Annotated in this window: 46 protein-coding genes; 7 read left to right on the top strand and 39 right to left on the bottom strand. The window is 42.8% G+C overall.

The window, feature by feature from the left end; all coding sequences use genetic code 11:
* Positions 1-432: 432 nt before the first annotated feature.
* The 12 genes from EZ437_RS04240 to EZ437_RS04185 all read right to left on the bottom strand — a co-directional run bounded on the left by EZ437_RS04240 (position 433) and on the right by EZ437_RS04185 (position 17,587).
* Positions 433-756, bottom strand: a complete 324-nt coding sequence (locus EZ437_RS04240; RefSeq protein ID WP_131593559.1) for a hypothetical protein — start codon at positions 754-756, stop codon at positions 433-435.
* A gap of 65 nt (positions 757-821) precedes the next feature.
* Complete coding sequence (locus tag EZ437_RS04235; RefSeq protein ID WP_131593557.1) at positions 822-2,408, bottom strand: S8 family peptidase; 1,587 nt, start codon at positions 2,406-2,408, stop codon at positions 822-824.
* A 37-nt stretch (positions 2,409-2,445) separates the two neighbouring features.
* Positions 2,446-4,560 (bottom strand): S9 family peptidase, encoded by a 2,115-nt coding sequence (locus EZ437_RS04230; RefSeq protein ID WP_131593555.1) that lies wholly within the window; start codon positions 4,558-4,560, stop codon positions 2,446-2,448.
* A gap of 4 nt (positions 4,561-4,564) precedes the next feature.
* Positions 4,565-5,653, bottom strand: coding sequence for a thioredoxin family protein (locus tag EZ437_RS04225; RefSeq protein ID WP_165500341.1), 1,089 nt, complete (start codon positions 5,651-5,653; stop codon positions 4,565-4,567).
* Between the two features lie 16 nt (positions 5,654-5,669).
* A complete protein-coding gene (locus EZ437_RS04220; RefSeq protein ID WP_131593550.1) occupies positions 5,670-6,812 on the bottom strand; it encodes a thioredoxin family protein in 1,143 nt (380 codons plus the stop codon).
* A 19-nt stretch (positions 6,813-6,831) separates the two neighbouring features.
* Complete coding sequence (locus EZ437_RS04215) at positions 6,832-7,992, bottom strand: thioredoxin family protein (protein ID WP_131593548.1); 1,161 nt, start codon at positions 7,990-7,992, stop codon at positions 6,832-6,834.
* Between the two features lie 63 nt (positions 7,993-8,055).
* Positions 8,056-8,994, bottom strand: a complete 939-nt coding sequence (locus EZ437_RS04210; protein WP_131593546.1) for a hypothetical protein — start codon at positions 8,992-8,994, stop codon at positions 8,056-8,058.
* A gap of 24 nt (positions 8,995-9,018) precedes the next feature.
* Entirely contained in the window at positions 9,019-10,584 is a 1,566-nt protein-coding gene (locus EZ437_RS04205; protein ID WP_165500340.1) for a RagB/SusD family nutrient uptake outer membrane protein, read from the bottom strand.
* 13 nt (positions 10,585-10,597) lie between these two features.
* Entirely contained in the window at positions 10,598-14,170 is a 3,573-nt protein-coding gene (locus EZ437_RS04200; RefSeq protein WP_205942637.1) for a SusC/RagA family TonB-linked outer membrane protein, read from the bottom strand.
* Positions 14,171-14,486: 316 nt separating this feature from the next.
* Complete coding sequence (locus tag EZ437_RS04195; protein ID WP_131593541.1) at positions 14,487-15,635, bottom strand: FecR family protein; 1,149 nt, start codon at positions 15,633-15,635, stop codon at positions 14,487-14,489.
* Positions 15,636-15,730: 95 nt separating this feature from the next.
* Positions 15,731-16,306 (bottom strand): RNA polymerase sigma factor, encoded by a 576-nt coding sequence (locus EZ437_RS04190; RefSeq protein WP_165500339.1) that lies wholly within the window; start codon positions 16,304-16,306, stop codon positions 15,731-15,733.
* A 183-nt stretch (positions 16,307-16,489) separates the two neighbouring features.
* Entirely contained in the window at positions 16,490-17,587 is a 1,098-nt protein-coding gene (locus EZ437_RS04185; protein ID WP_131593537.1) for a helix-turn-helix domain-containing protein, read from the bottom strand.
* Between the two features lie 52 nt (positions 17,588-17,639).
* Between EZ437_RS04185 and EZ437_RS04180 the strand changes: the two genes are divergently transcribed.
* The gene (locus EZ437_RS04180; protein ID WP_131593535.1) at positions 17,640-18,137 is read left to right on the top strand and encodes a GlcG/HbpS family heme-binding protein; all 498 of its coding nucleotides are present in this window, start codon (positions 17,640-17,642) and stop codon (positions 18,135-18,137) included.
* Between the two features lie 142 nt (positions 18,138-18,279).
* On the opposite strand, the gene EZ437_RS04175 is transcribed toward EZ437_RS04180, so the two are convergent.
* The 16 genes from EZ437_RS04175 to EZ437_RS04100 all read right to left on the bottom strand — a co-directional run bounded on the left by EZ437_RS04175 (position 18,280) and on the right by EZ437_RS04100 (position 33,680).
* Complete coding sequence (locus tag EZ437_RS04175; protein ID WP_131593533.1) at positions 18,280-21,537, bottom strand: glycosyl hydrolase; 3,258 nt, start codon at positions 21,535-21,537, stop codon at positions 18,280-18,282.
* 264 nt (positions 21,538-21,801) lie between these two features.
* Positions 21,802-21,978, bottom strand: coding sequence for a histone H1 (locus EZ437_RS04170; protein WP_131593531.1), 177 nt, complete (start codon positions 21,976-21,978; stop codon positions 21,802-21,804).
* Positions 21,979-22,054: 76 nt separating this feature from the next.
* Positions 22,055-22,807, bottom strand: coding sequence for a hypothetical protein (locus EZ437_RS04165; protein WP_131593529.1), 753 nt, complete (start codon positions 22,805-22,807; stop codon positions 22,055-22,057).
* 23 nt (positions 22,808-22,830) lie between these two features.
* Positions 22,831-23,925: a conjugative transposon protein TraM gene (traM, locus tag EZ437_RS04160; protein WP_165500338.1), complete on the bottom strand. Its 1,095-nt coding sequence runs from the start codon at positions 23,923-23,925 to the stop codon at positions 22,831-22,833.
* A gap of 19 nt (positions 23,926-23,944) precedes the next feature.
* On the bottom strand, positions 23,945-24,163 hold the full coding sequence (locus tag EZ437_RS04155; protein ID WP_131593527.1) for a hypothetical protein: 219 nt from the start codon (positions 24,161-24,163) through the stop codon (positions 23,945-23,947).
* The gene (traK, locus tag EZ437_RS04150; protein ID WP_131593525.1) at positions 24,147-24,782 is read right to left on the bottom strand and encodes a conjugative transposon protein TraK; all 636 of its coding nucleotides are present in this window, start codon (positions 24,780-24,782) and stop codon (positions 24,147-24,149) included. The genes EZ437_RS04155 and traK overlap by 17 nt, the downstream gene beginning before the upstream one ends.
* A gap of 11 nt (positions 24,783-24,793) precedes the next feature.
* Positions 24,794-25,978 carry a conjugative transposon protein TraJ gene (gene traJ / locus EZ437_RS04145; RefSeq protein WP_131593523.1) on the bottom strand — a complete coding sequence of 395 codons (1,185 nt, stop codon included), beginning with the start codon at positions 25,976-25,978 and terminating at the stop codon, positions 24,794-24,796.
* 10 nt (positions 25,979-25,988) lie between these two features.
* On the bottom strand, positions 25,989-26,636 hold the full coding sequence (locus tag EZ437_RS04140) for a TerB family tellurite resistance protein (protein WP_131593521.1): 648 nt from the start codon (positions 26,634-26,636) through the stop codon (positions 25,989-25,991).
* Positions 26,623-27,267, bottom strand: coding sequence for a hypothetical protein (locus tag EZ437_RS04135; RefSeq protein ID WP_131593519.1), 645 nt, complete (start codon positions 27,265-27,267; stop codon positions 26,623-26,625). The genes EZ437_RS04140 and EZ437_RS04135 overlap by 14 nt, the downstream gene beginning before the upstream one ends.
* Positions 27,254-28,027 carry a conjugal transfer protein TraI gene (locus EZ437_RS04130; protein WP_317126412.1) on the bottom strand — a complete coding sequence of 258 codons (774 nt, stop codon included), beginning with the start codon at positions 28,025-28,027 and terminating at the stop codon, positions 27,254-27,256. The genes EZ437_RS04135 and EZ437_RS04130 overlap by 14 nt, the downstream gene beginning before the upstream one ends.
* A 12-nt stretch (positions 28,028-28,039) precedes the next feature.
* Complete coding sequence (locus EZ437_RS04125) at positions 28,040-28,468, bottom strand: hypothetical protein (protein ID WP_131593517.1); 429 nt, start codon at positions 28,466-28,468, stop codon at positions 28,040-28,042.
* Positions 28,469-28,480: 12 nt separating this feature from the next.
* Entirely contained in the window at positions 28,481-30,949 is a 2,469-nt protein-coding gene (locus EZ437_RS04120; RefSeq protein WP_131593515.1) for a TraG family conjugative transposon ATPase, read from the bottom strand.
* Positions 30,946-31,269 (bottom strand): DUF4133 domain-containing protein, encoded by a 324-nt coding sequence (locus EZ437_RS04115; protein WP_131593513.1) that lies wholly within the window; start codon positions 31,267-31,269, stop codon positions 30,946-30,948. Before EZ437_RS04115 ends, EZ437_RS04120 begins: the two co-directional genes overlap by 4 nt.
* Positions 31,266-31,556, bottom strand: coding sequence for a DUF4134 domain-containing protein (locus tag EZ437_RS04110; protein WP_225869528.1), 291 nt, complete (start codon positions 31,554-31,556; stop codon positions 31,266-31,268). Before EZ437_RS04110 ends, EZ437_RS04115 begins: the two co-directional genes overlap by 4 nt.
* Positions 31,557-32,217: 661 nt before the next feature.
* On the bottom strand, positions 32,218-33,081 hold the full coding sequence (locus EZ437_RS04105; protein WP_131593511.1) for an RteC domain-containing protein: 864 nt from the start codon (positions 33,079-33,081) through the stop codon (positions 32,218-32,220).
* A 368-nt stretch (positions 33,082-33,449) separates the two neighbouring features.
* Positions 33,450-33,680, bottom strand: coding sequence for a helix-turn-helix domain-containing protein (locus EZ437_RS04100; RefSeq protein WP_131595145.1), 231 nt, complete (start codon positions 33,678-33,680; stop codon positions 33,450-33,452).
* Positions 33,681-34,260: 580 nt separating this feature from the next.
* On the opposite strand from EZ437_RS04100, the gene EZ437_RS04095 reads away from it, so the two are divergent.
* The 3 genes from EZ437_RS04095 to EZ437_RS04085 are packed head-to-tail and all read left to right on the top strand — an operon-like array spanning position 34,261 to position 40,397.
* Entirely contained in the window at positions 34,261-37,434 is a 3,174-nt protein-coding gene (locus EZ437_RS04095) for a SusC/RagA family TonB-linked outer membrane protein (protein WP_165500337.1), read from the top strand.
* A gap of 4 nt (positions 37,435-37,438) precedes the next feature.
* On the top strand, positions 37,439-38,806 hold the full coding sequence (locus EZ437_RS04090) for a RagB/SusD family nutrient uptake outer membrane protein (RefSeq protein WP_131593507.1): 1,368 nt from the start codon (positions 37,439-37,441) through the stop codon (positions 38,804-38,806).
* A gap of 25 nt (positions 38,807-38,831) precedes the next feature.
* The gene (locus tag EZ437_RS04085; protein WP_131593505.1) at positions 38,832-40,397 is read left to right on the top strand and encodes a TlpA family protein disulfide reductase; all 1,566 of its coding nucleotides are present in this window, start codon (positions 38,832-38,834) and stop codon (positions 40,395-40,397) included.
* A 53-nt stretch (positions 40,398-40,450) separates the two neighbouring features.
* On the opposite strand, the gene EZ437_RS04080 is transcribed toward EZ437_RS04085, so the two are convergent.
* The 10 genes from EZ437_RS04080 to EZ437_RS04035 form a co-directional block, all read right to left on the bottom strand.
* Positions 40,451-40,729: a hypothetical protein gene (locus EZ437_RS04080; RefSeq protein ID WP_131593503.1), complete on the bottom strand. Its 279-nt coding sequence runs from the start codon at positions 40,727-40,729 to the stop codon at positions 40,451-40,453.
* A gap of 78 nt (positions 40,730-40,807) precedes the next feature.
* Positions 40,808-41,236, bottom strand: coding sequence for a MauE/DoxX family redox-associated membrane protein (locus EZ437_RS04075; RefSeq protein WP_131593501.1), 429 nt, complete (start codon positions 41,234-41,236; stop codon positions 40,808-40,810).
* A 120-nt stretch (positions 41,237-41,356) separates the two neighbouring features.
* Positions 41,357-41,917: a Crp/Fnr family transcriptional regulator gene (locus EZ437_RS04070; protein WP_131593499.1), complete on the bottom strand. Its 561-nt coding sequence runs from the start codon at positions 41,915-41,917 to the stop codon at positions 41,357-41,359.
* Between the two features lie 69 nt (positions 41,918-41,986).
* Positions 41,987-42,940, bottom strand: coding sequence for a helix-turn-helix transcriptional regulator (locus EZ437_RS04065; protein WP_131593497.1), 954 nt, complete (start codon positions 42,938-42,940; stop codon positions 41,987-41,989).
* Positions 42,941-42,961: 21 nt separating this feature from the next.
* On the bottom strand, positions 42,962-43,540 hold the full coding sequence (locus EZ437_RS04060; RefSeq protein ID WP_131593495.1) for a GNAT family N-acetyltransferase: 579 nt from the start codon (positions 43,538-43,540) through the stop codon (positions 42,962-42,964).
* Positions 43,541-43,642: 102 nt separating this feature from the next.
* The gene (locus EZ437_RS04055) at positions 43,643-44,296 is read right to left on the bottom strand and encodes a TetR/AcrR family transcriptional regulator (RefSeq protein ID WP_131593493.1); all 654 of its coding nucleotides are present in this window, start codon (positions 44,294-44,296) and stop codon (positions 43,643-43,645) included.
* A gap of 37 nt (positions 44,297-44,333) precedes the next feature.
* Positions 44,334-45,590 carry an aminotransferase class I/II-fold pyridoxal phosphate-dependent enzyme gene (locus EZ437_RS04050; protein ID WP_131593491.1) on the bottom strand — a complete coding sequence of 419 codons (1,257 nt, stop codon included), beginning with the start codon at positions 45,588-45,590 and terminating at the stop codon, positions 44,334-44,336.
* A 319-nt stretch (positions 45,591-45,909) separates the two neighbouring features.
* Positions 45,910-46,728 (bottom strand): phytanoyl-CoA dioxygenase family protein, encoded by an 819-nt coding sequence (locus EZ437_RS04045; RefSeq protein ID WP_131593489.1) that lies wholly within the window; start codon positions 46,726-46,728, stop codon positions 45,910-45,912.
* Between the two features lie 417 nt (positions 46,729-47,145).
* On the bottom strand, positions 47,146-48,612 hold the full coding sequence (locus tag EZ437_RS04040) for a RagB/SusD family nutrient uptake outer membrane protein (protein WP_131593487.1): 1,467 nt from the start codon (positions 48,610-48,612) through the stop codon (positions 47,146-47,148).
* Positions 48,613-48,638: 26 nt separating this feature from the next.
* The gene (locus EZ437_RS04035) at positions 48,639-51,830 is read right to left on the bottom strand and encodes a SusC/RagA family TonB-linked outer membrane protein (RefSeq protein WP_131593485.1); all 3,192 of its coding nucleotides are present in this window, start codon (positions 51,828-51,830) and stop codon (positions 48,639-48,641) included.
* Between the two features lie 491 nt (positions 51,831-52,321).
* Between EZ437_RS04035 and EZ437_RS04030 the strand changes: the two genes are divergently transcribed.
* A complete protein-coding gene (locus EZ437_RS04030; protein ID WP_131593483.1) occupies positions 52,322-53,164 on the top strand; it encodes a sugar phosphate isomerase/epimerase in 843 nt (280 codons plus the stop codon).
* Here EZ437_RS04030 and EZ437_RS04025 read toward each other — a convergent pair.
* Positions 53,125-54,093, bottom strand: a complete 969-nt coding sequence (locus tag EZ437_RS04025) for a helix-turn-helix domain-containing protein (RefSeq protein ID WP_205942636.1) — start codon at positions 54,091-54,093, stop codon at positions 53,125-53,127. The genes EZ437_RS04030 and EZ437_RS04025 overlap by 40 nt on opposite strands.
* Before the next feature lie 315 nt (positions 54,094-54,408).
* Between EZ437_RS04025 and EZ437_RS04020 the strand changes: the two genes are divergently transcribed.
* Positions 54,409-56,898 (top strand): alpha-L-rhamnosidase C-terminal domain-containing protein, encoded by a 2,490-nt coding sequence (locus EZ437_RS04020; protein WP_165500336.1) that lies wholly within the window; start codon positions 54,409-54,411, stop codon positions 56,896-56,898.
* Positions 56,899-56,971: 73 nt separating this feature from the next.
* Positions 56,972-57,499: an SRPBCC family protein gene (locus EZ437_RS04015; protein WP_131593478.1), complete on the top strand. Its 528-nt coding sequence runs from the start codon at positions 56,972-56,974 to the stop codon at positions 57,497-57,499.
* Positions 57,500-57,671: the final 172 nt, after the last annotated feature.

Below are 57,671 nucleotides of genomic sequence, written 5' to 3'. Positions count from 1 at the left end.
GCCTTTCGGTATTTCTACAAAAAACAACAAGAAATAATTAGCAACATCAAGCATTAACCGTGGCTTTAAAAAGCCGCAGTAGACCGAACGAATATATCCAGTATTGGGTTTACCCGATTAATAATGCCCATACAGCATGCAGATATCACGTTTAATAAAAAAACAATTGATTAAAGGATTCATAGTGTTTAATTATGGCTAATCGAAACTAACTGAAAACACATTTATTCTGAACTCTTTATCAGAAGGTGCAAAAAATAATAAGATTATGACAAGAACGTCTTATTGGAAGCCCAGTACTTCCGTATAGTAACCAAACATCACTCATCTTAGACATAACAATTTTATTAAAACTCTGGGAAAGTTTGCAACAGATGAATTTAAAGCAACCGAATTTGCATTTCTTTATTATGACATCAACCAGTTAACTTCCTATTGTCCAGATACCCCTCTTGACATTGCATCACGCAGTATACTTGACAATTCTTTTAAATGTAGCAGCTCAGCCCCATGGTAAAACGGTAACCGGTCATTAATTTTTTGTTCAAGCACCAGTACACATTGCCAGTTAGGATCGGAAAAATGATCCTGAACCTTCATTTCAATAGCCTGACCATTCAAGTCTAACAGAGATAAAGGCTCAATCAACTCAATTAGTTTGAGTACAAATTCCATCTGCAATTCCCTAGATTCCGGACTTAAGGGCGCCTTCTCATCAATATTCCTAAATATAATATTTACCACCCGTATTAACATATCTGGACGATATTGTACATCAAACCCGTATTAAAGATGTTTTTACAAAAAAATAAAAATCCTTATCAATATGCTGATGCAGCTTCGAGCGCTTGAAAAGCATTGATCACTCCCCCACTTAGCGATAAATCTGAAAATTGTATAGCAACAGAATCATTATTTACAGCAATATCTACCGAACGCTGAACGGGAGAAACAGAATTCATTAATATCTCCTTTATCTGCCCTGCCTTAAGCTTTGGATAATAAGACCTTAACAATGCAGCAATACCAGCAACCACTGGGGCAGCCATACTAGAACCACTTTTAAATCCGTAGCCCGATCCCGGAATGGCGCTATAAATTTGATTTCCAGGTGCAAAGACATCAACGCTGATTTTTCCATAGTTTGAAAATGAGGATTTCAAACTGCGATCATTCAACGGATTAGATGATCCAACTTCTATCCACTTCGCAGCTTTTCCACCATCCTGATAGTTCCGGTTAGGATAAACCGGATGCATATCAGTATTCATATTCTCATTACCCGCTGCATGCACGATAAGAATATCTTTAGACATTGCATATTTAACAGCATCATCAACAATTTTTTTATCTGGAGACAATGATTTTCCGAAACTCATATTTATAATCGAAGCCCCATTGTCAACAGCGTACCTTATTGCGTTAGCGACATCCTTATCTCTTTCATCACCATCCGGAACCACCCTTAAAACCATAATCTTGGCGGCACTTGCAACCCCATCCATACCTATTTGATTTCCCCGTACCGCAGCGACTATACCTGCAACATGTGTACCATGACCAGCATCAGGACCAACAACATCATTATTTCCATAGTAAGAACCTAATTCCTTATTATCTCCAACCATTATCCTGGAGTCATAAGTTTTATTCTTATGGTAATCCGCAATCTTTTTCACAAACGCCAACAAACCGGCAATTTGTTGCGCATAAATATCCTTAAATTGCTGACCTGTAGCAAGGTGCTGCATCATTACGCTTCTCACTCGCGCCTGACCAGCAGTCGTTGGTCTGTAAATCTCAAAATCCTTTAAAGACGGGTTAGGATTACGATTCATATTTACCAAAATTGTGTCGAGCACATTCTTAAAAGGCTCAAGATTATCAACCATCCCCTTTGCCTCCGCATAGTCTTTATCAACCTCATCTTTACTGGCCTTGTACAACAGATAATCTGCAAGATCCTCTTTTTTAACAGTTGCGGAATTCAATCCTTTAAACCTGACATCTCCGGCAACAGCTATCCTGGTAATTTCCATATTGTCGTACTGCACATTTCCTTTCGCAGACCCCAAAAAATTCCATCCATGAATGTCATCTACATAACCATTGCGATCATCATCTTTTAAATTACCAGGAATCTCTTTGGGATTATTCCAGATAACTGCTTTTAAATCCTCATGGTTAATATCTACACCACCATCAATCACCGCAACTACAACTGGCCTTGCTTTTTTCCCTTTTAACAATTTAAGGTAGCTTTTTTCTACCCCTGAACCAAATAAGCTGTCTTGAACAAGATCCAGTAAATGCCAGTTGAATGGAAGTGATATCGGCTTTTGGCCCTGAACAGCCGAAAAAGCAAAAAGCAAAACAAGAGTTATTACAAGTTTATTTGTTGACTTCATAGAATTACTATTTAATAAATTATATACCTAAACTAAGTTATTTTATGTCTATAAGGTTTCTTTCAAACCAGTCCCACATCTTCCTCTCAAAATACAACTTCGGTTTACCAAAGTAAAAATGCCCTTGTCCCGGTAACATCACCAATTCAAAATCCTTGTCCGCATTGATTAATGCATCCACCATCCTCATAGTATGCACAGGATTTACATTATCATCCGCATCACCGCTCACCAGCATCAGTTTGCCTTTTAGCTTATCGGCAATTGTTAGATTTGTTTTTACATCAAAGTGAAAGGTGCCGCCGGAAAATCTAACACCTTGATGAGACTCGCCCCACCACCGGTTGTAAATTGTATTGTCGTGATTTCCCGATGCACTAACACCTGTTTTATAGAAGTCCGGATAGGTGCACATCGCGGTAACCACCATAGCTCCCCCTGCGGAATGACCAAAAATTCCGACCCTTGAGGTATCTAAATACCGATGAGTACCCGCAAGTCCAAGTAACGCATGGCGATCATCGGCCAATGCAAAGTCCCTGAGATTATTGTAGCCGAAGGTATGATAAGCCTTGCTACGCTGAGGACTCCCACCACGGTGTCCCATAGTAACAACTACTGAACCCAATTGCGAAAGTGAAGCATTGAAATTTCCATCTACACTGAAACTGATATTTAATTCTTCAGACTGCGGACCGGGATAGACATGAGAAATGATTGGATATTTTCGGTGCTCATCAAAATCAACCGGTTTCCATAAAACACCGTATAAATCAGTTTTTCCATCCGCTGCTTTAATACTAAATGTCTCTGGCATTTTCCATCCAGTAGCTATGAGCTTACTCAGGTCGGCTTCTTCAAGTCTCATATTTAATGCTCCGTCTACACTTTTTAGATACGAACGGGGAGCAAGATCAGCACGCGAGAAGTTATCTACAAAATACTTCCCAGAAGGTAAAAATCTTATCTCGTGATTGGCAAATTCCGGTGTTAATAATTTCAATCCTGAACCGTCAAACTTTACTTTATAGATCATCGCATAATAAGGATTGCATCCTACCTCTCTTCCATAACCTTCAAGGATAAGCTCTTTTTTGGTTGTATCTATCCGAAGTACCCGACCGGCCACCCATTCCCCCCTGGTAATTTGATTTTTCAATTTACCCTGACGATCATACAGATAAAGATGTCCAAAACCTGATCGTTCAGAATACCAAATGATCTCCCTGTCACTATTCACAAATGATAAATAAGCCATCTGTTCATTCAGGTATGGTTTACTGATTTCGTGAATCAAGACCTTAACGCTCCCATCAACAAGAGAAACCGCGCATACCTCTATCTCCTCATTGGTTCGCTTTTTCCTGGTAAAATAAACCCACTTACCATCTTTACTTTCGCCTTTTAACTCTACCATTTGGTCTTTCCAGCGACTGATGTCCACTTTTAGCAATTCTTTTCTGGAAACATCGCCGATTGAAAACTCATACTGTGGAACATGTTCATCTCCCGGAAGCTCATAAACATATTGCTTGCCGTAAGGTACCGGTGCCAGCCCATTGACAATTGTCATCTTGCTTAATCTTCGGCTATCTTTCCTCAACATATAAAAGTGATGACCATCCGCGGCCCATACCGCTTTTGGTAACGCATAACCTGACGAAGTATCTCCGTCACGTTCCTGATAGCTGTAATCCTTAAAGCCATCCATCGTTAGCTGGATGGTAGAAGTATCTGTGAACTTTACGGGAGAATCCAGCTTAAGTTCTTTTTTTAGAAACAAATTGTATCCTTTAGAATAAAGAACATAATTACTATCGGGTGAAACCCGGAATTCAGCAGGATAGAACTTCCTATCCGGCCTAACGTGTGTAAATACTCTTGGCGGTAAGGACATAACTTGTTTATCTACAAGGATTTTTTTCTCCTTTTTATGCGGGTCAACTAAATACTCCTTCTGCCCGTCTTTGGTGGTAAAGCTATACCAAAACTTGTCCCCGTCCTTTAAAAAATTGGGTACAACCGATGTACTATATAACAGTGAAGTCGAGTTCTCAAGCGTGAATTGCTCCGCAACCTTCCTTGAACGTTGGGCAAAAGCAATCCCCGTACAAATGGCTAAACCAAGTGTCAGATAAAATTTTAAATGCATAGACTTATCTTTCTGGAATTATTATCGAATAACGTTGAGCGATATCCTTCACTTTTGCTTTAAAAACCCCACTATCACCTTCACCCATTGCCCTGATCAGCCAAATTTCTGCCATGCTAGTGTTTCTTATCGGATTCTGGTTTGTATTAAAGTCGGCAAAACAAAGGTATTGCCAAGCGGATGCGTTTTTTAAGGCTTTCTCTGCGATAGATTTGATACGCAGATCATCCTGATTTCTCATCGCGATATAGAAATCAACTTGGGCTACCATAAAATCGGAATAAGGTAGCTTTCGCTCATAAAAACCGTTAATCAATTTCTCATACCCATCTTGCAGCAACGACCTGGGTGGTTTCGTATCATACATTGTAGCGAGCTGTTTATAAGAAACATAAATTTCAGATAATTTCTTATGCGTCATGTCCGACCCATATTTTTGCGCATATTTCTTGTGATTTAAAGTAAAATACTGTACTGCCCTACTGTCAATAGGTAAATAGTTCAGTGCATTGAAATAAGCAGCCTGCAAAAGTATTTCATCTCCATTATCATTTGCCATCAAATTGATTACAGAATCTAATTTAGCAAACTGCTTATCCGTGATAATTTTTAAAAAATATTTGTCAACTAATGCTTCTGATCTATTTCCCGCATTAAATTCCTGCTCTAGTGATATCTCTATTCTCCCATTGTTCACGTCCTTTGCCCATTTCAGTAGCGCCTCAGCATTATGTTTCCCGTATATCGTAGATACCGGATACCCATCTCCATTAACAAACATCATAGTTGGATATCCATTCACGGCATACCTATCTTTCAAAACCGGCCCTTCACCTTTCTGCATATCGACCTTGACAGAAATAAAATATTGATTAAAAAAATCACCTACATCTTTCCTTGGGAAAGTTTCCTTCGCCATTTCCAGACATGGAGCACACCAAACGGTATAACAATCCAGAAACACCAATTTCTTCTCTTCTTTAGCTTTCTCCAAAGCCTGAGCCCAACTACCCTCAAAAAAAACTATTCCCTGAGCCTCAGCCGGCACCAAATAAACCAAATAAAGCGTTATCGCTAACAAAAACCTCTTCATAATCATTCCTTTACAGTCATATAATAATCCCCATCAACATCGTAGAAGGATAGAAAGATCCCATCCCACGGTTCATGAGTTCGTCATAAATCTTTTTAAAGACTTCCAGATAGGGTTCATTTCCAGGCATATCAAGTGCTTTTTTGGCCAAAGGGAGAATCCTGGCTCTGGGCTCACTTCGAATAAACTCCCAATTGGCCATACGTAAGAAATCGTAGTATTTCCATGCAGGAGCTCGATCTAAACTTCTTTCTATGATTTCAACTGCCCGACCATAATCCCTTCGCTTACAGCACATAAAAAACTCAACCTCGGAAGCGAGGAAATCAACATCAGGCAGTTGCAGATCCCTCATTTTTTGAATATAAGCGATAAAAGGTTGCTCGTCAATACCTTTTGAAGCAGGCATCCTAAGAAAGTTGGTGAGATACTTACTATTTATGTAAACCGCCCTGATCTTAGCGTCTACATCATCCTTCCCATATCGCTTATATAACACTGGCCGGTTTCTCACCACATACATCATCAATGGTGAGTCGACCTCCGCAAGGGCCAGCAAGTCATAGAAATACTTTTTCTCGAATAAAACAGGGCCATAATTCTGGTAAAGTTCATTCAACTTCAATCTCGCTTTAAAGGTCTTTCCCTCGTTCACAAGGTTAAAAAAATACTTTTTAATAAAGGTCTCATCCATTTTACCCTGTGACAGCAATTCATCATCATTAACCTCTGCCCTTGACGTTAGCGATTTTTTTGCCCAATCGAGGTATTCATCTGGTGCCCTTAACCCAACGATATCCGATATTTTGAAACCCGAGGAATTGGCGATCACCAAAGTAGGATAGGCAGAGATCTCAAAACTTTTAGCAAGATTAACACCCACTCCTTTTTCCATATCCATCTGTACGCTGACAAAATGCGCATTAAAAAAGTCCCCTATGTCTTTTCTTGGGAATACTGTTTTCGACAGTTCTGCACAAGGAACACACCATGTTGTATAGCCATCGAGAAAGATTAATTTCTTCTCGGCCTTCGCCTTTTGAAGTGCCTGTTCCCAAGTCCCTTTAAAAAAGTCGATGCCCTCTGCTTTCAACTCCGTACGCAGAAGGAATAGCATAATTATACTTGCAAGAAATGCTTTTTGAAATATTTTTTTCATGTATAGGTAGATTGTAAATTTAAAGTCCGTATAGTCGTCTTCCCATTACAGTTACTGTCGGAATAATAAGCGAATCAGAAATGGGTCTGCGAAGTGAATCCGCAAATGCTCTTGCCTCGGCAATAAAAACCTGATCAGTACTCAAAGAAATAGCGGTATCCAGCCAGGAAGCAGCTTTCATCCTGTATTCTTGATTAAGAAAGCACCAGTTAACCATACAAGCCATCTCAAAATACCTCCAGGTCTCTTTAGCGTTTAATACAGCCTTCTCTGCGATTTGAAACGCTTGTTCGGACCTGCCTGTTTTAGATAATACATATACCTCAATCTCAGCGACCATAAACTCCCGGTCAGCTAAATAGAGTGCATCTATTTTGCTCAGCAACTGTTGATGTGCCTGCTCTTTATATCCCCTTGGCATTGTAAAAGGAAATATTTTACTCAACGGACGAACAGAAACAAAGGCAGATCTGAGCTTTTGGCTCACTGAATCTTTGGTAAATATTTTATTGAACTGCTCCTGGTGCCGCGCGACATAGCTGATCGCTGGATCGTCAAAATCAACTAAATTTAGCAATTGAAAATATTTAGGATGGCTTAAAGCCTTGAAGCCTTCTATAGACAATATTTTTTGAAAAGCTGTTCTCGCTTTATCAATCTGCCCCTCTTTTATCAACGTACCGAAGTAACTCGAAATGAATTCGGCGTCCCTTACTCCACTATCGAATTTCATTTCATGCGTAACTTCCTTCCTTTTGCTAAAGCCACGGCCAGCCCAGCTCAACAGGGTATCCGCTTCCCAATAACCTACAATCTGATCCACTTTATAGCCAGAGGAATTGATCAACAGCAATGTTGGATAGGCCGAAACTCCGAATTTTTTTGTTAGTTCAATACCAATTCCCTTTTCCATATCCATCTGGATATTGATGAAATTCGTATTATAGAACTCTCCTATTTCCCTCTTCGGAAAAACTTCTGCGGCCAGTTTTTTGCAAGGCACACACCAGCTGGTATAGCAGTCCATAAAGATAAGTTTGTTCTCCTTTTCAGCCTTATTCAGTGCCTCTTGGTAAGTTCCTTTGAAAAACTGAATACCCTCATTACGTTGCGCTTTTAGGACAGAACTCCAGAGGATCAACAAAAAAAATGCGGGAATAATAAATTTGGTTCTAATCATTTGAAATATTTGGGATGGTGTCTTGATAACCCCCGGTTCTGTTGAATCCTCCCGGGGGCATAATTAATTAAATATAAAACCGATTTCAACCAGCTTTTCTTTCATTCTATTGTATTTAAGCATAACCGGAATGTATGTCCCATATTTAAGGGTAAATTCTGCCGTTGTATTCGCAAATACAGCTTCTAGATACATGTTGATATCCTGAGCGAGGGTTGGTGTCCTTGGAAAGCCGTAATCCTCACCAGAATACTTACCCAAAAAACCGATTTGCTCAGGCCTGTTAAGCCCCGGGTTAGCAAAATATACCTTTGACAATTCTAACTGGGACTTTGGAGAACTGTAAAGATCCGCAGTGGTATAAAACGCACGGGATACGTTTAAAAAATTAGAACTAAGCCAAGCTGCATTTGTATCAGAATTTATGAATGTGCTTACCATGGAACGTAGTGCCGCTGCCCTTAAAGTATTTTTACTGACTGCATTTAGCGAACTGAAATCCTTCCCTTTACTAATGCCAACTGTATTTAGTCCCCTGACGGCGAACGTCCCTGAAGACAAGCTTTTCAATGAATCCAGCAATAATATGCTTGGTACGTAAATCCCTTTTGGCAACTTGGCGATTACTTCATCCCTTATAAACTCGATCAATGGCAATAATGTAGTTTTACTATCCGGAATTTTATAGTAATCTGGTGGTGGAGCGATCGTTCCAGCGGAAGTAGTGCCCGTAAGTGCATAATTTACAGCTAGGGTTTCATAATACATAAAACGTTTACCTGATGCATCAAAGCGTTGTTCTCTAATCACCGTATCATTGTAAAAAATAGGCACACCATATTGAACATAAATATTATATATTTCATGATCTACCGGATCAGTTTGATTATCTTTTACAGAAAGGAAGTTTTTATCCATCAAAGAAGGTTCGAGTACGTCCTCCTTTTTACATGAAGTAAAAAAAATAGTAAGAATTATTGATAATATGACATATAGTTTCATATAGAATCTTGTTAGTGGTTATACTTATTTAATGGATCTTTCCGGCCGCACGAGGTTCTTCAAACTCCCTTGATTGAACTCAATAGCATAATCCGGAACGGGTAATACATAGGCTGACATATCCTCCGAAAAAGGCCTAAGTTCAAAATAACCTTCAGTAAAGGTGTTAAATGTGGTTGTACTGTAAGTGTATTTATTGTGCTTTATCGTTATATTGAGAGGAAACAAGCTATTGACAGCATATCTGCGTAGATCGAACCAACGCTGACCTTCATAACAAAGTTCGCGCCTTCGTTCATCCCGGACATAGTTTACAAGATCAGCTCCGGTACTATTTACTGCGGTTAAATTAGCTGGGGCAAACCTTGAAGCCCGTAAAATTTGAAGGGCAGACTGTGCTTCTGCCGAACGCCCAAGTATTGCTAAAGCCTCTGCCTTGTTTAAATAGATCTCGGGCAGTCGAATGAGAAAATTGTCAGAAACTGAATTTGTTTGACTAGCTGGGGTAGCCAGCTTCTGGCATAATGGCTGACCATATATCTGTGAGTTCTTAAAAAACACATTTCTCCGTAAATCACCGGCACTATATTTAGAAATAAGATCAGATGAAGCTTTGTAACCAGAAACAAGGCCCGGGAAGAAACGGGCTGTAAAATCTCCAACGTGAATCTGATTCATGCTGTAACCTCCTTGGGTGAAAATTGTTTCAGGAGACGCTCTGAAAGTAAAACTGGCTCCCGTGAATCCATTTAAATTTAGCAACGTGTAACTTCCCTGGCTGAGCACATTGTCAGCGGCTTGGACGCACAAATCGTATTGCTCCGTATAAAGATAAAGTCTGCTCAGAAAACCATTCACTGCAGATAAGTTAGGACGTAATGGGTTCGGAGAAACCATGTTTTGTAAACATATTTTTGCCCTTTCAAGATCCTTAAAAATCTGATCATAAATTGTCTGTACAGACTCCCTTACAAAAAATTTATCTTCAACTTTGGAAGTCAACTTCATTGGGACACCTTCATCAGTAGCTGCATTCATCTTATTGAAAGGCACTGCATAAAGATTTACGAGCAAATAATAATAGCCTGCCCTTAAAAACCTGGCTTCACCTTCAATCTTATCTAACGCATTATTATCTTCTTTGCCTCTCAGTCCATCTGCAAGTTCAATCACCGCATTTATACGTGAGATACTCTTGTAAAACCTCTTCCAGTTGTTATCCTGAACAGAAACATTCAATCCATTTACAAATGGACGTGGCTGCCAGCGATGAAAGCCACTCAAAGAATTTCTCGGGGCATTATTTTCAGGTCCGATGTTGCCACCTACAAACTCTTCCGAATCGTCGTCCATTACATGTATAAAGGGGAAATTTGGTTCCGAAGTTTCATTGCCCAACTGAAAAGTTGCGGGACTCGATATTACATCGGTAGGATTACCACTATACATATATCCTTCCCCGATCAGCAATTCATCCAAATCCTTAGCCGTACTGGCATATACCTGATTCTGAGAATATTCTTCGAGAAATTTTTTGCAGGAGCCAAGGGTTAACACCGCCAGCACCAATACTATTGTTATCTTTTTCATAACCATATGTTTGTTAGAAAGTCACGTTTAAATTAAATGAATACGTTGGACGTATTGATAAGTTGATCTGTGGCGTTTGACCAGACTGCGCAGGGTCCTGCCCTTTTAGATCTTTATGGGCAATCGTAAACAGGTTGGTTCCCGAAAGACCTATATAAGCTGATTTCAGACCAAGAGACTTGCACAGATTATTTTCAAGATTATACCGGAAAGACGCAGACTGCAGCTTCAGGTAGTCTCCACTTACAACCCTTAAATCAGAATTGTCATACATTTCATAAACATCAGTTGCCCAGCTGTAAGGCAAACCATTCCACCATGGCGAGACATTAACAGGGTTTACTTTCAATCCAGGTATATTGGTAAAATTCTCGTCACCTGGTTTTCTCCAGCGATCAACAAATTCCTGGCGAAGGTTCTGCTGAGGATATGGCGTAATGGTAGATCCTGAATTTGAAGTGCCATATGAGGAAGCAATTTTGAGCAGCCGTACTTTGTTACCTAAGCTATAAGCGAAATTTGTTGAGAGACTGAAATTTCTGTACCCAAAGGAATTAGATATCCCACCCTGTAATATTGGTATTCTGGTACCGGATTCGTCCAATACCTGAAAATAGACCTCGGCTGGTGTCTGACCGTTATAGGAAAGTTTTAAACTGTCTGCAGTATTATAAAATATTGGAGAGCCATCTGCATTGCTTAAACCCTGGTATCTAAAAGAATAAAAAGTATAAAGCGGTTTACCAGCAATCTGCACATTTCCGTTGAGCAGATTAGATACATTGATCGTATTCTGAACTAAATTTGTTTTACTACTTACCGCAGCGGTTATCAGTTTATTAATAACCTGTCCTAGTTGCGGATCTATTCTCCAGCTAAACCCACGTTTGCCGTCCTTTCCAATTGAATTATTTACCGGCATGAAGCTTAATGAAACTTCGAAGCCCTGGTTAGTTAAATCACCCTGGTTTACAACATACTGGTTTACTCCATTGATTTCTGATACCGCTTTGGTCAGGAAAGCATCGGTTGTCTTTTTATAGAAATAAGAAAGCGTACCATTGAGCTTTCCGGCAAACAAACTAAAATCAAGGCCTAAGTTAGTCGAACTTGTTTTTTCACGACTTAAATCAGGATTTGGCAAATTGGTAACCGTAGAAGTCAAAGAATTATAAATTACATTATTCGCACTTCGCTGCAATACCAGTTGTGAAGTCTGGTTATCAATCATATTTCCCTGAAAGCCATAAGACGCTCTCAAAGCAAGGTCATTTATCCAGTTGAGCTCTTTTAATAAGTCGTTCTTAATACTCCATCGCCCAGCAATTGCATAGATAGGTTGAAACCTACTATTTGCCTGTTGACCAAATTGATTGGAAGCATCAGACCTTATACTTCCACTAATTAAGTAACGTTCATCATAACTATAGGTAGAGGCCGCATAAACTGAAAGAATATTGGTCAATTGTTCATTAACAATGCCCATAAATTGTGGTGTATTGTTGATCAGATTATAATACGCCCCGAATGTTGTCGGTATGGAATAAAAAGTCTTCCCACGGTCTTGGGCATAACCCCTTCGAGTAATTGCGAAACCATCATACTTTGTAGAAGACAATTCTCCACCCACACTGGCTTGAATACGATGCTTGCCTGCCGATCCAAACGATTTATTATAATCAGACTGCAATCGGGCTGTATAGGAATTTTTCACCGTAGATGCTTCCCTCAGTTCTCCACCCAACGGGGCTAGGCTGGCACTTAAACCATCATTGGTTAACTTTTTAATGTAAAATGTCTTTTCAGTAAATGAGGTTTCTTCGTTGGTGCTTGCCGTGGAATAGGAAATGGTTGCCGAAATCCCTAAATCCCGATAAATCTGGTAACCCAACTTGGAAGTTAACATCGCTGTTGAGAACCTCGTCAGCTTTGACGCGTTATCCATATCCTCCTGAACATTGTACAAATACGACATACTGTAATCGTTGTTGCGCTGATAAAAATAGGGACTGCCATCTGGATTCAAAGCTGGTATTGCTCTGCTCGTATTATATGCATAGTTTAATGCACCCACCTCTGTTGGAATATACTTTGAGGTTCCTGTATTCGCATTTAAACCAAACTGAAGTGTGAACTTTTTCAAATTGGCATTAATCCCAACATTAGTAGTATAACCGTTCAAACTTTCACCGTTGATGGTTCCTTGCTCATTATTGTATCCCAATGATCCGTAGTACCTAACTGCCGGATCTCCGCCAGAAATGCTCAAAGTATGCTTGGTCGACAAAACATCTCTGGTAATGACATCAAACCAGTCCGTATTGGTTGTTTCATACAGGGAAACCAGCCTCTGAAACTCTGTGTAATCAATTTTACCCGCATAGTAATCCTGAACGGCGGCTTCATATCCTGTTGGAATCGTCAAGTTTTGGTAGACCATTTTACGCTCTATCATTTCCCTGGAAACGTCCACACGATCTTTTGAATTCATGACAAAAACTGATCTGTCAGAATAATGTGGACGCTGGGTGAAAGTACCTGCAGCAGAATAAGAAAAAACCGGAGGACCTTGCTTACCACGTTTAGTGGTAATTACAATCACACCATTTGCCGCACGCGCACCATAAATAGCTGTTGCTGAGGCGTCCTTGAGAATGTCTATCTGATCAATATCATCCGGATTTAATCCGGATATTGAGTTACTTAGCAAATTAACAAAATCCAGGTTATTAATTTGAGCCGGATCAACGTTAACCGGGTCAGTCAGTACTATTCCATCCAACACCCATAAAGGCTCCTGATTTCCTAAAATAGTCGATGTCCCCCGAATCCGAAGCCTAGGTGCTGCACCGACCTGACCTGAATTCTGCATAAAGGTCAATCCGGTAACCCGCCCTTCCAGTAACTGATCCAGACGGTTGATCCCAGGTGTTAAAATATCGGCAACCTTAAGCGACTGGACTTCACCAGGCAAGTCTTTTCTTTTAATGTCCTGATAACCGGTAGAAATGACTACTTCGTCCAATGCACTTGCTTTTTCCTTAAGCATAACCTCCAGCACCAATAACCCTTTTAGTTCAATCTCCAGTGTCTCAAATCCGATATAACTAAATACCAATATATCATCCGCATTTTCTAACCGGATCGCAAAACGGCCATCTTTGTCTGTAACAGTTTGCAGCGCAGAATTACTTTTAGACCTTACGGAAACTCCCGGAATCGGATTTTTCTCTTTGTCCAATACTGCACCTGTTATCAGAACTGACCTGACATCTTGAAGACCCACTTTCTCCTCATCCACATTGACAACTATCGTGTTGTGTAAAATTGAATAGCTGATTCCTTGTTTACCTAACGCCAGATCAAGGACTTCTTTTAGTGGGGCGTTCACGACCTTCAGATTTACGGAGGTCGTATAATTCAGCAGGGCCTGGTCTACTACGAAACTAAACCCTGTCTGTTTCTTAATTACGTCAAACAACTTGTTTAGTGTAACGTTATTACCTTTGTAGGTGATTGTTTGTGAGTATGACTTTGCATTTGAATTCAATAGAAAGAAAAATAACAACGCAACTGTAATTTTCATGATCCGCAGGATTTTTTTAGCAAAATGATTGTTCCGAATCAGTTCAGTTTCTGACCTTTGCTGTGGGCAGCAACTGTCCGGAGGGCAAAATAGCCCTTTGATAATAAAAGTAAGTTCCATACTTTTGGTAAGTCTTTGGTTTAAGTTAAATGATGGTTTAGTAGTCTGATTTAAAACGTAAATCAAAATAATATCCGGGGGTAGGTCGAATTACTCCCGGTTTTTTTATTTACGCTGATTTCGACAATTGGTTCTGGTGGAATGTTTGGTTTTCTCATGTAATTATTTGTAAAATTTATTCATATATATTATTTGTTTATTGGTTGTTTTTCTCCTCACGCGGTCCATTAATTACAATAACCTTTCTGCCTTGGATTTCAAAATGTACTTGTCTTGTTTCCTCTAATATCTCAAATAGATCATTGGCATTACTTTTCTTCGGTATCACACCATAAAACCGGTGATCACTAACAGCTCCTTTATAAATGACGTCCACATCGTACCATCTTGAAATCTGTCGAAGAATTGCCGTGATATCTGCCCCTTCAAACCGAAATTCCCAATTTTTCCAAGCTAAAACTTCCTCTAAACTAGGACGTCTGATCTGAATCTTTTTCTCCTTAGCATCCATCAATGCCTGCTGACCGGGCAGCAGCATACTCATCACACTATTATTACCGACCCTAACCGATCCGTGAACCAATGTTGTTTTGACGAACTGTTCCTCAGGGTAGGCCATAACGTTGAAACCTGTACCGTACACCCGAATGTTAACGCCATTTGCTTCGACGTAAAAAGGTTGGTCCTTATTTTCAGCCACTTCAAAATATCCTTCACCGGATAGTTTTACCGATCTGCTATCGCCTTTGAACAAATTTGGAAAGGTCAACACAGAAGATGAATTCAGCATGACTGTAGAGCCATCCGGTAAAACCACCTGATACATTCCTCCTTTTGGTGTACTAAGGCTATTCATTTCAACTACATTGGCTCTACCATTGTAAACGATTTTACCAGTAGCTCCCACATTTATTGCCACACCAGCACTTTTAGCAATAAGTCCAGTTGATGTGCTGTCTAAATCAATACGCTTCCCGTTCCCCAAAACAAGAAATGCCTTATTGGCCCCGGGAACAATTACATTTTTTTTAGCCACATTAACGCTATTCATCGAATAGTTGTGCAAAAACAAAACAGAAATGGAGATTAAAACAATGATAGCAGCAGCGAACGCAATTAGCTTGCTATAGCTAAAAGGAATTCTCCTAACGATTGGCCCCTTATCGATCCTTGCAAGCAGACGTGCTTCCATCTGCTCCATTTTCTGAGAATTCGCGTTTTCATCATTAAAAACACCAGTGGAATTCAAGTTATCATACCAGGTTTCAACAATCAGCCGCTCAGCCGCGCTTGCTTCCTCATTGTTGTATTTTCTGATTAACTCTCTTATATATACTGAGCCCATTTTTTCCCGATTACAACTATATGTCAACCATCTCTGGCTTAGGGGGTAAATAAAAATGAAAATATTTTAATAAATCAATGTAGGCTTAACATATATCACTTTAAAAGCAAAAGCAATAAGGCGGGGCCGATGGCTTCCTTCAGCATTTGCAGGGCATGCTGAATATGTTTCTTGACTGTTTCTTTCGAAATCCCTAGCTCATCAGCAATCTGCTGATGAGTAAAATATTTATCACGGCTTAATTGATAAACTGCTCTCATCTTTGTCGGCATTCTGCCAATTACTAGATTGACTGATTGTTGAAGCTCTTTTAATTGCAGCAACTCCTGTGCATTCCACTGTTCAGAGCGCTCAATTGTTTCCACTAAAAGCTGAACATAATCTCGCTCAAAAACATTCTTCTGGATAATATTTAAAGACCTGTATTTGATGCCCGTGTGCAAATATGCGAGTACATTTCCTGTGATATCAACAGAAGTACGTCTGTCCCATAAAGAAAGAAATACATCCTGAACCACATCTTCCGCCTGATCTTCTGAACGCAATACCCTGGAAGCTGTACCAAATAGCTCCTTCCAATGACGTCTGTAAAGTGCGGAAAAAGCAATTTTATCCCCACTAGCAATATGCTTAACGAGTTCTTTGTCGGACAAAATTGAATATTCAGGCATTAATGATCGCTTTAGCAACGAATTTTTGACCATCCCAACGATTAATTGCGGAATTTATTACAAATAAATGGTTTTTCTAGCACTATATTATTTTTAGTGGCAAAAAAGCCATTAAATACTGAATAATCCAACCAATTCGAAAGCCAGAGTATTTTACCTGTCCCATCTACCAAAATGAAATATTCAACGCTTCAAATTTTCTCGCTGAAATTTTTTAGGGCTAATGCCAAATACCTGCTTGAAAGTTTGTGAAAAACTGGAATGGCTCTCATAGCCTACCTGATAGAATATTTCACTTGGATCTAAATTTCGCAATAACAAATTCGAGGCGATTTCCATCTTCCGCTTCTTAAAATATTGATTTGGTGAGCTTCCAAACATCTTAAAAAATCTACGCTTAAAGGTAGATACGCTTGTATTACATAAAAACGCCAAGTCTTCGACTGTAACCTGACTGGTGATATGTTGTTCAACTACGCTCTTGAGTTCAAAATCTGCTTTTTCTTTTTGGACTGCTGAACAAAATGATAGAAATCTTTGAGGATATGTTCGTAGAATATATAGCAATAGTTCCTCGAACTTTAACTCAATCATATCAATCGGAATGGACAACTTATCTTTATTTATCATTAGTGACAAGGAAAGGGTGTAATTTTTGATAAAATCGTCTTTATCCAATACTATAATGGGTGATTGTTGTTCATGAAATTTTCCTTTTATTTCATTAAACACCATCCGGTATTTCAGTAGAAATTTCGATAGTGAATCATTGTCAAAGAAAAACAAAATACTCTGGTAACTATGATCCGAGGATAGTTTTTCTGTCATTAGACAATTACATGCGGAAAGTATTACAAATTGATCAGGACATATGCTGATTGTTTGGTTTGCATGATTTAGTACTTTTTCCCCGCTACAAAGCAGACTGATTAGATTCTGTTTTAAAAGAATCTTGTTTTTAAGCGATGGTTTGTTAGAGATGTGGCGATAAAGAAATAGCGGATTGTCTGGATGATTGCACATCTCCAAAATGGTGTGTGGTAAAGTGATAATATCATCCATATCAAAACAAATTTGATGTAAAGTTACAGATTTAGATTCATTTCGAAATGTGATGACATCAGTGGCAAAGCGTATTGCAACCAACATTGACTTTTGGTTCGAATTATGGTAAGTCCCTGTAATTAAATGAATGTTTTGCCATACAAATTGACCTAAATGCGATAATATCTTTTGTTTGCATGCACTAATTTGCGTAATAATAATTTTATAAATATTCACTCACCTGTGGATTTGGCCTTACAGGCTATGATTTTCACACTAAACACATTTTATGAAGAAACACATTTTTCTTGCACCTTTGATTATTATTTTATTTTTGAGTTATCAAAGTTCAGCACAGGGTAGGGCGGCCTCCCCAGCTCAAATTACTATTGAATATGCTGAAAAACTGGTAAAAGAAGCTATTATCAGTGCCAAAGAAGCCAATGCAAATGTGGCAGTATCTATCATTGACGCAAATGGTGATCTGGTTTATTTTCACCGCATGGACGGAGCAATGAGTATGGCAGTTACCAGCGCTCAGGGAAAAGCAAGGGCGGCTATTTTATTTGGTCAGTCTACCAAATCTGTTGCGGACGCGGTCAAAGATAATAAAGCCATTAGCTCAACACTAAATCCTTCCGGAGCCGGATCATTCGCTATAACGATTCAACAAGGAGGTTTACCAATTGTAAAAGATGGGAAAATAATTGGGGGGATAGGCATCGGGGGTTCCTCTCCGACCAATGATGAATTATTTGCTAAGGCCGCACTAGAAAAAACAAAATAGCGGACTGAAAGAATCTAAATAAAATTGCCTCAATTGCTTAAACATTTTTGAGGCAATTTTATTGAGATAAGCATTACAAAATAAGAATTTGACAGTGAATGGTACTGATCCAACTACCAAAATCTATTTAATGCCCCCTTACCTATGGGAATCGCATAAGATTAATTTTCACCGGCCCGAACAGCCCTGAAGACTCCAACCCCCCTCTTTCATCCGGACCAAACAAGGCCGCTGTTTGTCTTTGTTTAACAGGAAGGCGTGCATCTCCCAATAACCGGTTTACCCAGTTATTAACTACTCTTATCTCTAATTTGTTATTTCCTTTTTTGACCGCGTTGGTGATATCTAACCGATAGGGAGGTGTCCATACCCCGCCCATATCTATTCCATTTACACTTATTTTGCCTATGTTCTTGGCCGCACCCAGCTCGATAACGTAACTCACGCCCTGCTCTAACTTTTTAATAGAAAAGTCATTGCTATATACAGCTGCGCCAGAGTAATACTTGATACTGTCGTTTAAATTAGCCGACCAGTCTGTTAAAGTTTCAAACAGCACCGGCTTTTCAGGTCCACCAGCCTTCCTATCGAATGTTACTATCCATGGCTTTATGATTTCAATAGTGGTTGCAGCAATAGGGAAATTGGATTTTGCAGCGTCACCACTTGTACCGTCCGCCCTGAAAACGATAAACAGACTTTCATTTGCAGCAAGTTGCAGCGGTATTTTTGTGGTCAAAGGAGTCTGACTAAAATTCGGAAGATTGCGGACAATTCCTGTGACAGGATCCCACAACTCAGGCTTTTTTCCTGCTATGCGAAACTCCGGATTGATGTTAATTTCTTCATTTTTTTGATTGGAAATAAAATAGATATCACCTTGACTCAACTCCCTGTGTATAAACAAAACAGGATCCTCTTTTCCTGTTTTAAAATCAGGAATCACTTTGATGATGTCAAATGCCTCCTGCATACTCATCCCATTGAGTACCATTCCCTTTCCATACTTGTTTACTTTTTTTCCAGCACCATCCGTATCAGCCCACAATTCATCTGCCATAGTTTTCAAAATTGCGTCCGAGTGTGGGTAGCCTTGCAAACTTGGTGACCTAAGGGGTTTTGGCCCCAATACCACAGCGCCATCTTTTACCAGCTCTTTAATTTTAGCAAGCAATTCCGGCCGCATACTTTCCTGTTTTGGCAGCACCAAAATCCCGTAACTTATGCCATTCGGCAAATATAACCGGCCATCTTTGACTGCGAGCCTTGTTTTAATGATATCGGCATTAATGTAATCGAAAGAATAACCCTTAGGTAATTCCGGATCTGTAGCTCCCATTAATTTAGGTGCATCTTCTCCAATGAAATAAGCGGCATCAGCTACGTACTGGCCCTGTTGCAACAGGAAGTTGGTACGTTTGAGATACTGAATAAATAAATCCTGATCGTAGAACCATGTATTACCTCTGTTAAATTCGGTACCGAACCAGGCGCTTATCCCTGGCTTGGGATTAATCTCAGGCTGATGTATAAAAACATGCAACAGGGTATTGTTGACCCCATCTGCAAAAAAACGATCACCTCTGGCTTTAAGGCTGGCTGGATGTGCCCGCCATGCAGAACCTGCAGAGGTGAAGGATTCGGCAGAAACCTTGATTTTTCCATAAATATGAGCCGCAGATGCAGCGGCCCTGTTCTCTACCGTGCCTAAACGTCCATCGAGCCAGAACTCGCCTGCCACCTCGTCTGCCTGTCCGCCATATTGTAAAAACTCACCGGGGAAACCAAAATAACCGTAATTTTCCAACCAGGTAGTCATTCCGTGTGCATGACTTATTTCCGTCAACCCGCCCACATAATTAAAAGCCGCATTGTCGGCTATCAATCGCCTGAAATCCCATAGGAATCGATCCGACAGCACCGCACTCCCAACAACTTTGCCTTGCAGGACGGGAATAAACGGAAGGGCATCATAGTCGTATTTCCGCTTAAAATCCTCCAGCAAATGATCAGTCCAATTCTGACTGCCCGTTTCATAGCTGTCAGCAACAACAATCTTCAGTGTTTTACGGTCTTCCGCAGGAATGCGCTCCAGTATCTTTCCAATGTAATTGTTAAAATGAGCTTTAATGTGTTCTTTGCTCAGCTTGTCCGTCTCCAATCCTGTAGCTTCCGGTGTGGCGGGAACATTGGTTGTATTGGTTGTAGTCATACCGGTGCGCTCAATTATCCAGTTACCAGGGGGAACCTTCCATGTTAAGGTACCATCACTAGCCATATATTTTGATATGTCTATCACCTCAGCTGGATCTATAACAGACGGGGAAGCTTCTTCTAGCTGGACCCCCCACATATAGGCATTCCAAATCAAGTCCTCGGTTTGCCAGGCTTTTGCCAGTGTTTTTTCAGTAAATCCGTCAACAATTGCTGTAGAGGAAAAGTCAAGTTCGCTAATCCCTGAATCCCCCGAAACCTTAGTAATAATTAGCCTGAACATGGAAGATGTAGTAGCCGGTATGGCCACTGCTGACTTCGCCCAGGGCAGAAAACCAAAGTTTAATGCCGGAGCGCGTCTGTCCACAATAAAGTGCTTAATTGTTTTGTAACCACCAGCTGTTTTAACCTGAATATCACCCTCAAAATATACTGCCTGATGCAGCGTTTGTAAAGTCATGCTACGTACTGTGTAAGCCTTGGGTAGCGATATATCTATTGTTAAACTACTACCACGATTAAAATGTATACCAGTTGTTGGGTTTCCATCAACCAGATTATCCAGTGAATCGAGCCCTCCAACAGCAGTAAGTTTTGGTTTCAGCTTCCTCATGCTGTCATTAAAATCAGATGGAACCGGGTAAGCCAGAACTTTTACATCCTGAAAACGCTTCATAGGTTTAGCTAGCTGTTTGCTGAACATTGCTGGTCCTTTTACCAATTGTTCCGATGAAGCGAGGTACCGCATCGCCTGCTCGGGCTGGACCCATGGACCACCGGCCTGGCTCCATCCAGGCCCATTGAATAGCCCAATCTCTATATTCAACTTACTGGCAGTTTTGAGCGCAAGATGTAAAATCTCCCACCATTGTTCAGAAAGAAATTTAACCTTGCCATAAGGCACATCATTTAACCCAATATCTCCGATAAAAGCCCTGTTAATCCCTACGCGCTTCATAGCCTCCAAATCTTTAACAACGCCTTCTTTGGAGACATTTCCTGAAAGCCAGTACCAGTAAACGCTTGTCTGGATGGTATCAGGAGTTTTTGCAAAGCCAGATTCAATGTCTTTGAAATCCGCCGAGTAGTACAATGAGGCTGTGTCAAAAGTAAAGTTCTGGGAATAGCTAGCTTTATTTAAAAAAAGCATAAGCACCCACAGAAGCGTCAGTTTCAAATATCTCATAATTTCAAGATTTGGTTGGCAGACAAGTTAACCATAGTTCGAGCCTTCTGCGTCCTGTCCCGTCCTGCCAGAGTTAAGACTCCTTCCGAAAGTAAGTTCTAAAAGTCTGCCAATAAAAAAAGAAACGTCCGCTTATCAATAACAAGAAGCTAAGCCAGCCAGCATCATAATCACTTACCAGTCAATCACCTACCTTAGGTAAAATTAAAGCACAAAAAAGCCCTGCCTAAAAGACAGGGCCAATTCCCCAAAACATCAAATCCTTTATTTGCTGTTCTTTTGCTCGGTTATCTCTTTACGGATCTCAACAGCAAGCACCTTTAAATCCTGCATAGCTTTACGAACCCTGGTGCCAGCAGCACCGTTTCCACCGTCATAAAATTTCGTTGCATCTGCCTCAATGCCAGCGATCAGTTCTTTAACTTTTGAAAATTTTTCCATACGCTTTTAATTTGCTTTATATTGTTTACTTGATTAAATTCAAAATGAATTGAAGTTTAAAGATATATAATCAGGGTTAAACGGACAAGCCCTGCTTTTTGCCAGTTTTTTGGGTTTGATCTTTTGTCTCGGAAATCTTAGCGGACTTACTATGATCTTTCACCTCCAGCTGATCACGGCGCACTGATACCCCTTTCTCATCCTTGATGTTGATCGTACGCAATCTCGGATTAGCCTCTACAAACAGCAGCGCTTCCTTACCATCCTTAGTAAAACTAACCGCTGTAGAATTACCAGCTTTCAACGATTCCAGCAACTCTTTACGCTCTTCAGGTTTACCCAGCTCAGCAATTGGAAACTTATCCAAAGCCTTTTCTAAATTATACCCATAGCGCTCAGAGAACTGATCCATCTTATGATTTCCATAGTTATCCTTCTGGGAAAAATCAACTTTTAACCATGCCTGATACGCATCACCGTCACCGTTAACCATAGACTTTTGTACCGCACGGCCAGCCACTAAATTGAAAGCCTCATCCATGCCCATATTGTTCCCGTTGCGAATTCTGAATTCCTGGGTCTTATCATGCGCCTCATTGCCAGTTTTTAAAGTTGCCTGGTAACTGTTGAAGAAATACATATCCGAAGTATCCGACTTGCGGAAATTTAGATCAAATTGAACCGTCTCATTGTTCCGGTTAATTTCGTGCCCCAGCTTAATGTCTGGTTTCTGCGTTTCCACTTCCTTAGCCAGTTTATTACCTACCTCCGCAGGGAAGTCCATACGTTCCAGCGTGTTCTTTAAAAACTCTAAATTGTTCTCGTTCATAACTTTAATATTTAAATGAATAATTAATTACTTTTCACCTTGAGGGTATTGTCGCGCAGCAAGACCGGATAACCCGCATCCAGCTTCTGTTTTACCCGCTTGATTTTCTTGGAAAGCAGACCCTTTACAGCACCCAAACCGGCACCGGCAATTTGAGTCCCCAGGTTCTGATCAAAACCCATCAACCCAATACCACTCATCGCATCCACCGAGCCTTTACCAAACGCTTCTGAAAGCAGCGCCTCAGGCGCATTGATCCCACGCATCCCGTCCCGCTTATCATAGGTAGAAAGCGAAACAGGGATAATCGAAGTCCCCAGGCGAATATTTTTGATCTCCAAACCAATCCGCTGATTACTGAACTCAGCCACCCCAAATACCGAATGTCCGGCACGAAGAAACTGCCCGTTGATAGTAACTGAATCCAGTAAACGTAGCTCAATCACTGATCCCTGCATTGCCTTCACCGTCCCGGCCACAAGAGCCGGAATAGCCCTAAAAAAACTGTCCGGGGCCGAAGGAGCAGAAACCGCAGGCCTCCCCAGGTCAGGATTTTGAATGGCCATGATCTTATCCATCACCAGATTCAGCTGCTGCATCTCCGGGTCTTCACCGCCACCAGATTCTTTCATCGTCTGCATCAGCTTTTCCAACCGAGCGACATCGCTGCTCAAACCGGGATCAGCACCAGAAACGGGTCTAGCAGGCTTGACCGAACTCATAGGCAGAGGCGTGGGCGCATTCACCTGCGCATGGATCTGCGCCAGCTTTGCGTTGATCGCTGCTTCAGTAGCGTCCGGTTTGGGAGCTCCTCCGGCTCCAGGCAGGTTCCCCCCTACATCAGCAGCCAGAAGCGTAGCACCTGCATCAGCAGAATCTTTCAGCAGTTTTTGCGCCTGCTCATACAGGCTCATTTTGTCCTGTTCATTTTTACCTTTCAGCTGGGCATCAGGTAGTACCGTATTCAAGCCTGCACTTACCTGAACTTCCGCAACCGGCGGCTTCGAGCCGCCACCCAGTGCCCAAAAGGCCATGGTCAAAAAGGGCAATACCAATAGTGGCATCACCATCAAAAATTTGCGTCGCTTTAAAAAAGCATGATCTTGTGTTCTATTCATAAGCTTTATATTTAAATTTTTAATAAATGGATGAAATAATCAAATAAATGCAGGCACTGCCTGCCAATAGGCAGAAGAAAACCAGCAGCATCAGCCACCTGCTTGTAGAGTACCCGATAGTCCGGTCGTTTAACCAGCCAGCAACCTGGCCCTGAAAAACCAGCCACAGGCCAGCAACTTTAGCTGCCAGTCCGCCCGTCAAAGGCTGATGCCCGCGTTTTCTACTGAACAGCTGCATTGCCGTAAGTTTGAGGTATGTCCCTGTTTTCCAGAATCTCCCAGCGCTGGATCAAAAACCCGTGCGGGTTGTCATCGGTCTGGGTCTTCAAATCCCTGATTTGGCCCCGGGTAACCAGTTTGCGAACAGCGGTACTGCTTGCCCGGATCAGCCGCTGGGTAGCGTATGTCGTAAAAGTGTAGGGATAGCTATTGATATCCAGCACCGTACTGTCTACCTCGATTTCCTGGGAAATGCTGGCCGAGATCAGGTTGTTATAATAGCCACTTTCTATCAGGTTGTCATATTGCTTTTTAGCAGACAAGTCTGAAAGCAAAAGGGATTTAGAAACTGAAGCCTTGATCGCTTTGTCCTCAGGACTCAGGTTAAAAAAGTACTCGTGAAAAGTCTTCACATGATCACGCAGCTGCACCGGCAAGTTGCTTTTTCGGTCAGAAGAAATGGCCTGCAAAACTTTTCCATTATACAGGATGTAGATACGCTCGTCTTTTTCAGAAACCAGTTTGCACCAGTAAAAAATCCCGAAGCAGATACAAAAAGCATTGGCAAAGATCAGCAGGTAACTGAAGTGTTTTATGTGCCGAAAGGCAGTATCAATATTCTTAAGTTGTGTAAACATAGGCTTAAATATTAATCATCACTTTTGAGTTTGTTCTTGAAATAGTCATTCCCGGCCGATGCAGTTCCGCTACGCGCATTCCGGGAGCCGTCCCCCATCGCATCAGCCACCATTCCGCCAGCACCGGTCACCGCCCGGGTTGAGGTACTTGCCGTACCCACCACCAGCGAATTCACCTTGGAGACAATCGAGTTTCCGCCACCGGCATGTACCACGTAATTGGCTACTGTCGGCACCGAGAAATATCCGATAATTCCAATAATGAGAAATACTAAATATGCCGTATCGGTGGCGCTAAAGAACGTATCGCCCTGCTGGTTCACCTGGGAAATATCATAGCGCAGCATGTTCTCCTGCACCTTCCCGATGATACTCCCGAAAATGTTTGCTATCGGCAGCCACAGGAAAATGTTCACATACCTCGCGATCCAGACCGTAAGGGTATGCTCAAATCCATCAAATACCGCAAAAGCCAAGACCAGCGGGCCGAGTATAGCCAGGATGATCAGGTAAAACGTCCGGATCGTGTTAATGCAGAGCGAAGCTGCCGCATACACTACCTGCAAGACCTCACTCATCCACTGCTTGATGGAATTACGGAAATTGTAGGAGGCCTTGGCCATCGCAAAATCAATCCCATGCGCCAGCCTGTCCAGCATGCCTTCATCCTCCCTGTTTGGATCTTCCGGGTGCGTGTACTTATACCAGCGGTCCGAATCGCCACTTCCATCCGGCCCGACATACATCTGGTACTGATCCGTCTTTTTAATCGCATCTTCTTTCTGCTTCAGTAAGACCGCAATCGCCCGATCCGAATCCTTCACCATTGCCGAAGTCGCCGTAACTGTTGGCTTTAGTACCCCATTCATTACCGCAATCAAAGAAGGAAATAGCAGGATCGCGAGCCCGAAAGCAAAAGGCCGCATCAGCGGGTAGAAATCTACCGGCTCCGCCTGGGCAATGTTCTTCCAGACACGCGAACCAATATAAAGTAGCGCAGCCAGTCCAGCCAGTCCCCGGCCAACCCCAATCAGCTTGCTGCAAAGCGGCAACATCTCCTGGTACACCTGATCCAGCACCAAATGCATGCTTTTCATTTCTCCGGCCAATCCGCCTTGCGCAAAAGAGCATACTGGGAAACCAACCAGCAGCATCAACCCAAAGGCCGATACCAAAATTTTAAAAAATCTGTTCATAATCATAAAATCAAGGGTGAATAGTATACAAATCCTTTATCGCATCAACCTCCCGCTGCTCCAGCTTTCGCTGCCTGGCGATCCCCAGGCCCTGCGCATTGAAATGCCGCAAAAACAGCAGCTTTTCCTGCATATCCGAATAAATCGCATCAATAGCAGCCAGACGTTCATCATCTGACATGCGCAGATGCCCTGCAGTGATCACCATCAGCAGCGCTTCCAAATTCGCCAGGCTCTGCTTGTTTAAGTTTCCATAAACGGAACCCAGGTAATCGATCTCCTTTACATTGAACTTATCCGAAGAACGAAAGGAAGAAAAAGCCACTTTGTACTCCGAAAGAATTCTGCCTTGGGCCGATACAATACCTACAATCTTGTGATACTTTCTGACCTCCGGCGACACTGCCAGCAACCCATCCAAAAAAGTCTCGTACAAGGAAAAATTACCTTTAGATATATCCCGAACCGCATTATAGCCCGTGCTGATGATCTCATACCCAGCCTTCATATCCCGCAGAATATTTTTAAACTGCGAAAGCTTCTCTACATTTAAAAGCAACTGCTGAACCTCCTGCGACTGGGCTGATACCCGGGCAACAGAGTCAAACACCAACAGCAGCCCAACAAAAGCTGAAATAAATAGCCTACTCGATTTCATGCCACCTCCTTATCTCATTAATATTATGCTGTTCCCTTTCTCGCTGTTTAAATAGCCGGTCAAGATCACCGGAAAAAGAAAGCGCAAAACCATACTTATCTTCCATGGATAATCGCAAACGCTCAAGTCTTCCTAACCGCTCATCGTCCTTCATCTCCAGCCTTCCTGAAGTGATCACCATTAGCAGCTCTTCCAGCTCTGTCGCACATTCCGCTAGTAAGTTCGCCTTGACTAAGGACACATAACCCCAGTCATTCGCATTCAATCCCGAAGGCTTCCAGCTTTTCAGCACCCAAATAACCGAAAGGCCCCTGTCCAGTATTTCAGATACTGCCACACTTCCCTTAATCGAAGGGTTCACCAGACTCAGCGAAGCAAAAAAAGATTTGTGCAAGCTGAACTCACCACTGGTGACGTCCTTGACCAAATGCACACCATCACCCACAATATCATAGCCTTTTTTAGCGTAACCAATGTATACCTGTAAGGCCGCAATCTGCTTCAGCAGGTATTCCTTTTGGGTCTTTTTTTGTCTAAAAATTTCTCCCCAGGTCTGTCCATAGGTAACGCTTGAAGTCAGCATCAGCAACACCACCAGCACCGAAGCAACTAATTTTCTACTCGATCCCATACAACCTCCTTACTATATTCAGATCCCTGGCTTCTTTCGCCCGGGAAAGGCTAACCGAAACCTGGCTGGCATTGTAGCGCTTTAGATCCTGGTAGTTTTGTTCCATCCGGACAGCAACAGAATTGATAATCTCCAGCCGCTTAGCGTCAGTCATCTGCACCTTGAAGGAATTTACCACCAGGAGCAACTGATCGATGTTTTTCAAACTGGCATCCAGGATTCCGCTGTACGCTTCTTCCATTAAACCCAGCTCAGCAGCACTAAAGTGCTTATCCCGGCTAAACAAACTTTTAGCCCGCTGGTACTCGGCAACAATATCCATCTGGCGCTGGGTAATGTCCCTGATCCGCTGGTAATAAGTAATGGCCGCTTTTACCCTAACCAGCTCATCAAAGTACTTACCATACAATTCCTTCTGGCGGTTTGTCCAGTCCGCAATCTCGGTCAGCTTCAACTTGGACAAAGTATTTTCCAACACCTTTTGCGCGTTTTGCAGCCAGATCGTTTCGTTCTGCAAGCGCTGCACCCGCAAGTCTAGCGCCTTGATCACCTTTTTCACGCCAGCCTTAATCACCTCGGCAATAGCGATCTGCGCCGTCACTTCCTTAGTCGGAAGCGAAACCAGCAGCACCACCAGGCTCAGCGGCATCACCACCATATAGACCTTGGCCGTTTTTACCCCGTGCCAGATGATCCCCGATCTTTTGCCAGGCAAGCTTTCCCGTAGCCGCGTACTGCTTTTTCTTATAAGTTCTCTCATAAGCTATTCCTCCTATGGATTAATCACTTTTTGGTATTCCCGTTTAGCCAGCAGCAAACTATTGCCACCTGCGAAAAACCGAATCTGCTTATCCTCTCCATCCAATCGCATCACCAGGGATTCCGGGTCGAACTGGCCGGTAAATTCCTGCACCTTAATCTCTTCAGGTTGCAGTTTCCCCTCACGAATGCGCTGGAAACCTGACCTGCGGATCAGCTGGTAATTATGCTCACCGCCCGCAACCAAGATGAGCAGCGTATCTTTAGAGATGCTGTATTCCCCGGACTCATGGCTCACATAGGTTCCGGCAACCGAGAGCCCGGAACCACGGCCACAGGAACCCAGCATTAGTACCAGGGCAAAGCACCACAGCGCAACAACCCCAACAGCGTCAAACCCAACAGGACCGTCATAGCTTTTTTCTTTTGTTGTCTTCATCATCAAAAATTTAAATCATAGTGCTTTCTTCTGGCGAAGCTCCTTAGCCAGTACGGTAATTCCTTTTTCCATGCTGCCATACTTTTCAGCATATTCCATCACCCGTAGTTTTTCTGTTTCCTCGGTCGTATAGGCCAGGTACTCTTCCGGCGAAAGCTGGTTACGGTATACACCCAACTTCTGCCCTCCCTGGTCAATAAATACCTCCCGGTAATTTTGACCGAGCGCGTTGGACTTATTGACCGACAGCAGCATCGTCTTGGCTTTATCAGATAACCCGAGGGTAGCCTGCAAGCCGTCAAACTTGTTCATGAACTTGCGCATATCCAGCAGGATCTTGGTATCCGATAAATTGATGACCGTCTCCTTGATAATGGGAGAAGAGATCAGATCATCTACCTCCTGGGTAATCAATGCCGCAATCCCGTTGAACTTTCTAACCGTTTTATAGAGGTACTTAATGAATGAACTCATCCCGGATTTGGCAATAGCGATCCAGGCCTCATCAATGGCCAGCAGTTTTCGCTGGCCTTTCAGCTTACGCATCTTGGAAATAAACATTTCCATAATGATGATCGTTACCGCTGAAAACAGCACCTCATGTCCCTTCAAATTATCCAGTTCGAACACAATAAAGCGCTCGTTGAGAAGGTCAAGGTTTTCGGTCGCATTCAGCAAAAAGTCAAATTCACCACCCTTGTAATAGGGGTTCAGCACATACAATAGGTTTTGTATATCAAAATCCTTCTCCTTTACCTTGCCGTTCTCCATCAATACCAAGTACTCCTGCATCAGGAAATCATAGAATGTATTGAAGCAAGGAAACAGCGAAGCGTTCTCCTCTAAATGCTGATAATACAAAGTGATGGCTCCCGAGATGGCCACGTATTCCGACCTACTAAAGTTCTCTCCTTCTCTTTTCCATAGCGCCAGCAGCAAAGTTTTCAGGCTTTCTTTCTTTTCAATATCCAGCACATCATCTTTACCGATATAAAAAGGATTGAACTTGATCGGATCATCTTCAGAATAGGTAAAGTAATAGCCACCCAATAGGTCGCACAAACCCTTATAACTTCCACCAATATCAATGGTCACGCAATGCGTCCCCTGGTCATACAGCGTACGTAGCATATGGTTCATGGCCAAAGATTTCCCAGCGCCACTTCCCCCGCAGATAAACATATTACGGTTAGTGACAAGCCCACTTTTCATTGGAGCATCAAACAAATCCAGATACACCGGCCGGCCGGAATGGCGCTCACCGAACCGAATCCCCGTAGGATCGGATACCGCTGAACTTTCCATATTCAAAAAACAGGTTGCCTGCTCCAGGAAGGTATCAAAGGTATCATTGACCGGGAAGTCTCCCGCATTTCCTGGAATCCCCGCCCACCAGATCTGCGCCGCACCATCTGTTTCCTGCTTGGCTACTGCATCCATCGCCGCCATAGCTGAAGACACCTTATTGCGGATTTCCTGCAATTCCGCTTTATCTTCCGTCCAGGTCATCACGTTAAAATGGGCCTTTATCGGCAGCCGTCCATCCGCTACAGCCTCCTGCAAAAAATCATTCACCGCATCCCGCGATACTGCATTCTCACGAGAATACGCCGACAGCGAATGCAGACGTCGCTTCTTCGCTTCCAGTTCCTTCACCAGTTTCTGCGGATCACAAATAAATAAATACTGGTTATAGATGTGGTTACAATCCAATAGTAATCCCAAATCCGAAGCAAAGCCTACACTGAACTTACTTTTATCAGTGCTGTAGCGGTCATAGTTTACCCGGCTGCCCACCAGGGACGGCAAATGTTCCGCATCCGCCAAAGTAAAAAGCTGCACGTGGTTAAGCCCGACTTTAATCCCCTCATTCAAACCAACATCCTTCAGCACTGGTAAATCCCCATCTCCGAGCAGATAGCAATAGTTTTCTATAATTCCCGCGGAACCAGCAGTCCCTGCCAGCTCATCATCAGCCAGCATAGAAAGAGAAAACAGCCCACTGTCAGCAAGTATCCGCTCAAAAGCACCCACCTTTTCCATGAAATCGGCAAACAGCAAACGACCTAAAGCCTGCTGGGGAACGATGCTTTTACGCATCAGCCCGGAATAGCCGCTGTTAGCCGCCCTGCGGTCATCCGCCTTCTTGGTCAGCATCAGCACGCAACTGTGAGAAAGATAGGGCAGTCCATCAAATTCTGCTTCACCCGAACGGGTCAGAAAAGTCTGGTCCGGAGAAACCTTAGCCACAAGCGATTTCCTAAAAAACCGGTCCTGCTTATGCAGCACCGTGTTAACAGGCAAACTTTTAATTGCCTTGATCCAAACATGGTGAGCCGCCTCGTATTCCGCCGAACCCAAAGAAAACAATCCCGCATGATCCACGCGAAACGCCACGGTCAGATCTCCCTGCATAGAAACAATCGCACCATGTTCCACTTTGTAGATCGGGAAAATCGTACCGAAATCTATCGCCTTATTCATACAGAAGAATTTAAAGAAGTGAATAAATGACGGCTCCGGCTGATCAGGGAAGTAGGAATACTCCGCCTGGCCAGTTTCTTTAAAAGCCCGTGCTGGCCGTACTTAGCACTCATGCGAAACACCACCGTAAAGAGCAGAAATCCAAGTCCCCCGATCAGACCGATCAGCCAATACAGGTTAACACCAGCGATATACAAAGCAGCAAAGAGCAGCAGCAAGCCAACCAGTCCACCTGCAAGAAAGCCAATGTACTGCGCTTTCAACCCGCGAAACTCCATCGCCCTTCCAACGCCCTTATTGATCTGATAAACGCTGCTCATATCCCGAAGAACGATTTAAGCACGGTAGCCACTACCACCAAGAAGATACAGCTACCAAACCAGGCCGTCGCCACCTTGGCCGTATCAGGCTCACCGGCATTCCACTTAGAATACACTTTCACCGCCCCGACCAGACCAGTAATTGCTCCGATGGCATACATCAAATCCGTACCAGTATCAAAGTATCCTGCCACTTTGTTGGTCGCCTCAGCAATCCCCTGATTCCCGTCCTGAGCAAATGCGACCTGGGCAAAGAACGCAAGCACCGCTGTACCTCCAGCAAGAATTTTACCCCATCCCGGAACCCTAGCAGACAGCGCAGATTCCAGTTCCGCAGTAGAAAAGCCGATCCCGAGCTTCTCATCCACCTCGGAAGTAATGTAATCCAGCACCTGGGCCCGCAAAGGAGAGGTAAACACAGCAGAATAACATTCCGCAATTTCCGAAAGGGAAGTAAAAACCTTCTTTTTGTCCCAGCTTTTTTCCAGCGCCAAACTAAACGTTTCACCCAGTTCATCCATCAGGTCCGCGAGCTCACCCTGCAACAAGGCATCATTGCTTCCAAAGTCCAGCTCATCCATACCCACGCTCGACATGCCATCTTCAGGTACAGGCCTTCCCAAAAGATCAGGACGCGCCGAAATCCCAATCGGCACCTCAGCAGCGCCAGCCGGACCTGCGACCGATCCCTCTTGCTTCCCCGCACCCAAGGCACTAAACCAGCGCAGCACCTCCTGGTGGTAGTACAGCGCAATCACAACCGCATAATAAACGAGCAGGGAAATCCCGGTAAAAGTTCCATACTCCAGCCAACTAAAATTTGATAACATAAGCCTTTGATTTAAACCAGCAGCACCATTGCTGAAGGCAGACAAAGGTTGGCCGAACGCCATAGCTTAATTCCCACGCTGGGGGATTATGGGGGAAATGGCCAACCAGCAGCACTCCTCACAAACGGCTGCCCGGCTTATATTTCAGGTCCTCGTCCACCCGCTGCAAAATCGCCGCAGCCATCGAATCGATAAATTTAGCAGGACTACTCACCTTGCGCTCCCGGATCTCCCCGAACGTATGGTGCACATCCCTGATCTTCACCAAAAACATCCGCTCAAACAAAGCCACAATCTCCGACAGCTGCGCATTTCCATGATTCAGCTGCCCCGTATAATACAGCCCGTAAATCAGCTCACCCAGGTTCACCAGCTTACCCGTCCACTTGATCCCCCGGTCAGCAATCGCCACATCATTAGCCACCAGCGAGCTATCCAGCAGCCCGATCCGCTTTAGGATCTCCACCTGCAAAGCCTCATACGCAATGAACCGGGCAAACAAGTAATCCATAGCAGTAGAGAACAGCGGATCAATATCAGGCATCTCCGGAACCGACACCATCCCGACCTCCGCACCACGCACAAAGTAAAAATGGTCCAGCTCACTCCTTCCCGTACGGAAATAATCATAAGCCCCTGAATGTCCCGAAAAAAAGCGCGCAATGAAAGCCAGCTCTTCCCTGTAAAAACCAAGTAGCATCTCCTTAGTGCCCACCGGCCTATTCATTTCCAAACCGTACAACTCAAACTGAAAAATCTTCAGCGCATAAAACTTAGGCTTAACCTGCTTAAAAAAGTAAATTTCATCAGCCTCATCCGCAAAACCCTCCAGCAAAACCTCCGAGCGCAACTCCGCCAAAAAATTCCGGCAAAGCGCAAGCGACTCAGCAAGGCCTTTCACCGCATCAAAACCAGCAGTCTTCAGCCCTGCCAGCGCATCATCAAACTGTACATACAGCTTTTCATACACATCAAACTTCATAAGGAATCATTTAAATAAACCCCGCAGCCACCCGTTCACTGGCTGTTATTTATTTCACATCTGCAGGAAAAAGTAAAATTTATCCATAGGCATCTCGCTTAGCAGAAGCCAAATTGCAAACATGAAAACAAAAAAATGTAAGGAAAAACCCCTAAATTGACGATGTAAGGATTTATCCTTACAAAAAACAAGCTTATTTGGGGTAATTTTTATGATTTTAGGGTGCTAAAAACAGGATTAGATATCCTTGCCGCCTTTCGTCATCCCATTGAATTTTGTAATTTTCTCAATTCAATCCCTCAGCGTTTTCCAAATGGAACGTTGCGACTAAAAGTTATTTAGCAATGGTATTCAAGAAAAATAAAGTATTATTTTAGAAGCTTTAAATTTCCATACAGTTCCTTTTGAAGTACTGCTGGATCTACTTCGATGGCTAGCGCAATAAGGTAGAGTTCAGAAGCACGCAGAAACGCATTAGTTTGGGTTGTCAGTCTGCTCATTCTAGTCTTACTTATACCAGTCTTATTACACACTTCCGCCTTGTTAATCGATCGCTTACCTAAATAAAGGCCTAAATCTGTTAAAGTTGTTTTTGTCACTTTTGAACCCACCTTATCTTGTATGAAAAATATCTCCTTTAAATTTACTTTTCGAGATCTTTTAAACACAATTATTTGTTTTTTGGACACACTATGTGTATATTAGTAATCAATATGTATCCTATTAATTTTTGAATTGATTTATGATTAAATTTTATTGATTATTTATATTTGCGCTTCTGCTAAAATATTGGCTGCATTTGCGCTTAGAGTCTTGCTTGTGAAAACCTGAGAATTTTCAATGGAACAAGGCGATAAGTATGGTGCGCTCACGCTATGGGCGTGGCGCCCGGCTTATTCGTTCCAGGGCAACTCAGGGCCTCACAAGCGAAAAGTCAGGTGTACACGCCTATTGTGCTTCTAACTTTTAATGACTCATATAGATTTTCACATTTTTGAAATAAATATGAGAACCAAAAACTATTACGTTCATGATTACACCCTTATAATCTGCCCACCAGATTAACCCATCTTAATACAAAGCAGGCAGGCAATGAAGTTTTAGGGAACAGAAATGTCCTGCCTCGCTTTGCTTAGCACCTTTTTATTCAATCAGCTAACCAAATTCAAAAAACTAAACATGAAAAAAACGAAACCAACCATCGTACTGGCCATGCTTTGCCTGATTTTCAGCGCAAAATCACAAGAGAAACAGGCGAATATTCAAGGTCGGATAATAGACGAAAAACAAAAGCCAATACCCTCAGCATCGGTAAGAATAAAGCATACCAACAAGTATGCAACTTCCAATACTTCAGGCACATTCACACTACAAGACGTCAAGCTAACCGATACTCTGGTCATCACCTTTATCGGGTACGTTACCAGAGAGGTTCCGGTAGACAAACCATTAGCGTATGAAACGGTCATCTTAGCATCGGAAGAAAACGTGCTGGACCTGGTAGAAATAAGTACAGGATATCAAACCCTACCTAAAGAACGAGCGAGCGGATCTTTCACGCAGATTGACAACAAAACTATCAATCGAAATGTCGGCATCAACATCCTTGATCGACTCGAAGCAGTAAGCAGCGGCATGATCCTAAATCGAGGCCTTGCGCCCGCTACCAACAATCCAAAGCTGAGCATAAGAGGACGAAGCACTATCTTCGCCAACACTGAGCCCCTCATTGTATTAGACGGTTTCCCCTACGAAGGCAGCATTGACCAGATAAATCCGGCAGATATCACCAGCATCACCATACTAAAAGACGCTGCAGCCGCCTCCATATGGGGAACGCGGGCCGGAAACGGCGTTATCGTACTTACTTCTAAAAACGGAAAGTTCAATCAACCTATGGTCATAGAAGCTTCCTCCACACTTACAGGAACCGCAAAACTCGATATCTTTTACAGCCCGCAGCTCAGCGCTTCAGAATACATAGATCTGGAAGCACTCCTATTTTCAAAAGGCTATTATACTGATGAAATTAATCGGAAATACAGTCCCTTGACTCAGGCCGTCGAAACCTTCATTAAACGGCAGGCAGGACAAATTAGTGCAGCTGATTCGGCAAGCCAGATTGAGTCACTAAAACAGCAGGACATACGAAAAGATATCGATCGTCACCTAAATAGATCTCAGGTATATCGGCAATACCAACTGAATCTAAAAGGGGGTGGATCAAGTAACCAGTACTATTTCTCAGCAGGGTATGACAAAAACCTGGAAAGCCAGGTTAGCTCCAACTATGAACGCATCAGCCTGAATGCCAACAATTCCTACTTACTCCTTAATGAAAAGCTCAAACTTACCGGCCAAGTCAATTTCAGTTCGGGGACAGCCCGCGAAAAATTTGACACCTATTTGCCTTTCAGCCCCTACGAAGGTTTGATGGGAATTAACGGGGAATCGCTCGCCTTAACAGGCGCCCTTCGTCAAAACTACATCGACACTGCTGGACGTGGCAAACTACTGGACTGGAATTATCGGCCATTAGATGAACGCGAACCTAACCAATCAGACCAGCGTATCCAGTACAAGATCAACGTCGGAGCCGATTATCGGATCCTGAAATCCTTAACAGTATCAGGTTCCTATCAATACCTAAACGAAAATGGCGATCTCCAGCGCCTTTACCAGGAGCAGGACTACTACGCAAGAAACCTGATCAACCGTTACAGTTCTATCTCCGGAATCCAGACAAACAGGGTGATTCCCATTGGCGGAATCCAACAAGAGGAAAGCCAGAAAACCAACTCTCAAATCCTACGATTTCAATTGAGCTATAATGCGGTTCTTGGAGAAGACCATGCAATCAATGCCATCGCAGGATACGAAGGAAGTGATGGCAGAATCTACAACACCGGCATGACCCTGTACGGGTACGATCCTGAAACTGCTACCAACGGCAACCAGCTTATCAATCCCAGAAGTTATTATCCATACTTCTATGACCCCGGACTATCCGAGCAGATCACAACCGCACCCCGCCAATACAACTTTACCAATATCAATCAATCTTACTATACCAATATCGCTTATACCTACCTTAACAAATATACCCTATCGGCAAGTGCACGGAAGGACGAAAGCAACATTTTTGGGGTGAAAGCCAGTCAAAAAGGCGTGCCACTGTGGTCAACCGGACTTGTCTGGAATATAGCAAACGAATCATTTTATCATCTTGACCTGCTGCCAATCCTGAGCTTTCGTGCAACCTACGGATATAACGGTAATACGGACAAAACCATTTCCGGACTACTAACAGTGGTTAACTATGGGCTAAACAACCCATGGGGAAGTAACTACGCAAGAATCCTAAACCCACCAAACCCCTCATTGACCTGGGAAAAATCCAGGACATGGAATCTTGGGCTGGATTTCGCATCAAGAAACAATACATTAAATGGCAGTATAGACCTGTACAGGAAAGATGGCCAGGATCTTATTGGAAACAGCCCCATCGCCATGCAAACGGGTATTGTATCTTTCAAGGGAAACACCGCCGGCCTTCGCACCCGAGGTCTGGATCTACTGCTCAATAGCAAAAACCTAAGTGGTAACTTCCAATGGCAGTCTACTTACTTATTAAGCTACGCCAGTGATAAAGTAACCAGCTACAAGGCTAAACAGGGCAATAATCTAAGTATCGTCTCCGGTAATTACAACAATCCGCTGGAAGGCTATCCCTATAATGCTGTGTTTAGCTTTCCCTCGGCCGGACTTGACGCAAACGGAGCACCACGAGGCTACCTGAACGGAGAAATCAGCAAGGATTATTCAGCGATTATAACTAACCAAAATCCAGGTGAACTTCGCTACCATGGCTCCTCCAGCCCTACTTACTTCGGCAGTCTGATCAACACCTTCACATACCATCAGTTTGAATTATCGGTTAATATCAGCTATAAACTGGACTATTTCTTCCGCCGAAGCCAGGTATTTTCCGGGAACCTATATACTTTCCGCATGGATGGCTATGGGGAACGATGGCAGAAGCCCGGCGATGAAGCCCTCACAAAAATACCTGCCTTAAACTTCCCAGCCAATAACAGCGCTAATAGCTTTTTCCAGGCAAGTGAAGATCTGGTTGAAAAAGCCGACCACATCCGCCTTCAGGATCTGCGCTTCGCTTACAGTCCTGAAGGCCTGCCGATCCAAAAACTCGGATTAAGTAGCGCCAGCATATTCTTGTACGCCAAAAACATGGGGCTGATCTGGAAGGCTACAGATCAAAAAATTGATCCTGATTACCTGAATGGATATCCACACCCATTAAGCCTTTCCGTTGGAATAAACCTAAAATTCTAAAATTATGAAAAAAATAAGCATACTATTTTACCTGCTGGTGCTAATTAGCTGCACAAAAAAACTCGAACTTAAGCCGGAAAGCAGCCTTGTCGTGCCATCATCGATCAAAGACCTGGAAAGCCTCCTAGAAAACAACAACGCAGTAATGAACCTTACACCCTCATTGGCGCAGCTTTCCGCAGACGAATATTTCATCCCAAGTCAGACCGATTTCCTGTCGCTGCGCAACGTTACCGGGCGGACCACCTACCTCTGGGAAAAAGACATTTTCCAGGGCCAAACCCAGATCACCGACTGGCTGACCCCATACAAAGCCATATTTTATGCCAATTCGGTGCTGGGAGTGCTAGAACAGCAGCCTGGCAGTAACGACCCGGCGAAAGCAATAGTCAAAGGGTGGGCATTATTTGTCAGGGCATACAGCCACTATGCCCTGGTAAGTACTTTTAGCAAAGCCTTTGACACCCAAACCTCAACAACCGACTTAGGAATACCAATCAAGCTTAATGCTGGTATAGACCAAATTGAGCCACGGGCCAGCGTGCAGCAAACGTACGAGCAAATAATCCGGGACGCTACCCAATCAGCTGAACTGCTGCAACAGGACATCATCCCAGGAAAGCGAAACCGACCCTCAAAAGTAGCGGCCTATGCATTTCTAGCCAGGGTATACTTAAGCATGCGGCAATATCCCCAAGCTGAAGAAAATGCAGATAAAGCGCTAGCCCTGTACTCAGTTTTGACTGATTTCAACAACCTAAGCCTAACCGCATTCGGCGCCTTTGACTACAATAGTGTGGAAACGATTTATTTCTCAGAAATGAATCTCAGTCTCTACACGCAGACAGCAGCATTTAATTCGGTCGTCTATGGGGTAGATCCGGAACTAATTGGACTCTATTCCTCAAATGACCTTCGCCTGCCGATCTATTTTCGTCAAAACGCAGCCGGTAACTATAACCCTAAAGCAATAAACAACATTTCCCAGATTCCTTTCACTGGGCTTGCCACTGATGAAATGTACCTCATTAAAGCTGAATGTCTGGCCCGCCGCAGCGAAAAAGATCAGGCGCTTACCCTACTCAACACACTAATCCAATCCCGCACTCAAACAGGGACCTTTCTTCCCAGAACAGCTGAATCACCTCAGGAAACCCTGGAACTAATTCTCACTGAAAGACGCAAAGCGCTGGTCTGGCGCAGCCTGCGTTGGACTGACCTTAAAAGACTCAACCTGGAGGGTCGAAACATCGTCCTGACACGGGTACTTAACGGGCAGAACTACACACTCGAACCCAATAGTCCCAAATATGTGATGCCGATTCCTGATGATGAAATCGTACTCAGTGGCATCACTCAAAATATGAGATGATTAGAAAAAGCACAAAGCAAAGAAGATGAAAACTATACGATTAATATTAATTTTCCTGTTTCTAAAAAGTGGAGTTGGTTATAGTCAAGACACAAGCTTCACGATTTCAGGTGTCGTAGACACCGCAGTGACGCGCTTTTTTGGAAACAGCACGCTTATTGTAAACATGCCGCTGACTAGCAACATATCAGGCAGTCCCAGGTCCGTGAGAACCATAATTGATTCACTTGGAAGATTCAGCATCCAGATTCCATCAACAGCAATGACCTACGTGTCCTTTGAGATGGAATATAAAGGTGCCAAATACAATTCCGGGATACTTTATCCTGTCAGCTTTCCTGCACGGCAGGTATTTCATAACTACAGCAAAGAGCTGTACCTGTTTGAACCAGGAGATGATATTACCATGTTCATTCGACCTGACGGCGTTATCAAGTTTACTGGCAGGAATGCAGATAGACTAAATTGTCAATACAGAATGTATAACATCCCTGTTCAGCCGGAAAGTATGCTCAGCAGGGCAGGAGAACTAGCTGGACTGAAAGCATTTGCCGAAAATATCGAGCTTAAAAAGACAACATTGGAACTTGCCATACAGTCCCAACTTGCTATCTTGTACAGTTACAAACCCCATATTCCAGAGCAAACCTACCAGCAGCTATACCTGGATGCAGTGTCACAAGGCTGGAACCAATTCTGGAGTTCTCTTGTTTTTTTATGTTACAGTAGTGAGGAAGGACAAAAGGCAGCCCAAATGTTTTTCCAGCAATCGAATTTATTACCATTGATCACTTTAAAAGATTCCACACTTTTAAATGAATCTGCCTACTATGCAGATATGGTATTTTCCAGAAATTTACTCAGCGCTCAGCTATTCAGTCAGACCGGTTCCTTAGATAAGGGTGATTCATTTCAAACGATTTACAAACCATTGATAAAAAACTACAGTGGGGTTTTAAGAGATAAATTGCTGCTCATCTGCTTTCAGCGTATGAATAGATTCTATTCAACAGAAATTAGAAAATCCGTCGACCAAGCGCTGATGAACATGCAGGAGAATAGATTTAGACATGAACTTAAGGTTTGGAAAAGTAAGCAATTTAGTGCCTATCCATTTAAATTGCGGGATGAAAGCGGAACCGTGAGGTCCCTTGAAGACTATCGCGGTAAAGTGGTAGTAATTGACTTTTGGTATACCGGATGCTCCAATTGCATCACGCTACATACCGCCATGAAGCCAATCTTTGATGGGTATCAAGAAAAGGATGTCGTTTTCATCTCTGTATCTATCGATCAGGACAAAGAAAAATGGATAAAAAGCGTCCGTTCTGGCAAATACACATCCAACCAGGCCGTTAACCTGTATACCAACGGACTAGGCTCGCAACACCCAATCATACAGCATTACAATATTCTTGGTTATCCCCTGCAATTGGTAATTGATAAAAAAGGTGAAATGGTTGTTACTAACCCGCCAAAAGTTTATGCCATGCCCAACGGAGATAGAATTACAGAAAGCTCAGATCCCGAGCTCGCCCAAACCAATATCATTGCCTTTAAGAAAACACTTGACGAACTACTTTTGGAATAATCAGGTTTGAAGAGGACAAAATAAAAGGGAGTTCAGCACTCCCTTTTATTTGACTACTGCCTGTAACCCAAGCCACTTGTCTCAATTGTACCCGCAGGACGATCAGCAAAGCTCCATCCCTCAGCAGATGGTGTGGATCCGATATAGTTTACTATGCATGGATCGCTGTTCTGGCTCTGGCAAACACCGGTTGGCGGAGTACTTACATAAGTGCCATTAGACAATTGATAGTAAGTTTTATCGAAGCGATTCAACTCTTTGGGCGCATTTGTAAAAGCGCTAAGCCCAAGCGCCATTCCTACAGCTGTTAAGCCAAACAATAGGTTTTTCATGTTATTGAAATTAATAAAAATAATGTGCCGTATTTTCCACAGGATACAGCTTCAACCTGCATTACGCGCGTAAATATTCTAGCCAGCAGGCTTAGTCCAAGAAAACCACCTCACTGAAAAAAGCAATAACACAATCAGCCCAACATTAAACCAGATATGCTGCAGCCAGGTTAACTTACTGATAACCCCACCGCAATGACATGGCAAATGAGTGTAAGCAATTCGCATATAAACCAAATAAAAAGTAAATAATAGCATCAACCCTATGCTAACAATTAACCCTGCAGCTCGAAATGAAGGCAGCAGCAGCATTAAAGAAATTCCGATCTCCACAACCGGGATCATCCAGGCAAGCACAGATCCATATGGTCCAATAAATTCCAACCTGTTCAGGAACTCGGAAAAGTCTTTTACATTTACCAGTTTATCAGATGCAGTATAGACAAAAAGCACTATGAATATCCACGCAGTCACTTGAGGCATGATTTGTAAAAATCTAGGATTCATAACCGTTATATTTGATTACCCTAATCTCGAAAACAAAAAAATCAAATCGTCCGGAATAAACCACTACTTCATCCGGTAAAAAACGGAGACACACCCGGCAGAAACCGGATCCAGATCCGGCTAAGCCCCATTGTTATACTTACGGCGCAGTCTGCCCAGCCTGTCCGGCGACATACCCATATACTCGGCAACATAGCGTAATTGCGTGCGGCCAAACAAATTATCGAGCACAGGCTCATGCTTCAAATACCGCTGATCGGTACTTAGGTTTCTAATGTCATCTCCCAACTGCTGACGCACACTATCGTAGCCCCCGCGGATCTTTTCAGTAACCAGCTCATTTTCCCCAAAAACTTCTTTCAGCCGCGCCCAATCCTGGTAACTGATCAGCACCACCCTGCAATCTTCCAACAACTCAATCGTACTCTCCGATGGGACCCTGTTAAAAAGTCCGGGAGTGGAAAATAGAAACGATCCGGAAAACCAAAACCAAACCGTATTTTCTTCAAAAGTATCCGGATGCACCCTGATCTCTCTGGCCAGTCCATCCAGTAAAAACCAAATATTGTGCTGAACGGAACCCGAGCTTAAAATCCTGGCGCCCTTTTTATAACTCGTTTCATGCAGCACAGATCTCAAAGCCAGTTTAAATTTCACACCCAGCTTAACATAGCCTTCCATGAAGTCAATCAAGATCAAAAAAGATTCATCCGAAATAGGGCCCACTGCAAGTTATTTTAAATCCAACCATCAGGGTGAGCTATTAATTAGCCCAAAGCCCAGTTTCTTTTGCAAGGTAATCTTCGTGTTGACCCCGGTTTTAAAGTAAATCCGCTGCACATAAGTGTCCACCGTCCTTTTACTGATAAAAAGTTTTTCTCCGATCTGCTCATATGTCAGTCCCTGGCAATGTAAACGGGCAACCTCTACCTCCCGCTTACTCAGATTATATTTAGCACACAGTTTGAGACAATCAGCATGCTGATTGTCTCCAGAGGACTCCAGCTCCAGCATGCGTTGTTTATCCAGCCTTTCCATGCGCCCTGAGCGTAACATAAAGAGCACTGTTATGATAATAAACCCGATATTGGTAGCTAGCACCTCTACCCATTGGCTCACCCGCAGGTATGAGAAAACACACATCAATACCCAGGGAGATACCGCCAGGTATACAGCCCACATCTCCGCCTTCCCGTAAGGATAAAGCGATAGCTCGTTGGATCGGAACCGCTCCCGAATGGATAGCAAGATCGCCCGTAACAGGATTGGCGAATATACAAGCGGCAATAACATCCCGAGGTTGATCGCCAGATCAAGGTTCTTTGTAAGCGGATACAGTACGCAAAAAAACAGGACAAAGGGAAGCAGCAAACATAGAGGAACCCAGCAATGTAAATGTTTCCGCAGCCTCTCCAAACCGAAAGACTTATAAAAATAATACGGAAAATACGCCGCCATCCCAAAGCCGGAGCCATAAGCAATTATGTTCTGCATCGTAACAGAAATAAACCGCAACTTTGGATCGGGAAACATCCCCCCGGTCAAATTGTAAAAAACAAGCAGCGCCAGCAAGATAAAATACCAGAGCCTGCTTTTATCACCTGGCCAGCTATAGTAATACCACCAGACAAAGGGTAGCGTCATAAGCTCCAGTAAAACAATAATAAAGGTCAGCAGGTGCAGCTGGGATCCGAAAACTAGCATAAGCAGAAATTAGACGACCAGTTAATGCATGCGCTTGCGAAAAAAATACAGTTGATAACCCAGATCCAGCTGATCATATAACTCAAAGCCAAGCCCCCCATACCATGACAGATTCCGCTCTGTAGACGTTTCCAGGTAAACAGGACGGTTCATGCGGCTCGCCTCTAGCAGAACCTCCTCGATCAATTGGGTACCCGAACCCCTGCCCTGCCACTCCGGTAATACTCCTATGAACCAGAGATAATATACCTCTCTCGATGCGGTATATCGCCTTTTAATCAAGGATTCCCGTCTGATTACCTTTAGCAATGCACCCAGCCCGATGACTTTAAATACCAGTTTCAGATCACGCAGGATACTGCTAAGTGAAGTTCGCTTTCGGTCAGGGAACAGAACCAGCGCACAGGCGTTACCATCCTCAGCAATAAAGACCCTCCCAAAATCCAAACAGCAGTGGAAAGAATATTCCATTAGCCCCCTGATGCGGTCCACAATCCGCTCGTCCTGACGGACAATGTAATTGACGCTTTTGTTGTCCTGAAATGATTGCGATAAAATCCGAACTACAGCAGATTTATCGTTTAAAGTTGCGTTTCTCATATAGGGATGATTTATGCAAGTTATAAATTGTATAACAGTCCGAAGAGCTATATCTCTGTACTTATTCCGATATCAACACTGTCCTGATGTGACAGTATCTGCTCATTCGGTCCTTTTCTCTTTCCCCGCAGCTTCCCATGCCCAGGAGATCACCTGGCCGATGGTTCGCAGGAAATCTTCACGGTCTTTCTCCTGGTTCACATCCAGTCCGCATACTACGCTCTTATTATATTCCGCATGCCAGACTACATAGTAAACCCCTCCTAAAACCAAGGCAAGCACCGCTGCAAGCCGCACACCAGAATTCTTGAAATGGGGATCCGCCAAACTAGCAATAACCGCACCCTTAACCTCCCTTTCATCCGAAATTTCTTTAAGCAAAACATTCGACTGAGAAATCTGCCAGAATATAAACTGCTGCATTTCCTTTTCAGATGAGAAGTATTTAAACTGCTCTTTAAAAATAGCACCTAAATAATCCGGCATTTCTTCCCCCTTAGGTGCATCCGAAAGATGGAACTTTTCAAATATGTGCGTCCAGAAATCTTTGCTTTTGATATAGGTCTTCAGCAGGTTATTATAACTTTCAAAATAATTGTAGATATTCTTTTTATCCACGCCTGCCCTGAGAGCGACTTTGTTCACGCCCAAACCTCGATAGCCGTCCTCGGCCAGGATCAGTCCTACAGCCTCAATCAAGAGCTGCATCGTAACTTCTTTATCACGCGGCCGGTAAGGCCCTCTTTTCTTATCCATAACAATAGGGTGTTAGGTAAATGAAAGGCGAAACCGTTTAGGTTTTGGTTAAGCCAAGTTTATTTGAAATATGCTCAAATGCATTCAATACCGCATCAAGCTGAGGACGGGTATGGGTGGCCATCAAGCTCATTCGTATTCTGGAATGCTTTTTAGGTACCGCCGGATAAATAATCGGATTGGCATACACCCCTGCTTTCAGCAGCATTTTACTGACCTCCCCGGTTACCGCTGAATTTCCGATTTTTACGGGGATGATTGCCGAAGCGGTCGTGCCAATATCCAGCCCAAGCGATCTTAAACCAGTAGTAAAATAATTGATGTTCTCCCAAAGCAGGTCCATCCACTCCGGCTCCTGATCAATCAGCTGAATTGCTTTAGTAATAGCCATACAGGCAGGAGTGCTGGTTGCTGAAAATAAATGCTGTCTACTTTGGAACTTTAAAAACCGGACCAGCTCAGCCGAAGCGATCACATACCCGCCAACATGGGCAAAGGTCTTACTAAATGTTCCTGAGATAATATCTACCTGCTCAAACAAATCATGGGTTTCAATGACACCCCTTCCTGTTTCCCCAATGACTCCGGTACCATGCGCATCATCAAGCATCAGATAAGCCCCATAATGTTTGGTCAATTGCAGGATTTGATCCAGCGGTGCCAAATCACCATCCTGGGAATACACACCGTCAATTACCACCATTTTAGTTCGGTATTTATCTTTATTTTCCCGAAGGATCCGCTCCAGCATATTCAGATTGTTATGCAGGAATATTTTGGTATTAGTGGCTGAACAGCCTTCCCTCACACTGGTATGTACACCTATATCCAGAATTGCCAGGTCCTGCACCTGCAGCATGCTCAGCAGTGAAGCGCTATTGGCCGTATAACCTGTGGTATAAATAATCGCCGAATCCCGCTTAAAAAAGCTTGCGATCGCATTTTCCAATTCCTGGTGAAAACTATAATGCCCTCCGATTGCCGGCGAAGCGCCCGCACCCGTACCGAAATTGTTGATCCCATAAACAGCCGCCTTTTTTACCAGAGGATGCTGAGAGAAACCCAAATAGTCATTGGATACCAGGCTCACATAAGGCCGTCTGCCTCCGTAACCCGGAATATCCATTTCTACGACCGGCCCGCATCCAGTCAGACTCTCCAGCCGATAGTTCAAATGACCACGATCCTGGAGAAAATCCAGGTATTCATTAAACAAATCCGAACGCTGGTAAATGTCCATCCCCTCGGGATTCTCAAAGTCTTTAAAGCTGGCGTTTTCGAAATCTACATTCATTTCATAAAGAGTTAGGAATACAAAACTAAAGCAGTAGTTTATTTCAAGTGGTGAGTTAGACAAACTATTTTACCTAAATTGGAACGGAGGAACCCAAATCCTAGAATTGTCTTTTCCAGTCTGAATAGACATTAAGCCGGTTAATTCCCCATTGTTAATAGCTCGCAAAGGGAGTCTAGCTTTTAGGTTGTCTCAATTACTAAATCACCGATTAAGTTCTTCCATAACATGTCGCAGGGTCCAGTTAAAGACTCATCAGTGGAAAAGAAATCTACCATGAATGAAACCACTATAGAGCTGCAAAAGCTCCTTGCGTCTATTACGGTTTACTGAAGATTAATGGGTTCAGCTTATCGTTTTGAAGCAGATCCCCTACCTGCAGCTTTGCAAGCTCATCATCTGGCAGCACATTTGCAATTCCATTGAAAGTATTGCCATCAGGCATGTAGGCGCATGTCATTGCACGTCTTGATCCGGGGGTCATATTGGCATGAGCACCATGAATGGCAAGCCCGTTATGAAAAGAACAGCTACCAGCCTTCATCGGAGCAGCCACAGTAGCAGAGGATTTGAACTGAGGATAAAACTCAAATATCGAATCCATATTTCTACCAATACCGGGGTTTTCGAAAGCTGTCCCTTTATGAGACCCAGGAATAAAAAACAGACAACCATTTTCCAGCGTAGCGTCATCAAGTGCTATCCAAATAGACAATGCCCTGCGATCTGAAAATGACCAGAATGGGGTATCTAAATGCCATGAAGTGGGATTGGCCCAAGGCTTTTTGAATAGAGCCTGGTCATGCCAAATCCTGATGCCATCTACCTGGGCAAGTTTGGCGGCCATCTCGCCGATTTTGGGGTCAAACATCAGCTGTCTTATCTTATCGCTGGTTTGCCATAGATTAATCATCTGATCAAATACTTTACTTTGGTATTCAGTGTCTTTATTAATTCCGTCATCCTCACCGATCTTGCCTTCTCTGCCGGGAATTTTCTGCCCCTTTCTTTCTGCAATAGCCTCTGTAACGGCTGACCTCCATACTTCAAGCTCTGAAGCATTTAAAAAATCTTCTATGACTATATATCCGTTCTCCTGATAAAACTCAACCTGTGTAGATGTTATAGTAGTGTTCATTTTAAATCTAATTAATGTGGTTATGTGACGGTTACTTACTGCAAACTTATAGATCGGATTGCATTATTCTTATTTAAAAAACTTGAAATTAATTGTACTTTTTGATTTATGTGGTCTGTTCCGACCCGCTTTATTTATCATCAATAGTGAGAAATATACCATTTAGATGGCGGTTCTTAGGTGAAAAGGAAGCGCCCCAGACTAGCCCGGGAACGCTCACACTACTAACCAATATCTTTTGTAACCACCTTCCAAAATATTATAAAATGGCAATTTGTTAAACCATCACGATTTTCTTAAAACTCGGCCAACCCATTTCCGATAAGCCTCAGACATCATCCGATTGATTGTGATGCCTTGATGCAAGATGTGAATCGGTGGCTAACCAAGAACCTCGAACCATGCGTGGAATTACCACTAAAAATTAGGGTTAAGCGCCACCTCCGAGGCAGGTATAGGGAAAAGAATCCGGATGTTACTGTATGACGAAGGAGATGGCGTAATACCTGATGGAAAATAATAAGCCTGTGGATTAGCCTTAATTTTAGTTCCATAGGCTTTCATAACCGGATCCGCTATCCCAAAGTGAACCAGGTCCAGCCATCGTTTATTTTCGAAGGCCAGCTCCACCCTTCGCTCCCGAATGATTGCGCCCTGCATATCTGTCTGGCTGGCTGCAGTTGTCGGTAAAAGATCAGCCCTGAGCCTCACCTGGTTGAGATAAGAAGCCGCCTCTGAAGTTTTTCCCTGCTCATTTAATGCTTCTGCAAGAAAAAGTAATACCTCAGCATACCTGTACACGGGCCAATTATCATCAGTGTTTCCCGAAAGTGCATGGGTGTGTAAATACTTCTTGATGAAAGGATAGTCAACACCACCAGCTGTAATCGTTCCTATTGATGCATTTTTTCGTTCATCATCCGGCTCGTACGCAGTAATGATATCAGGCGTTGGTATGTTATAGCCCTCAATCGTCCGATCGTTCTCGGGTATACCGGTTACCACTGTTATCTCCGCACGTGTGATAGGTTGCACCAAAAACGTGTAGAAGAAACTGCTTTGAAGCCCTTCAGTACCTTGTTTATATTGAATTTCAAAAATCGATTCGCTATTATTTTTATTAGCTAATGCATAGATATCAGCATAATTCCCCATTAAAGAGTAACCTGTTATGCTTTTCAGGGTCGCCTCAGCTTCTGCCCAGCGTTTTAAAACGATGAAGACATTTCCCAATAAGGTCTTGGCTGAGCCTGTTGTTACCCTGCCGGCCTGTTGAGTAGCTTTATCAGGAAGTAAGCTAGCTGCCTGTTCTGCATCAGCAATAATTTGTTTGTAAAGCTCCTCTACGCTGCTTAAAGGCAATGCAGTTTCATTTAGCGTTGTAGCCGGCTTTAGGTGTAAAGGAACACTGCCGAAATACTGCACCAGGTCAAAGTAGGCAAACGCCCTTAAAAAAAAGGCTTGTCCCTTGATGTTATTCTTAATTTCGGCATTGAAATCCACGCCATCAATAAGCGATAATATCTGATTGGTCCGTGCAATGATTTGGTAGTCGCTGAAATATTTATTGGCAACCACCCCGTTGGTGTTGTCATCCAGAAAGTCAGCCACGTACTCCGGAGCGATCGTTCCTCTGTCATTAGGATTATACTTATAAGTAGTGTTGTCAGACCGCAATTCTCCCATAGCCCATGCACCATTAGTACCATTATATGCGCCTCTCAGGGGGGCATAGGCGCCATTTATTGCCTGCTGAAAATCATCCTGCGTCTTGAAATAAAGCGGTGTGCTTAAAGCTGTCTGAGCAGGTATTTCCAAAAAACTCTTTTTACAACCACTGATTGTAATGACCAGTGCTGCTACAGCAAATATTTTAATTTTCATAATTGTCATTTGTAAGTGATAAATGTTTATTTGAAATTGACATTAAGTCCAAAAGTTACCGTTCTTGGAATTGGATATGCCGTATAATCTATGCCCTGTAACAATGCGTTGGGCTGATTGCCATCGCTATCGGTCCCAATTTCCGGATTTCCACCTTTGTAACCGCTGAAAACAAATGCCTGCTGCACACTGCTGAACAGGCGTACGCTCTTCACAGCGTTCCAGCCTGTAACCGGCAATGTATAGCCCAATGTGATATTTTTAATGGTCAGGTAACTTGCTTTGTTGACGAACCTGCTGTGGAACACCCCACGATCATTTTCTGTGGAAGCCGTGGTTTTACCATATTTGCCCTCCCCCGGGTTGCTCGGAGACCTCCAGCGGCCTTTAACCTCTTTTAAAACGTTGAACACGCCATCAAGGTTGGTGGTCCCAGCTTCGCTTATTGCCGCGATATCGTGTCCGTGAGCTCCGGTGGCTACTATGGTCAGGTCAAAGCCCTGGTAAGCAAAGTTATTGGTTATGCCATACGTGAACTTCGGAAATGGATTGCCTATTATGGTCTTATCCCCATCTGTATCCCCAAGTTTAATTACTCCGTCACCATTTAGATCTTTAAATTTAATTGTCCCAACTTGTGAATTCACGCTCTTTGGTGAATTATCAAAATCCGCTTGGTCGACATATACCCCTTCCTGTACCAAGCCATAGAACTGTCCAATGCGGCCACCCACTTTTGTGATCGTTCCCGCGATCGCACCACCTGTATATATTGCGTCTGTCAGCCCTGAGAGTTTAAGTACTTTATTGTCACTGAAAGCAATATTAAATCCAGTGTTCCACTTGAATTTGCCCGCTAAATTTCGTGTATTGAGGGAAAATTCGTGTCCCCAGAATTCTATTTCACCCAAATTTGCCGGAAAAGTAGCGAATCCTGATTCCCTTGGTACAGGAACATTGAAGAGCAGATTAGAGGTTTTTTTGGTATAGTAATCGTAGCTGAACATTATCCTGTCATTCAGGAATCCCGCATCTAAACCAATATCAATCTGACGGGTATTTTCCCAACCCAATTCTTCATTTCCAAGATTCGTTACTGCAACCCCACTCTGTGTGGTAGAACCAAACGGAGAATTTACTGATCCTGCTACTGTTGCATATTGCGTATAATTACCGAAATTGTTGTTGCCAACTTCGCCATAACTACCGCGAACCTTTAAGAAAGTCAACGCTTTGATATCCTTTAAAAATGCTTCTTCGCTCACTATCCAGGCTGCTGAAACAGCAGGAAAATTACCCCACTTATTATTTGTCCCAAAACGCGAGGAACCATCACGCCTGATACTTGCGCTTAATAGATACTTCTGGTCATAATTATAGTTCAAGCGGGCTAGATAAGATATAAGACTCCATTCCTGGATATCCATGGTAGGGTTATCCTTGACAAGCGCTGCATTGATCGTTCTGACCCTGTCGTCAGGAAAATTGGAGCCACTTATATTAGTGAGATCACTTCTGTATTTTTGAACGGTATATCCACCGAGCATGTCAAACCCGTGTTTCTTGATTTGCTTGTTATAACTGGCAGTATTTTCAGACAACCACGAAGCATAATTAAATGTATTCTGACCTATACGGGAGTTGATGGTGCTGGGCGTTGATGCAAACCCTAGCGACGCCGTTGAAGGCTGAAAAAAGTCAGTTCTGGTTTGCCCCATATCCACATTGATGCTAGATTTTAAAATAAGTCCGGGTAAGACATCATATTCAACGAATGCATTGGATAACAAACGGCTAGTTTTACCATAAAATTTGATATCCTGAATGGATCTTACCCAGTTTGGCGTATTGAATGCTGTAATTCCCGGAGTAGTTACTGTCACGGGCAGTGAGCCATCTGCATTCCTATAATTCAAGACTGGAGGTGTATTAAGCGCATTAGCCAATATTCCGCCGCCGCCGCCGAAAAAACCATCAGTCAAAGCATTGTTACCAAAATTATAAGTTGGAGCGATATTTAACCCTACTCTAAAATTGTCAGTAACCTTGTAAACGGCGTTATTTCGAACAGAAATCCTCTTATAGTCAGAATTGAGGACAACTCCTGTCTGTTCAAAAAACCCACCTGTAAAGGAATTGCTGAACTTATCTTTACTGGTATTAATCGATACACTGATATCGCTCATCGCTCCGGTTCTAAGCATGGCATCGTACCAGTCATAACCTTCCCCGTACTGCGAAGGATCTTGGAAAGGTACAGGTACAGCCTGCCCGAGATCTTCATAATATTCCTTCTTAAACTGAGCCCACTCCGTACCATTCATCATATCCGGACGTCCTCTTTCAGGAACTTTCTGAAAACCGGAATACGCATTAACACTGATGTTGGTCTGTCCTTCCTTTGCACTCTTGGTAGTGATCAAAACTACCCCAAAGGCCGCTCTGGATCCGTAAAGTGCCGTAGATGCTGCATCTTTTAAAACTGTTACCGTCTCGATCTCATTCGGGTTGATGTTGCTGATATCTCCCACAATAGGCGCACCGTCAACAACGTACAGGGGTACGGCACCTGTGGAAATAGATGCTGACCCCCTCACCCTCACTTGCATAGCCTGCCCCGGCTTGCCTGAAGTTTCGCTGAGTTCAACACCTGCTAATTTTCCTTGCAGCTTTTGCGTAAACTGACTTGTTGGAATGTCCTGAAGATCCTTTTGATTAACAGTCTGCAGAGCACCTGTGGATGATCTTTGCGTAGTTTTTCCATAGGCAACTACAACCACTTCGTCTAAACGGGTGGTATCTTCAATTAAGACAACATTAATTGTCTGACGCCCACCAATAGGCAATTCCTGTTTTAAAAATCCTATATAGTTAAAAATCAGAACAGCGTTATTATCTGGCACATCAATCCTATAGTTACCATTTGCATCTGTGACAGCCCCTGTCGTGGTACCTTTCACCTGGACACTAACCCCCGGAATCGCCGTTCCCTTAGAGTCGGTTACCCTTCCGTTGACGGTAATCGCCTTTAGTTTTAAATTTGCTTCCATAAGATCAGCCTCTTTCTCGCTGTCAATCCTAACATTTGTGGTCACTTTTTTTTCCCTTCCTGACATTGCGGAAGAATATGCATACACTACTGTGGAAAAAACAATGCTCAAGGTGAGTGAAATTCTTATTATAGCTGTCGCTATAGAAAAACATAATCCTTTTTTCATACATTTATTTGGTTTTATACTGGTTAATATTCGGTTTGAACTAGTCAAAGCCGTAAAGGCGATGACATCTGCGGCTGATGTTGGAGCATCAGCCGTCTTTTTGTTAGTTTGTTTTTATACCATAAGCCTTCTTTTTTTAAAATTCCGTTAGTTGTATATAACAGGGATACAATAAATTGCTTAATAATTTTTTTTAGATACTGGTCAATATTTGGTTGCTCCTTAGGGTAAGATTGTGCATTATCAAAGCTATGCGGTCTATCACAGAAATATTTTCTATTATGATACTTTTTTTTGTACTTTCTGATAATCTTTTCCTGCCAAATATCAGATCAAAGGTTTGAAAATCTTGGCTGACAATGCCTTGAAACTGGAAAAACATTGATATTCGTCTTGGGACTCTTGGCCCTTGGGAAAATTCAGCGAAGCTTACACTAAAAAATACCACTAAAAAACTGGATAGGTTCTGTAGTTTTGCTTTTTTTTAGCTTATGAAAGTACAAGTGTTAAGTCCTGTATGGGGTAACGAAGATCAAGATCTATACTCATTTATGAATCTTATAGACTCAAAAGGTTATGATGGATTAGATACCTGGATACCAACTAAGAAGAACGACTATTTGGCACTGATCGACTACAGAAATAATCGGGATTTCTTCCTAGTAGCTCACCAGCACCAAGCGGATGGATCGACATTTAAAAAATTTCTGCGCTCGTTTGCGAAACAGCTTTGTGAATGCGAGAAAATAATACCAAATTTAATTAATTCTCATACCGGGAGAGATTACTTTACTACCACGCAATTCTTAGACCTGATCTATGTTGCCGAAGATTTTAGTGCAAAATCCGGGATTACTGTACTACATGAAACGCATCGTGGAAGAATGGGTTACTGTCCACAAATGATTGCTGAGCTTTTTGAAAAAAACAGCAATTTTTTAATTACTGCAGACTTTTCTCATTGGACTTGCGTCACCGAAAGTATGTTAGAAAATTTTAAAGAGGTCTTAGATGAAGCAATAAGAAGAACCAGGCATGTGCATGCGAGGATAGGTTTCGAACAAGGCCCACAGGTACCTGACCCGAGGGCTCCTGAATGGCAATATGCGGTAGATAAGTTTCTAACATGGTGGGATAAAATTTATGCTGTAAACAAGACAATAGGTACAGAGACTCTATCATTCACTACCGAGTTTGGTCCGTTTCCTTACATGCCGGTCTTTCCATACACAGTTGAACCTGTCGCTGTTCAGTTCGAAGTCAACTGCTTTATTAAGGACTTGTTACGAAATCGCTACATTTCAGACCCTTCTCCCAATTTCAATATTCGATAACTGCGCGGCGGGACACCATGCTTTTTTTTAAATAGCTTGGAAAAATAAGAAACAGACTCAAAGCCGGTGTGGTCAGATACCTCATTAATGTTTAAGGCTGTCATCGTCAACAAGTTCTTTGCCCGCTCTAACCGTAAATTCAGATGATATTGATTGGGAGATTGTCCGGTAATTTTTTTGAACGCTTTTCTGAAAGAGGAATAGCCCATCGGAAGATCCTTGGCCAGTTGCTCCATATCCATCGAATTCTCGAAGGACTCTTGTATCAGGAATTTAGCCTTTGAGATAAGTTTTCCAACCGGATCATGTGCCCGTTGATTATTCCTAAGCTGATTGCTGAGTAAGCCCAGTAGCTGCATAGTAGTTCCTGCAATTTGCTGAGGATACCCAACAGATGAAACTTGTACCTCATCAATAAGTCTGTTGTAAAGTACCAGCATATCGGTATTAAAGCCTAAATCTATGATTGGATTTTTAGCATCAAAGATACTTTGGTTCATAAGGTCTCTAATGTAACTGCCATTGAAACCAACCCAATGCTCTTCCCATCCAAATTTCACATCCGGTTTATACCTATGCCACACTTCAGGGAAGAGCAGAAAACAATTACCAGCAACAACCTCAGACGGTTTAGTCAGGGCAGAACCGTAAATACCTTTGCCCTTAGAAATAAAAACAATATAATAGTCATTCAATATCCTCCCCCTGTTCCAGGTTAAATGGTGACTATCAGGATGTTGCTGGTTTGGGTATAGCTCATTTGGAGCAACTTTAGAATATCCGACCGAAGTGACATAAATCCCCCACTTCTCTTCAAAGGAGGTTACATTAAGATACTTAAAATAGTTCTGCAGCATATTGTTAATTATTTGGTTAGAGAAAACAAGTATTCGCAATAATTCTGCACCAATGTAATAATTGCTATTCATTTTTTTTGGAGACCGGTTCTTACTTAGAGAAAGGAAAATAATTCAGATGAGCCTTCAGTCATAAAAAATATGCTATCAAAGCGAATTTGAAGCATTTAAATTATTCAATCAGGGCAAATATCGCCAATTGATAATGTCAAAAAATACAAATAAAAACAGTTATACTACAATTATATTTTCGACTCATCTGTTAATTTTGTTTCCGACCAATTGTAATAAACCGTCGAATCTTTCTATATGGCCTATAAAATTTCAAAACCTGTATCGCGACTCTTTACTGGGGATAGTTTAAATACTGCTGCCCAGACGTTAGTTATGATTTGCTTTTTCGGCAGCACTGCTTTTTCTTACGTGCATGCACAGGAGTATCCGCCTATAACAGCCAGGAAAACAGGAATAGTAAATTCCATGTCACCTGACCCAATAATTGATTATGTCTGGGCGAATCCAAAAGCAACTGATGGTTTGGAAATTTATCAACTAAAGCCAGTTGCATGGACAGTCTCAAAGTCTGGCAGCTTCAACACTGCTGATTTCAAAAGAAACAATCACATAGTGGTAAATGGCGACGGAGAAATCCGATTTGACTTCGGTCAGACAAATGCAGCCTGGTTGGAATTTGACAGCCCTGACCTAATTGGGGACATTGAAATGAGTATAAGTGAATACAATCAGACACCTGATTATGCGTCGAATTATCCTACAAAGACGATGACTCCCAAAAAAATCGGCAATACGTATAGACTTGTATTGAATCCAGAGCTTTATGAAGGTGTCCGGTTTGGCTGGATCCACGTACGGTCATTTTCTAAACGCTGGCACATTACGGCCGTCCGTCTAGTCTGTCAGACTAGACCGGTCAATTATAAGGGGAGTTTCTCATGCAGTGACACAACACTTACACGAATATGGTATACTGGTGCATATACGGTGAAGCTAAATTTGCTTAAAGATTATCTAGGTGCGATACTGATGAATCGCGGCGATAGATTTTCCTGGACGGGAGATGCGCACCCAGCTCAGGCAGCGTCTATGGTAGCATTTGGTAATTTTGATTTCGTCAAAAAGAATCTGGCTTATACTTCAACTCAGAGCAATGGAATCAGGAGCTACGCCCTCTACTGGGTACTTAGTCTAATCGATTATTATAAATATACCGGTGACACCGCCACATTAATGGGTTACCTAGCCAATGCGTGTGACAAACTGGATGATGCCTACAAAGTTTACGGAAGCAATCCTAATCTGGAGTTTTTTGGTTGGGATGAGCGGCTTGGCTCCGGTTTTGAGCATCCAAATCTCCCCGAACCTCAAAATGCATATAAAATGCTGTCTATCCGTGTTTGGAAAGAGTTCTCTGAAGCAATGGGTGCCGCAGGTCGGAAGGATCTTGAAGAAAAATACCGCAAGTATGCATCCGAAAAAATCTCCATAATTAAAGAAAACAATGCGTGGTATAAGGATTTTGGTCTGCATGCGGGCGCTGATGCAGTGACGACAGGCTTATTAACTGCTGGTGAAAAGACGGCGATTTATGAAAAAAACTTTACAGACAAGGTAAACCGCATTTCTTATTCACCCTTCAATCAGTATTTTGTTATTCAGGCTTTTGCACTTATGAATAAGTATGATGATGCCCTTAGTTCCATTCGAGACTTGTGGGGTGGCCAACTCAGCTATGGAGGCACTACTTTTTTCGAAGATTATCGACCCTCTTGGAATGCTGTAGTTAGTAAAAACGGGCCTGTGCCTAGTAATCAGTGTGGCTTTACCAGTCTGTGTCATCCTTGGGGCGCTGGTGTAACCAAATGGTTGAGTGAGGAAATACTTGGTATAAAACCAACATCTCCTGGTTTTGCTACTTTTGATATAATTCCTAATCTCGGTCGCACGTTGACAAGTGTTTCTGGAACAATGCCGACTCCAAAAGGAGAAATAAGTGCTAGCTTCAATGTATCTACCGGTATATGCTCAGTATCAGTACCTCAGGGCAGCACTGGCAGAATTGGTATTCCCAAGGTGGAGAAAAAAATAAGCACTATTAAGGTAAATGGCAAGGTAATATGGGATGGGAAGTTTCATTCGACTGGAAGTATATCTGGGTCAAGCGAAGATTCTTCATTTATTTACCTTAAAACGGCACAAGCGGGAGAATACAAGATCGTCGTTACATACATTGGTAGCACACCGAGATATCTCGAACTGGAAGAGAAGTTTGCAGCCAGCTTTGTCGGCCAAGATTCGACAACCAGAGGAAACTGGGGTGGTGTCTACGGGAAAGACGGTTACGTCCTATGCAATTATAATGGCAATGGGGAAGATAAGCAATCTCTACCTTCGTACGTATCTTCTATAAGCTACTATAAGATCAAAGGAAATGGTCTTCCTCTCAATACGATTTGGGCAGAAAGCACCCCTGATACTAGAGCGCCCTCGCCGGATTCCACAAATAGTTTATCCCGCGTCGCAGCTTGTTTATATGCAGTAGATGCGGATCAGATTGGTTACACCTTTACATCAACCATTAGCTTAAAAACTGAACGCGACTACAGCGTATCTCTATATTTTCTGGATTGGGACAAGAAAGGCAGGGAAATCGCAGTAGAAATGTTTGATGCAGCAACGTCTAAATTAATCGCGCCTGTTAAAATAGTTAAAGATTGCGTTGGAGGCGCCTACTTAACATATTCCTATCATAAATCTGCAAAATTCCGTATCAACATGGTCCGTGGAGACAATGCTACATTAAGCGGGGTTTTTTTTGATCCCAAATCGAAAACTGCTTATAATAAAAAAACCAAATGACGCATTTCGACAATTACTTAAATAAAGACCTTCAAGCCCCACCAAATACATTAATGTTAATACACGCTAGCGAATGAAAAGAATAATCTATTTTATTTCCCTTCCTGTTGTTTGTATTGCGGCAGTCATCATAATAATGGAATACACTATCGAATACCCAACTTCTGGTATTATTAATAAGGATGCCCCAGTACTAACGAGGAAATCTATAATAATTAATGCAGATCTCGAAAAAATATGGACAATTATGGCCAATGTAAATCACTGGGATACTTGGCAAAGCGAGATTGAAAATCCTAACTTAACAGGACGATTTATCGCTGGAAATTCATTCACCTGGAAAACCGGTGGCTTGAATATCCGTTCCACACTCCATACCGCTAAACCATTTGATATGATAGGATGGTCGGGCCCCGCATTTGGATCTTTTGCTGTTCATAATTGGACTTTCATACGCTTACCCAATGGAAGTATTGAAGTGAAGGTTGAAGAGAGTATGGAAGGTTGGCTGGTCAGCCTGCTTCCGGGTAAATTTCAAAAAGGCCTCGAAAGCTCCCTGGAAATCTGGCTGAAAGCATTGAAGGTAGTTGCTGAAAAATAGTTGTGGAATAAGAGTTTAAAATAAATAAATCCCACGGTCTCATTTACCTCTATATCAACTTATACTTCTATTATCACCCAAAAAAAGGAACCCATATCAGACCAACTGTAAAGCTATAAACGGACAAGACCACGAAATAAATCCCTGAATGCAGGTACATGGGTTATTGATT

The sequence above is a fragment of the Pedobacter psychroterrae genome, assembly GCF_004331695.1.
In the GTDB taxonomy this organism is placed as follows: domain Bacteria; phylum Bacteroidota; class Bacteroidia; order Sphingobacteriales; family Sphingobacteriaceae; genus Pedobacter; species Pedobacter psychroterrae.
This window is presented reverse-complemented; position numbering and strand designations above follow the sequence as displayed.

Coding starts and splice junctions, on each gene's coding strand:
- EZ437_RS04240 (WP_131593559.1), bottom strand. CDS start 756: ATGTTAATACGGGTGGTAAATATTATATTTAGGAATATTGATGAGAAG.
- EZ437_RS04235 (WP_131593557.1), bottom strand. CDS start 2,408: ATGAAGTCAACAAATAAACTTGTAATAACTCTTGTTTTGCTTTTTGCT.
- EZ437_RS04230 (WP_131593555.1), bottom strand. CDS start 4,560: ATGCATTTAAAATTTTATCTGACACTTGGTTTAGCCATTTGTACGGGG.
- EZ437_RS04225 (WP_165500341.1), bottom strand. CDS start 5,653: ATGAAGAGGTTTTTGTTAGCGATAACGCTTTATTTGGTTTATTTGGTG.
- EZ437_RS04220 (WP_131593550.1), bottom strand. CDS start 6,812: ATGAAAAAAATATTTCAAAAAGCATTTCTTGCAAGTATAATTATGCTA.
- EZ437_RS04215 (WP_131593548.1), bottom strand. CDS start 7,992: ATGATTAGAACCAAATTTATTATTCCCGCATTTTTTTTGTTGATCCTC.
- EZ437_RS04210 (WP_131593546.1), bottom strand. CDS start 8,994: ATGAAACTATATGTCATATTATCAATAATTCTTACTATTTTTTTTACT.
- EZ437_RS04205 (WP_165500340.1), bottom strand. CDS start 10,584: ATGAAAAAGATAACAATAGTATTGGTGCTGGCGGTGTTAACCCTTGGC.
- EZ437_RS04200 (WP_205942637.1), bottom strand. CDS start 14,170: ATGAAAATTACAGTTGCGTTGTTATTTTTCTTTCTATTGAATTCAAAT.
- EZ437_RS04195 (WP_131593541.1), bottom strand. CDS start 15,635: ATGGGCTCAGTATATATAAGAGAGTTAATCAGAAAATACAACAATGAG.
- EZ437_RS04190 (WP_165500339.1), bottom strand. CDS start 16,306: ATGCCTGAATATTCAATTTTGTCCGACAAAGAACTCGTTAAGCATATT.
- EZ437_RS04180 (WP_131593535.1), top strand. CDS start 17,640: ATGAAGAAACACATTTTTCTTGCACCTTTGATTATTATTTTATTTTTG.
- EZ437_RS04175 (WP_131593533.1), bottom strand. CDS start 21,537: ATGAGATATTTGAAACTGACGCTTCTGTGGGTGCTTATGCTTTTTTTA.
- EZ437_RS04170 (WP_131593531.1), bottom strand. CDS start 21,978: ATGGAAAAATTTTCAAAAGTTAAAGAACTGATCGCTGGCATTGAGGCA.
- EZ437_RS04165 (WP_131593529.1), bottom strand. CDS start 22,807: ATGAACGAGAACAATTTAGAGTTTTTAAAGAACACGCTGGAACGTATG.
- traM (WP_165500338.1), bottom strand. CDS start 23,925: ATGAATAGAACACAAGATCATGCTTTTTTAAAGCGACGCAAATTTTTG.
- EZ437_RS04155 (WP_131593527.1), bottom strand. CDS start 24,163: ATGCAGCTGTTCAGTAGAAAACGCGGGCATCAGCCTTTGACGGGCGGA.
- traK (WP_131593525.1), bottom strand. CDS start 24,782: ATGTTTACACAACTTAAGAATATTGATACTGCCTTTCGGCACATAAAA.
- traJ (WP_131593523.1), bottom strand. CDS start 25,978: ATGAACAGATTTTTTAAAATTTTGGTATCGGCCTTTGGGTTGATGCTG.
- EZ437_RS04140 (WP_131593521.1), bottom strand. CDS start 26,636: ATGAAATCGAGTAGGCTATTTATTTCAGCTTTTGTTGGGCTGCTGTTG.
- EZ437_RS04135 (WP_131593519.1), bottom strand. CDS start 27,267: ATGGGATCGAGTAGAAAATTAGTTGCTTCGGTGCTGGTGGTGTTGCTG.
- EZ437_RS04130 (WP_317126412.1), bottom strand. CDS start 28,027: ATGAGAGAACTTATAAGAAAAAGCAGTACGCGGCTACGGGAAAGCTTG.
- EZ437_RS04125 (WP_131593517.1), bottom strand. CDS start 28,468: ATGATGAAGACAACAAAAGAAAAAAGCTATGACGGTCCTGTTGGGTTT.
- EZ437_RS04120 (WP_131593515.1), bottom strand. CDS start 30,949: ATGAATAAGGCGATAGATTTCGGTACGATTTTCCCGATCTACAAAGTG.
- EZ437_RS04115 (WP_131593513.1), bottom strand. CDS start 31,269: ATGAGCAGCGTTTATCAGATCAATAAGGGCGTTGGAAGGGCGATGGAG.
- EZ437_RS04105 (WP_131593511.1), bottom strand. CDS start 33,081: ATGAAGTTTGATGTGTATGAAAAGCTGTATGTACAGTTTGATGATGCG.
- EZ437_RS04095 (WP_165500337.1), top strand. CDS start 34,261: ATGAAAAAAACGAAACCAACCATCGTACTGGCCATGCTTTGCCTGATT.
- EZ437_RS04090 (WP_131593507.1), top strand. CDS start 37,439: ATGAAAAAAATAAGCATACTATTTTACCTGCTGGTGCTAATTAGCTGC.
- EZ437_RS04085 (WP_131593505.1), top strand. CDS start 38,832: ATGAAAACTATACGATTAATATTAATTTTCCTGTTTCTAAAAAGTGGA.
- EZ437_RS04080 (WP_131593503.1), bottom strand. CDS start 40,729: ATGAAAAACCTATTGTTTGGCTTAACAGCTGTAGGAATGGCGCTTGGG.
- EZ437_RS04075 (WP_131593501.1), bottom strand. CDS start 41,236: ATGAATCCTAGATTTTTACAAATCATGCCTCAAGTGACTGCGTGGATA.
- EZ437_RS04070 (WP_131593499.1), bottom strand. CDS start 41,917: ATGGAAGGCTATGTTAAGCTGGGTGTGAAATTTAAACTGGCTTTGAGA.
- EZ437_RS04065 (WP_131593497.1), bottom strand. CDS start 42,940: ATGCTAGTTTTCGGATCCCAGCTGCACCTGCTGACCTTTATTATTGTT.
- EZ437_RS04060 (WP_131593495.1), bottom strand. CDS start 43,540: ATGAGAAACGCAACTTTAAACGATAAATCTGCTGTAGTTCGGATTTTA.
- EZ437_RS04055 (WP_131593493.1), bottom strand. CDS start 44,296: ATGGATAAGAAAAGAGGGCCTTACCGGCCGCGTGATAAAGAAGTTACG.
- EZ437_RS04050 (WP_131593491.1), bottom strand. CDS start 45,590: ATGAATGTAGATTTCGAAAACGCCAGCTTTAAAGACTTTGAGAATCCC.
- EZ437_RS04045 (WP_131593489.1), bottom strand. CDS start 46,728: ATGAACACTACTATAACATCTACACAGGTTGAGTTTTATCAGGAGAAC.
- EZ437_RS04040 (WP_131593487.1), bottom strand. CDS start 48,612: ATGAAAATTAAAATATTTGCTGTAGCAGCACTGGTCATTACAATCAGT.
- EZ437_RS04035 (WP_131593485.1), bottom strand. CDS start 51,830: ATGAAAAAAGGATTATGTTTTTCTATAGCGACAGCTATAATAAGAATT.
- EZ437_RS04030 (WP_131593483.1), top strand. CDS start 52,322: ATGAAAGTACAAGTGTTAAGTCCTGTATGGGGTAACGAAGATCAAGAT.
- EZ437_RS04025 (WP_205942636.1), bottom strand. CDS start 54,093: ATGAATAGCAATTATTACATTGGTGCAGAATTATTGCGAATACTTGTT.
- EZ437_RS04020 (WP_165500336.1), top strand. CDS start 54,409: ATGATTTGCTTTTTCGGCAGCACTGCTTTTTCTTACGTGCATGCACAG.
- EZ437_RS04015 (WP_131593478.1), top strand. CDS start 56,972: ATGAAAAGAATAATCTATTTTATTTCCCTTCCTGTTGTTTGTATTGCG.